We start from the raw sequence: 56,977 nt of genomic DNA on the forward strand, positions 1-56,977 counted from the left end.
GACACCCCCATCATCACCCTCGACGCCCGCCGCCGGGACAGCGCCAAGAGCGCCCTCATCACCCTCGTCGAACACGCCCTCCTCGCCCGACTCCGGTAGGCCGGTACACCGTGCCGGGGGGCTCCCGTCGGAGCCCCCCACGGTGCGTCAGTCCTCCGGCTGCAGGCCGGCCTTGACCAGGGTGTAGCTGTACGCGTCCTCAAGTGCCTTCCAGGAGGCCGCGATCACGTTGTCGGCGACCCCCACGGTGGACCAGGTGCCGGTCCCGTCGGCCGACTCCACCAGGACCCGGGTCCGCGACCCGGTGCCGTGCTGGCCCTCCAGGATGCGGACCTTGTAGTCCACCAGCTCCAGGTCCGCCAGCTGCGGGTAGATCCTCTCCAGCGCGGTGCGCAGCGCCCGGTCCAGCGCGTCCACCGGGCCGTTGCCCTCCCCGGTGGCGACCATCCGCTCGCCCTTGGCCCAGAGCTTGACAGTCGCCTCGTTGCCCGCCGAGCCGTCCGGCAGCTGCTCGCTGATGGTCCGCCAGGACTCCAGGGTGAAGAAGCGCTCCCGGCTGCCCCGCACCTCGTCGCGGAGCAGCAGCTCGAACGAGGCGTCGGCGGCCTCGTAGGTGTAGCCCAGGCTCTCCTGCTCCTTGACCCGGGCGACCACCCGGCCGACCAGGTCGCGGTCGGCGGACAGGTCGTAGCCCAGTTCCCTGCCCTTGAGCTCGACCGAGGCCCGCCCCGCCATGTCGGACACCAGCATCCGCATGGTGTTGCCGACCAGCTCGGGGTCGATGTGCTGGTAGAGGTCGGGGTCCACCTTGATGGCCGAGGCGTGCAGACCGGCCTTGTGGGCGAAGGCCGAGACCCCGACGTAGGGCTGGTGGGTGGAGGGGGCCAGGTTGACCACCTCGGCGATGGCGTGCGAGATCCGGGTCATCTCGACCAGGCTGCCGGGCGGCAGCACCCGCCGGTCGTACTTGATCTCCAGCGCGCCGACCACCGGGAAGAGGTTGGCGTTGCCGACCCGCTCGCCGTAGCCGTTGGCGGTGCACTGCACGTGGGTGGCCCCGGCGTCCACCGCGGCCAGCGTGTTGGCGACCGCGCACCCGGTGTCGTCCTGGGCGTGGATGCCGATCCGCGCGCCGGTGCTCCGGACCACGTCCGCGACGATCTCCCGGACGTCGGACGGCAGCATCCCGCCGTTGGTGTCGCACAGCACGACGACGTCGGCGCCGGCCTGGTGCGCGGTGCGGACCACGGCCAGCGCGTAGTCGCGGTTGGCCCGGTAGCCGTCGAAGAAGTGTTCGCAGTCGATGAAGACCCGGCGGCCCTGGGCCCGCAGGTGGGCGACGCTGTCCCGGACCATCTCCAGGTTCTCGTCCAGCGTGGTGCGCAGCGCCATCTCGACGTGCCGGTCGTGCGACTTGGCGACCAGGGTGATCACCGGCGCGCCGGACTCGACCAGGGCCCGCAGCTGGGGGTCCTGGGCGGCGCTGCCGCCGGCCCGCCGGGTGGCGCCGAAGGCGACCAACTGGGCGTGCCCGAGATCCAGCTCGGCGGCGGCACGGGCGAAGAACTCGGTGTCCCGGGGGTTGGCGCCGGGCCAGCCGCCCTCGATGAAGCCGACCCCGAACTCGTCCAGATGCCGGGCGATGGTCAGCTTGTCGGCCACCGTCAGGTTGATGCCCTCCCGCTGCGCGCCGTCGCGCAGGGTGGTGTCGAAGACATGGAAGCTGTCATCGGGGTGACGTGCACTGCCGTCGGTCATGGCCCTGGTTTCTCCGTTTCGGGGGCACTGCGAATGCCGGACATCCCGGTTCCACTGTTCCACCATCCCGCGCGCCACCCGGAATCCGGCGCCGCCGGGTGGGCGGGGCCGGAGGGCCGGGTCCGTCCCGGTCGGCACGGGTGGGCCGGACCGGGGTAAAACAAAAGACCTCTCGCGGGTGCGAGAGGTCTGCGCGCGGGTCGGCAGTCGCCCGGCGCCCGTGGAGGGCGCGGGGAACTCGCTCCGCGAAGGGGTGCTGCGAAGCGGTCACTGCGAACCGGCGCGCCTGCTGCCAATAATGAGCGCGAGCGAGGTCACGGTGGCAGTCTGGCACACCATCCGGAGTGCGGCCTCCGCGTCCCGGATCGCGAGACGGGCGGGTCGGCCGGCCCGCCCGTCTCGCACCGCCCACCCGGGCTCAGGCGATCGGGTGCAGCCAGCCGTGGGTGTCGGGCGTCTGACCGCCCTGCAGGGCCAGCAGCGACCTGCGCAGCTCCATGGTGACCGGGCCGGGCTCGCCGCTGCCGACGGTCCAGTCGGCGCGGGCGGACTTGACCGAGCCGACCGGGGTGATCACGGCGGCGGTGCCGCAGGCGAAGACCTCGGTGAGGGTCCCGTCGGCGCAGCCCTGCTTCCACTCGTCGGTGGAGATCTTCCGCTCCTCGGTGGCGTAGCCGAGGTCGGCGGCCAGGGTGAGCAGCGAGTCACGGGTGATCCCGGGCAGCAGCGCGCCGGAGAGCGCCGGGGTGACGATCCGGGCGTCCTTGCCCTCGCCGAAGACGAAGTACAGGTTCATCCCGCCCATCTCCTCGATCCACCGGTGCTCGGCGGCGTCGAGCCAGACCACCTGGTCGCAGCCCTGCTGGGCGGCCTGGGCCTGGGCGACCAGCGAGGCCGCGTAGTTGCCGGCGCACTTGGCGGCGCCGGTGCCGCCGGGCGCGGCCCGGACGTACTCCTCGGAGAGCCAGACCGAGACCGGCTTCACGCCACCGGGGAAGTAGGCGCCGGCCGGCGAGGCGATGACCACGAACAGGTACTCGTTGGCCGGCCGGACACCCAGGCCCACCTCGGTGGCGAACATGAACGGGCGCAGGTAGAGGCTCTGCTCGGGCGCGCTCGGCACCCACTCGCGGTCCTGCTGGACCAGCAGCTCCACGGCCCGGACGAAGGTCTCGGTGGGCAGCTCGGGCATCGCCAGCCGGCGGGCCGAGGCCTGGAACCGGGCGGCGTTCGCCTCCGGGCGGAAGGTCGCGATCGAACCGTCCGCCTGGCGGTAGGCCTTGAGTCCCTCGAAGATCGACTGCGCGTAGTGCAGCGTCATGTTCGCCGGGTCCATCTCCAGCGGCGCGTAGGGCGTCAGCTGGGCGTCGTGCCAGCCACGACCCTCGGTCCAGCGGATGGTGACCATGTGGTCGGTGAAGATCCGGCCGAAGCCGGGGCTGGCCAGCCGGGCCTCGCGCTCCGCCGCGGGCAGCGGGTGCGCGCAGGGCTTGAGCTCGAACGTGATGGGCGCCTGGGTGGGCGTGGTCATAGTTCAGTCCTTCACCGTGGGGTTGGTCTGGGCCGCGACCGGTGTCCGCCACGGGTACGAGAACGCACGACGGCACGGCCCACTGTTGATGGTCGCATCTCAGGGGCCGTGCCGAACAGCTGTGGGATTAGCGCATCGGATTACCGCATCGGACTACCGCGCGTGCTCAGCCGGCCCGTCAGCCGGCTACTCGGGCCGCGAGCGCGTCGCCGACCTGCGAGGTGCTGCGGGTGCCGGTGCGCTCGGCCAGGTCGGCGGCGACCGCCGCCTCCACCTTGGCCGCCTCGGCCGTGAAGCCCAGGTGCTCCAGGAGCATGGCGACCGACAGCACGGTGGCGGTCGGGTCGGCCTTGCCCTGGCCGGCGATGTCCGGCGCCGAGCCGTGCACCGGCTCGAACATCGACGGGAAGTCACCGGTCGGGTTGATGTTGCCGCTCGCCGCCAGGCCGATGCCGCCGGTGACGGCGGCTGCCAGGTCGGTCAGGATGTCGCCGAACAGGTTGTCGGTGACGATCACGTCGAACCGCTCGGGCTGCGTGACGAAGAAGATCGTCGCCGCGTCCACGTGCAGGTAGTCGGTGCTGACCTCGGGGAACTCCTGGCCGACCTGCTGGAAGATCCGGCTCCACAGGTGGCCGGCGTGCACCAGCACGTTGTTCTTGTGGACCAGGGTGAGCTTCTTGCGCGGACGGGCGGCGGCCCGGCGGTAGGCGTCGCGGACCACCCGCTCGATCCCGTAGGCGGTGTTGAGGCTGACCTCGGTGGCCACCTCGTGCTCGGTGCCGGTGCGCAGCGAACCGCCGTTGCCCACGTACGGGCCCTCGGTGCCCTCGCGGACCACCACGAAGTCGATCTCGGGCGAGCCCGCCAGCGGCGACCGCACCCCGGGGAACAGCTTGCCCGGGCGCAGGTTGATGTGGTGGTCGAAGGCGAACCGCAGCTTGAGCAGCAGCCCCCGCTCCAGCACCCCGGACGGCACCGAAGGATCGCCGATCGCGCCGAGCAGGATGGCGTCCTTGGTCTTCAGCTCCGCCAGCACGCCGTCCGGCAGCGTCTCGCCGGTCCGGTGGTAGCGGCGGGCGCCGAGGTCGTACTCGGTGGCCTCCACCTTCACGTCGGCCGGGAGCACCGCGGTGAGCACCTTGAGCCCCTCGGCCACGACCTCCTGGCCGATGCCGTCACCGGGAATCACTGCGAGACGAAGGTTGCGTGCCATGCGCCAGACCCTACTCCGCGTCCCAGCCCCTGACACCCATCGTCCACCATACGGACGCTGAGGGTGGGTCAGCGGAAGGTGAGGTCGATCTCCAACGGGAAGGGGTGGTCGAGCTTGAGCACGTCGTGGTGGATGGCCGGGACGCCGTACGCCCTGGTGGCCGGGTCGAGCTCGTAGCAGTAGACCACCGCACGGCCCTCGTCGTTCTCCACCCGCCAGAAGTACCGGATGCCCGCGGCGGCGTACTTGCGGGGCTTGGCGTCCCGGTCGCGCTCGACGGAGTCGGGGGAGACCACCTCGACGGCGAGCAGGACGTCCTCGGGCAGGAAGGCGGTCTGCTCGAGGCCGGTACGCGCCTCGGCCCGCACCACCACCAGGTCGGGCTCCGGGCGGTTGCGCGGCCCCAGCACGACGGTCATCTCCTGCCACGCCTCCCAACCGGGCGGTACCGCCGATGCCAGACCATTCCTCAGAAGGTTCATGGCCCAGCTGTGGAAGATCGTCTGCGGGCTCACGAAGACCAGGCTCCCGTCGATCAGCTCCGTGTGCGGAGGCAGGTTCGGGAGCCGGTCGAGATCCTCGGCCGTCCAGCCTCCGATCGGAGGCGTCGGCCATTCGGGGTGCGGTGCGACGCTCATGGTTACTCCCATACCGGGATTCTCGCGGCCGACTTCAGGCTACCCGCGGGCTTCCCCGTCCGATCACCCGAACGAGCAGGCACGGCGGCGCACCGCGGGGGCGCGCCGGACGGGCGCGCGCCGGGGTCACTGCACGGTCAGCAGTTGGGCACGGCGGCCGTCCGGGTTGAGGTGGTGGACCAGCAACAGGCGGGCCGGGGCGGGGTTGGTGCGGCGGACGATCAGGGTGGTGCCGGGGCGTTCGGGAGCGACGATCGCGGCCGGCCCGGCGAGGCCGGCGCGGAGCTCGACCGCGGGGTGCCGGACGTCGATCTCCAGGCTGGGCCGGGAGCCGGCGAAGCCGATCGAGGAGAGCGCGTCCGCGGGGTCGGGCGAGCCGCCGGGGTGGCCGGTCCAGACGGCGTAGCGGATCCGGCTGGCGTCCGACCGCAGCCGGGGCAGCGCGGAGAGCCGGACCGGCAGCACCACGGTGTCGCTGTCCAGCAGGTCGGTGTCGGTCTCGCCCCAGCGCGCGTCGAGCGGCTGGACGTCGAGCTGACGGCCGGTCCGGGCGTCCACCGTGCGGGCCACCAGCACGTCGCTGCCGGGCAGCCGGTCGGCCATCACCACCGCGTCGGCCACCCCGTCCCCGTCGGTGTCCAGCGAGACCCGGACGGCCGTGAGGCCCACCGGTGCGGCGGCCGGCGCCCAGCTCACGGCGGCCAGGTAGAGGGTGCCGGGGTCCAGCGGCCCGCCGCCCGCCCCGGCGGCGGCCTCGCCGACCGCCGGCAGGTCGGAGGCCGCGCCGACCGCCCGCAGGTCGGCCGACCGTTCACCGGGCCGCTCCGCGCAGTGCTGGCCGGACTGCCCGGCCGCCGGGCAGTCCGGCCAGCGCGCCCCCTCGCCGCCCAGCTCGAAGCCGCTGATCAGCCCGGTCGGTCCGCCGGCCGCGGTGGCCGCGCCCCGGCCGGTCACGGTGAGCGGGGTGTCCACCGGGCCGCTCCCGGGCCCGCCGGACCGCGGTGGCACCGCGCCGGCGGTGGCCGTCAGCTCGGAGGCGGCGCGCGGCGCGGCCAGCAGCGGGACCCGCAGTTCCGACCCGGCCGGGCCGACCGGGCTGAGCACCACCCGCCCGGAGAGCTCCCCGCGGTAGGCCCGGGCCCGGCCGCCCTGGGTGAGCGTGAGGGTCGGGTCGGGCACCCGGTCGAGCGGCCCGGGTACCGCCAGCGTGACGGTCAGCCGGGCGCTCCCACCGGCCGGCACGGTCAGCCGGCCGGGCGACAGCTCGATCCGCGCACCCGGCAGCTCGGTCGCCGCCCGGTAGCCGCTGGTGTACTCGACCGGCGCGGCCGAGAGGTTGTGCACCTCGACCTCCCGGCTGAGCCGGAGCGGCCCGGTGACCGGCAGCGGCCCGAAGGAGACGCCGACCGCCCCGGCCCGCTCCCCCACCGCGTAGGCGACGGCCGGGGTGGTCACCGCGCGGTCCGCCCGGACCCGCCCGGCGCCGGCCCGCTCGGGCCCGTGGACCGGCCCGGAGTGGTCCGGGCCCGCCCAGGTGTCCCCGGCGGTGTTCATCAGCGCGGCCTTGATCTGCTCCACCGTCCAGTCGGGGTGGGCGGCCCGGACCAGCGCGGCGATCCCGCTGACGTGCGGGGCCGCCATGGACGTCCCGTCGTCCCGGGTGCCCTGGCCGCCGCTGCCGGCCAGCGCCGACCAGATGGTCTCCCCGGGTGCGGCCAGGTCGGGCTTGACCAGCCCGGGCACCCCGATCCCGCGCGAGCTGAAGTCGGTCAGGGTGTCCACCCGCCCGGGCTGGTCCTGGGCGACCGCGCCGTGCGGAGGGCTGCCGGCGCCGGCCAGCCCGACCCGCACCTCCCCGGTCGCGGCGGCCTGCCGCAGCCGTTCGCCGTCGGCCGGGGCGAGGATCGCCTCGGGGATCCGGTCGTCGCCGGAGATCTCGCCGAGCTGGTCGCCGTCGGCGAGCAGCAGCGCGCCCAGCGCGCCCGCGTCCGCGGCGTGGTCGGCGCGGGCGGCGGAGCCGCAGGCCCGCTCGGCGTCCCGGGTCTGCCAGGCGAGCAGCGCGATCCGGCCGCGCAGCCGGGCGGCGTCGGCCCGGGAGAACGGCGCGCAGCCGTCCTCCTGGTCGGCCGGCGCGGCCAGCGGGCCGGCCACCTCCCGGCCGCTCCAGTCCCGGTAGTCGGCGCTCCGGTGGACCGGCACCAGCCCGGCCAGCGCGGGCGGGGAGAGCACCCGCACGCCGTCCGCGTCCCCGTGGCCGTCGACCGAGGCGGCCACCGCGACCACCCGGGCGGCGACCCCGGGGCTGCCCCCGACCCCGTAGACGTCGCCGTCGTTGCCGGCCGAGGCGACCACCACCGTGCCGGCTTCGGCGAGCCTGTCGGCGGCGAGCGCGTCGGCGTCGTCGGGGTCGCCGAAGCGGCTGCCGAGCGAGAGGTTGACCACGTCGAGGCGGTCGGCGAGGTCGCCGTTCTGGCCGGGGTCGGCGGCCAGGTCGAGGGCGTGCGCCAGTTGCTCGGTGGAGCCCTGGCAGCCGAACACCTTGATCGCGTAGAGCTTGGCGCCGGGCGCGGCACCGGGGCCGACCCGGAAGCCGGCCGGGTCCAGGCCGGGGCGGTAGGGGCCGTGGTACGTCCGCCCGTCCGCGCTGACGCCGTAGCCCGCGGCGGTGCCGGCGACGTGCGTGCCGTGGCCGTTCCGGGCGCAGTCCAGCGGGTTGGGGCCGGGGTGCGGTACGGGCTGGAAGGCCGCCGCGCCCGGGTCCGGGTCGTAGTCGTCGCCGACCAGGTCCTGCCCGCCGACCACCTTGGCGTTCGGGAAGAGCGCGGGCGGGGCGGGCCGGCCGGGGTCGACCGAGTGGTAGGCCGCCTCGGTGCCCGGACCGCCGAAGTCGGCGTGGGTGTAGTCGATGCCGCTGTCGATGATCCCGATGGTCACGCCCTCGCCGGTGCCGCCGGGCAGGCCGGCCCAGACCGCGGGCGCGCCGGTGAGCGGCACGGAGTGGGCGTTGGCGCGCTGCTTGGGCGCGATCGGGTGCACGGCCCGGACGCCGGGGCGGGCGCGCAACGCGGCCAGCCGGTCGACGGGCGCGTTCACGGCGAGGCCGGTGACCAGGGTCCGGGTCCGGTAGAGCACCCGGACGTCCGGGCCGAGCCCGCGCTCCAGCCGGTCCAGCGCCGCGTCCGCCCGGCCGTGCTGGTCGCGGCCCGCGGTGGCGGCGGCCCGCCGCACGGCCGGTGCCGAGCGCAGCTCCCGCCGGGCCCGCTCGGCGGCCCGCCGCCAGACCGGGGCGACGGGTTCGGTGTCCAGTTCGAGCAGCACGGTCTGCCGGGCGGCCGGCCGCGGCACGGTCTGCGCCACCAGCCGCCCGGCCGCCACCGACCCCGCCGGCGGGGGCCCGGGCGGTGGCAGTGCGACGAGTGCGGCGGGTCCGGCCAGCAGCGCCAGGGTGAGCCCGATCCGCGGGGCCCGGGGGCGGGACGGTCGGTTGCGCACAGCGGCCTCCCCCGGAGGGGCGGCCTGATCCGCACACGAGCGCCGCGCGGCCTCGCGTCGCCCGCGCCCTGCGGACGTCGATCACCCTTCCGGAGGCCTCAAATTACGATCATCGCGCCGGTGCCGGCCACCGTCGTCACCCGCCCGGCCGACCGCGTCACCCCATGGAGTGACGTCGAGTCAGGCCGAACGGGTGACGACTGAGCTGACGTCAGCAGTGGCCGGTCTCACCGCCGTTGTCCCGACGGTCGAGTGAGCGCTGCAGCGCCGCCGCGGCGGCCGTCGGGTGCGGCTCGGTCCGGTGGCGCCGGCGGCGCGCCGGCGCGGCGGGGCGCCCGGTCTCGGGGGCGTGGCGGGTGAGCAGGGCAGCGGTGGAGGGCATACCGGACTCCTTCGGTTCACGGGGGAGCGAGTGAGAGGAGGGGGTACGCCAGGCGGGGGTCACCCGCCACGATGCGTACGGCACGCACGGGCCGGGTACTCCGGGCGACTGGTGGGGCCGGGAGGGCGGCTGACCGTGCGGCTCTTTCACGGTACGCCCGCGCCCCGCGAGCTGTCTGCACGAGTAGTTGGATTTCCTACTATCTGAGACGGTGGGTCACCCGGAACGAGCGGAGCCCGCCCCCGACAGGGGGCGGGCTCCGCTGCGCCGTGCGGGAGGACCGTCAGCCGAGGTCCACCGAGCGGGCGAACTTGGCGCCGATCTCGCTGGCGATCTCGGCCAGCACCTCCTGCGGGATCTCGCTGTCCACGGTGAGCGAGGCGAGCGCGTCCTGGGAGGCCCCGACCCGGGCGACCTGCATGCCGGCGATGTTGATGCCCGCGTCGCCGAGAATCCGGCCGAGGGTGCCGACCACGCCGGGCCGGTCCTCGTACTTGAAGAAGGCCATGTGGTCGGTGAGCGCGACGTCCACGTCGAAGGTGTCCACGCCGACGATCTTCTGCTGCTGCTTCGGGCCGGCGAGGGTGCCGGAGATGGCCACCTCGGTGCCGTCGGCCAGGGTGCCGCGCACCGTGATCACGTTGCGGTGCTCGGGGCTCTCGCTGCTGGTAGTCAGCCGGACCTCGACGCCGCGCTCCTGGGCGAACAGCGGGGCGTTGACGTAGGACACGGTCTCCGCCACCACGTCCTCGAACACGCCCTTCAGTGCCGAGAGTTCGAGCACCTTGACGTCGTACTGGGTGATCTCGCCGCGGACCTCGACGTCGAGCCGGACGGCCACCTCGCCGGCCAGCGCGGTGAAGATCCGGCCCAGCTTCTCGGCCAGCGGCAGACCCGGCCGGACGTCCTCGGCGATCACGCCGCCCTGGACGTTGACCGCGTCCGGCACCAGCTCACCGGCCAGCGCGAGGCGGACCGACCTGGCGACCGCGATGCCGGCCTTCTCCTGCGCCTCGTCGGTGGAGGCGCCCAGGTGCGGGGTGGCCACCACGTTGTCGAAGGTGAAGAGCGGCGAGTCGGTGCACGGTTCCTTGGCGTAGACGTCGAGCCCGGCGCCGGCCACCCGACCCTCGCGCAGCGCGGCGGCCAGCGCGGCCTCGTCCACGATGCCGCCGCGGGCCGCGTTGACGATCCGCACGGTCGGCTTGACCTTGTGCAGCGCGTCGTCGCCGATCAGGCCGATGGTCTCCGGGGTCTTCGGCAGGTGCACGGTGATGAAGTCGGAGCACTCCAGCAGCTCGTCCAGCGTGACCAGCTTGACGCCCATCTGGGCCGCCCGGGCGGCCTGGATGTAGGGGTCGTAGGCGACGATCTTCATCCCGAAGGCCGACATCCGCTGGGCGACCAGCACGCCGATCCGGCCGAGGCCGACCACGCCGAGGGTCTTCTCGGCGAGTTCGACACCGGTGTACTTGTTGCGCTTCCACTCCCCGGCCTTGAGCGCGGAGTTGGCCGGCGCGATGTTGCGCGCCACCGAGATCAGCAGCCCGCAGGCGAGCTCGGCGGCGGTGACGATGTTGGAGGTCGGCGCGTTGACGACCATCACGCCGGCCTTGGTGGCGGCGGCGACGTCGACGTTGTCCAGGCCGACACCGGCCCGGGCCACCACCTTGAGCCGTTTGGCGGCGGCCAGCGCCTCCGCGTCGACCTTGGTGGCGGAACGGATCAGGATGGCGTCCACGTCCGCGATGGCGGTCAGGAGCTCGTTGCGGTCCGCTCCGTCGCAGTGCCGGATCTCGAAGTCCGGCCCCAGGGCGTCAACGGTGGCGGGCGACAGCTCTTCGGCGATCAGCACGACGGCGCTTCGGGAGGTCACAGTGCTCACGACAGTTTGTCCTTACTGTCCGGATACTCCCCCACCGCTCGGCACGTGGGTGGCATGGCCGGCACGGAACTCCGGCTGGCGCTGGGGGTGTTGGTGGCATGCCGCGTAGGTAGACGCACGACGCTGTGGGCCTTGACGCGCACTCGGAAGTCTATCGACGGACGGGGTGATTTCCTGTGCCCGTGCGGCGAAATCACCCGCACGGGATCCGCCGGGGTGTACACCCGCGGCGGGCACGCCGCCGGGGGCAGGTCCCGTTCCGGACCTGCCCCCGGTCGACCGCACGGCCGGATCAGGCGTCCTTGACCCAGCTCATCAGCTTGCGCAGCTCCTTGCCGGTGGTCTCCAGCAGGTGCTCGGAGTCGGCGGTCTTGTACTCGTTGTACTTCGGCAGACCGGCCTTGTACTCGGCGATCCAGGTCTTGGCGAAGGTGCCGTCCTGGATCTCCGCCAGGACCTTCTTCATCTCGGCCTTGGTGGCGTCGGTGATGATCCGCGGGCCGGTGACGTAGTCACCCCACTCGGCGGTCTCGGAGACCGACCAGCGCATCTTCTCCAGGCCGCCCTCGTACATCAGGTCGACGATCAGCTTCAGCTCGTGCAGGCACTCGAAGTAGGCGATCTCCGGCTGGTAGCCGGCCTCGACCAGGGTCTCGAACCCGGCCTTGACCAGGGCGGCGGTGCCGCCGCACAGCACGGCCTGCTCACCGAAGAGGTCGGTCTCGGTCTCCTCGGTGAAGGTGGTCTTGATGACGCCGGCCTTGGTGCCGCCGATGCCCTTGGCGTACGACAGCGCCAGCGCGAACGCCTTGCCGCTGGCGTCCTGCTCGACGGCCACGATGCACGGGACGCCGCGACCCTCCTCGTACTGGCGGCGGACCAGGTGGCCCGGGCCCTTCGGGGCGACCATGCAGACGTCCACGTCCGCCGGGGGCTTGATGAAGCCGTAGCGGATGTTCAGGCCGTGGCCGAAGAAGAGCGCGTCGCCCGCCTTCAGGTGCGGCTTGATGTCCGCCTCGTAGACGTCGGCCTGGATCGGGTCCGGCACCAGGATCATGATCACGTCGGCCTCGGCGGCGGCCTCGGCCGGGGTGACCACCCGCAGGCCGGCCTCCTCGGCGGCGGCCCGGGACTTCGACTCCGGCTTCAGGCCGACCCGGACGTCCACCCCGGAGTCGCGCAGCGACAGCGCGTGGGCGTGGCCCTGGCTGCCGTAGCCGATCACCGCGACCTTGCGGCCCTGGATGATGGACAGGTCGGCGTCGTCTTCGTAGAACAGCTCGGCCACGGTGGAACTTCTCCTTGCGTGATGTCGCGTAGGTGCTCAGGCCACCGTACGCGCGAGGGGTGGGGGGTTGGTGAGATCCGCTCAGGTGGTGAGACGCGATCAGGCGCTGCGGTCGAGCGCGCGCAGCGAGCGGTCGGTGATCGACCGGGCACCGCGCCCGATCGCCACCAGGCCCGACTGCACGAGCTCCTTGACGCCGTACGGCTCCAGCATCCGGAGCATCGCCTCGAGCTTGTCCGAGCTGCCGGTGGCCTCGACGGTGACGGCGTCCGGCGACACGTCCACGGTCTTGGCGCGGAAGAGCTGCACGATCTCGACGATCTGGGACCGGGTCTCGTTGTCGGCCCGGACCTTGACCAGGACCAGTTCCCGCTGGATCGCAGCGGACTGGTCGAGCTCGACGATCTTTATCACATTGACCAGCTTGTTGAGCTGCTTGGTGACCTGCTCCAACGGCAGGTCCTCGACGTTGACCACGATGGTCATCCGGGAGACGTCCGGGTGCTCGGTCGGGCCGACGGCGAGGGAGTCGATGTTGAAGCCCCGACGGGAGAACAGCGCGGCGATGCGGGCGAGCACGCCGGGCTTGTTCTCGACCAGGACGGAGAGCGTGTGCTTGGACATGTGGTTTCTCTCTATCGGGACGGTCGGGGCGCTCAGTCGGTGTCGTCGCCGAAGTCGGGACGGACGTCGCGGGCGAAGAGGATCTCGTCGTTGCTGGTGCCGGCCGCGACCATCGGCCAGACCATGGCGTCCTGGTGGACGATGAAGTCGATCACCACCGGGCGGTCGTTGATCTCCATCGCCTGCTTGATCACCGCGTCCAGGTCCTCCGGCCGCTCGCAGCGCAGGCCGACGCAGCCCATCGCCTCGGCGAGCAGGACGAAGTCGGGGATCCGGGTGCCCTGCGGCGGCGGTGCGACTCCGTCGTGCTCGGGGCCGGCGTGCAGCACGGTGTGCGAGTAACGCTGGTTGTAGAAGAGGGTCTGCCACTGCCGGACCATCCCCAACGAGCCGTTGTTGATCACGGCGACCTTGATCGGGATGTTGTTCAGCGCGCAGGTGACCAGCTCCTGGTTGGTCATCTGGAAGCAGCCGTCACCGTCGATCGCCCAGACCACGGCGTCCGGCCGGCCCGCCTTGGCTCCCATCGCGGCCGGCACGGCGTAGCCCATGGTGCCCGCGCCGCCCGAGTTGAGCCAGCTGGCCGGCTTCTCGTAGCTGATGAACTGCGAGGCCCACATCTGGTGCTGGCCCACGCCGGCGGCGTAGATCGCCTCCGGGCCGACCAACTGGCCGATCCGCTCGATGACCTGCTGCGGCGACAACTCGCCGGCCGGGGCCGGCTCGTAACCCAGCGGGTAGGTCTTCTTCCAGGCGTTGAGCTTCACCCACCAGTCCGCGTAGTCGCCCTTGCGGCCGGCCTCGTGCTCGGCCTGGACCGCGACGATCAGGTCGGCCAGCACCTCGCGCGCGTCGCCCACGATCGGCACGTCGGCCGGGCGGTTCTTGCCGATCTCGGCCGGGTCGATGTCCGCGTGGACCACCTTGGCGTACGGCGCGAAGCTGTCCAGCTTGCCGGTGACCCGGTCGTCGAACCGGGCCCCGAGGGTGAACAGCAGGTCCGCCTTCTGCAGCGCGGTGACCGCGGGGACGCTGCCGTGCATGCCGGGCATCCCCAGGTGCTGCGGGTGGCTGTCCGGGAAGGCGCCCAGTGCCATCAGCGTGGTGACCACCGGCGCGCCGGTCAGCTCGGCCAGGATCCGCAGCTCGGCGGTGGCACCCGCCTTGAGCACCCCGCCACCCACGTACAGCACCGGACGCTTCGAGGCGACCAGCAGCTTGGCCGCCTCCCGGATCTGCTTGGCGTGCGGCTTGGTCACCGGCCGGTAGCCGGGCAGCGAGGTCTCCACCGGCCAGCGGAAGGTGGTGGTGGCCTGCAGCGCGTCCTTGGCGATGTCCACCAGGACCGGACCGGGACGGCCGGTGGCGGCGATGTGGAAGGCCTCGGCGATCACCCGGGGGATCTCGGCCGGGTCGGTGACCAGGAAGTTGTGCTTGGTGATCGGCATCGTGATGCCGCAGATGTCCGCCTCCTGGAAGGCGTCGGTGCCGATCGCCTTGGAGGCGACCTGGCCGGTGATCGCCACCATCGGCACCGAGTCCATGTAGGCGTCGGCGATCGGGGTCACCAGGTTGGTGGCACCCGGCCCCGAGGTGGCCATGCAGACCCCGACCCGTCCGGTGGCCTGCGCGTAGCCGGTGGCGGCGTGGCCGGCCCCCTGCTCGTGCCGGACCAGGATGTGCCGGACCTTCACCGAGTCCATCAGCGGGTCGTAGGCGGGCAGGATCGCGCCGCCCGGGATCCCGAAGATGGTGTCCGCACCCACGGCCTCGAGAGAGCGGATGAGCGACTGCGCTCCGGTCATCGTCTCGACCACAGCGTGGGCGCCTTGGGACGGGGCGGCCGGGGTGTCCCCGCGGCGGGGGGATGCCGTGTGCTCAGTCATCTGCCTGTCTCTTCTCGGATTGTGCCGGCCCGGGCCCGAGGGTGCTGCCGGGTGGGCCGGTCGCCGGATGCCTGTCCGTTTCTTCCCATTTTCGGTCGATTCGGATGGGCGGTACAGCGGTGGTCCAGCGGAATGAGTGCAACAAAAAACCCCTCGTGCCCAGGGCATGCGAGGGGTGGCGCGTCGGTCTGCAACGAGTCGGGCGTGACAGCCCGCTCAGCCGACGCGCCCGCCAAGTACGAGAATTCGGGTGCGCATGGCACCGACCTTCCTCCTGCGCGACGGCCAGTGTCAAGCGGGCGGGATCACCGTCTCGCCATGCGGACCCGTGCTGGAACCGCCTCCCGGGCCCGCCACCGGCCGCCGTTCCGGCAGGTCCAGCGGCCCGTGGTGGTGCGCCAGCCGGCCCGGGCCGGATTGCGGACGACCACCCGAACGGGCGTCGGCGGCGGCCAGGTAGGCCCGCCGGGCGGACATCGCGCCGACCGGCCGGGGCAGCGGGTAGAGCCGGCGGGCCAGCGCCCGACGCAGCCGGTACTCGTCCAGTGGCTGCGCGAAGGCCAGGCCCTGCCCGTGCCGGCAGCCCAGCTCCTGGAGCACCGTCACCTGGCGCGGCTGGTCCACCCCTTCCGCACCGGTGACCAGCCCGAGGTCCCGGCCGAGCCGCAGCGCGTGGCCGGCCAGCGCCCGGCTGCGCGGCGAGTCGGCCACCTCCTGGACCAGCGAGCGGTCCAGCTTGAGCGCGTCGAACGGCAGCCGGGCCAGCGCGCCCAGCGAGCCGCCGCCGGCCCCGAAGCCGGCCACCGCGGTGCCCACGCCGAGCCGGCGCAGCGCGGCCAGCCGCCGGCCCAGCTCGTCCGCCATGCTGTCCGGGCCGGTCCGGGCCAGCTCGATCACCAGCTGGCCGGGCGGCAGGCCGGTGTCCCGCAGTGAGCCGGCGATCGTCTCGTACACCCCCGGCGAGCAGAGCCGCTCGGCGGTCAGCCGGATCCAGACCGGCACGGCGGTGGACCGGAACCGGCCGCCGTCCCGGCGCACCGCGGCCTCCGCGACCGCCTGCTGGAGCAGCCAGCGGGAGAACCGGGCGGCGGCGTCACCGTGGTCGGCGCTGCCCAGGAACTCGGCGGGGGTGAGCAGCAGGCCCTGCGCCGAGCGCCAGCGGGCCAGCGCCTCGACCCCGGTGACCGCGCCGCTGCGCAGGTCCACCACGGGCTGGTGGAGCAGCGCGAAGCTGCCCTCCCGGACGGCCAGCCGCAACCGGTCCTCCAGCTCCCGGCGGCGCTGCACGTCGGCCCGCATCGCCGGGCTGTAGAGCACCACCTGGCCCTTGCCCTGGGACTTGGCCTGGTACATCGCGAGGTCCGCGTTGCGCATCAGCTCGTCGGCCAGCTGGCCGGGCTCGACCGGCACCCGGCGGCCCAGCGGGTCCGGTTCGGCGGGCCCGAAGGCGATCCCGATGCTGGCGGCCACCCCGAGTTCGGAGCCGCCGATCCAGTAGGGCTCGGAGAGCGCCCGGCGCAGCCGCTCGGCCAGCTCCTGCACCTGCGAGCGGCCGGGCGGGCCACAGACCAGCACGGCGAACTCGTCGCCGCCGAAGCGGGCCACCGTGTCGCCGGAACGGACCGCGCCCTGCAACCGGCGGGCCGCCTGCACCAGCAGCTCGTCGCCGGCCTGGTGGCCGGCGCTGTCGTTGACCGCCTTGAAGCCGTCCAGGTCGAGGAAGAGCACCGCGAGCGAGCCGACCGCCTCGTAGCTGTGCTCGCGCGGGCCGTCGCCGCCGCGGTTGCCCAGCGCGGTCCGCAGCCGCTCGGCGAAGAGCGCCCGGTTGGGCAGGTCGGTGAGCGGGTCGTGGAACGCGTTGTGCTGCAACTGGGCCTGCAGCCGGACCCGTTCGGTGACGTCCCGGCTGTTCAGGATCAGCCCGTCGCGGTACCGGTTGACGGTGGACTCCACGTGCACCCACTCGCCACCGCCGGCCCGGATCCGGCACTCCACCCGGGCGCTGGGCTCGCTGCGGGCCGGTGCGTGGGTCAACTGCCGTGCCAGGCGCCGGCTTCGGGCCAGGAACCGGCGCACCTCGCCGACCACCCGGTCGGCGTCCTCCGGGTGCACCAGGTCCAGCAGCCGGCCGCCCACCAGCTCCTCCGGGTCGCGGCTGTAGACCCCGAGCGCGGCCGGACTGACGTACGAGAGCACGCCGTTGGCGCCCGTGATCATGATGACGTCGCTGGAGCCCTGCACCAACGAGCGGAAGTGCGCCTCCTTCTGGGCCAGTTCCTGGGCCAGCGAGAGGTTGTCCAGCAGCATGATGCCCTGACGGACGATCAGTGCGAGGCCGACGGTACAGGCGACCACGATCACCACCCGGTCCATCGGGTGACCTCCGAGGGCGTTGTAGAGGATGCCCGCGGTGCAGACCGAGGCGGCGGCGTACGGGGTGAGCGCGCTGAAGGTCGAGGCGACCCGGCGACGCGGCGCCCCACCGGCCGAGGGGTGTTCGCGACTGGGCTGGCGCCGCCGCCACTGCGCCGACCAGGGCGCGAACGCGAGCAGCAGGCTGCCGGCGAACCAGCCGGCGTCCAGGAAGCCGCCGGAGTGGTAGCCCTTGCGCAGCGCGGGCGAGGTGAACAGCGCGTCGCAGATCACGGTGACCGCCAGGCCCAGCATCGCGGTGTGCACCGCGGCCCGGTTGCCCTCCCGGCTGCGGAACCGCAGCCCGACCACCAGCGAGACCATCAGGATGTCCAGCACCGGGTAGGCGAGTTTGAAGGCCAGCCGGAGCGGGTCACCACCGGTCTCGCCGTGCGCGGTCCGGCCCAGTGCCAGGCTCCAGCTCAGTGTGAAGAGCGAGCCCGCCACCAGCCAGGCGTCCAGCAGCAGGCAGAACCAGCCGGCCGCGCCGCGCGGCCGCTGGGCCAGCACCAGCAGGCCGGTGACGGCCAGCGGGGCGAACAGCAGGAAGGCGAAGGCGGCCGGGGAGTCGGCCGGTTGCTGGGCCCGGCCGAGCACCACCTCGTACCAGCCCCAGGTGCCGTCGCCGAACGCCACCACCAGCGAGGAGAGGCCGAACAGCAGCCAGGCCGGCCGGGCCGGGCCGGGCACCGTGCAGCCGTGCGCCAGGCAGGAGAGCGCGGCCGCGAGCGCCGCGCCGGCCAGCCCGAAGTCCCCCATGAACGCCGCGAGTCCGGGCGATCCCCAGCCCACCGCGGCGCCCAGCGCGTAGACCAGGCAGCCCAGGACGAGCAACAGACCGGGCAGGCGGTTACCGGCCGGCGCTCCACCCCGCCCCGGCGGACCCGGCCGGGGCGGCCGCCCCACCGGAGCGGAGCCGGGGCGCGGGGAGAGGCGGACGGCGGACGGACACGCAACGGTGGACGGCACGGCTTCGGCGGGGTTCACCCGGCACCTCCCCCTCCAGCCCGAGGCTTGGCCACAGCGGGACCCCGCACCCGTGTTCCCAGCCGGGACACTGCACCACTTCGGTCACTCAACGACACGCACACTCAACTTAGAGTAATGGTCCGAGAGTAGGGATATGCACCCGCTTCCACCAGATCGGCCCGGTTGGCCGTAGCGCACATGACGAAGCATGCGCGCCGGGGCGTGTGCGTCGATGCGCCGGGCCACGCGCCGCCCGCGGGCCTTGGCGGCATGCCGAACGGCTCGTGGCCGCCCCGACGCGGGGGCGGCCACGAGCCGTTGGAGGGCCGTGACTACTGGCCGAGGCGCTCCAGGATCAGGTCCTTCACCCGGGCCGCGTCGGCCTGGCCACGGGTGGCCTTCATGACCGCGCCGACCAGCGCGCCGACCGCGGCGATCTTGCCGTCGCGGATCTTGTCGGCCACCGCGGCGTTCTCCGCGATCGCCTGGTCGACGGCGGCACCGAGCGCGGAGTCGTCCGAGACGACGGCCAGGCCGCGGGCGGCCACCACCTCGTCCGGCTCGCCCTCGCCGGCCAGCACGCCCTCGATCACCTGGCGGGCCAGCTTGTCGTTGAGCTTGCCCTCGGCGACCAGCGCGCAGACCCGGGCCACCTGGACCGGGGTGATCGGCTGCTCGGAAAGCTCGGTGCCGGTCTCGTTGGCGCGCCGGGCCAGCTCGCCCAGCCACCACTTGCGGGCCTGGTCGGCCGGGGCACCGGCGGCGATGGTCTCCAGGATCGGCTCGACCGCGCCGGCGTTGAGCACCGACTGCATCTCCTTGTCGGAGAGTCCCCACTCGGCCTGCAGCCGGGCCCGGCGGACCCGGGGCAGCTCGGGCAGCGCGGCCCGCAGCTCCTCGACCCACTCCCGGGCCGGGGCGATCGGGACCAGGTCGGGCTCCGGGAAGTACCGGTAGTCCTCGGCGTTGTCCTTGATCCGGCCGGAGGTGGTGGTGCCGTCGTCCTCGTGGAAGTGCCGGGTCTCCTGGATGATCGTGCCGCCGTCGGTCAGCACCGTGGCGTGCCGCTGGATCTCGAACCGGGCGGCCCGCTCGACCGAGCGCAGCGAGTTGACGTTCTTGGTCTCCGAGCGGGTGCCGAAGGTCTCGGTGCCGTTCGGGCGCAGCGAGAGGTTGACGTCGCAGCGCATCTGGCCCTTGTCCATCCGGGCCTCGGAGACGCCCAGCGCCTTGATCAGCTCGCGCAGTTCGGCGACGTACGCCTTGGCGACCTCGGGGGCCCGCTCGCCGGCGCCCTGGATCGGCTTGGTGACGATCTCGATCAGCGGGATGCCGGCCCGGTTGTAGTCCAGCAGCGAGTGCGAGGCGCCGTGGATCCGGCCGGTCGCACCGCCGACGTGGGTAGACTTGCCGGTGTCCTCCTCCATGTGGGCGCGCTCGATCTCGACCCGGAAGACCTCGCCGTCCTCCAACTGCACGTCGAGGTAGCCGTTGAAGGCGATCGGCTCGTCGTACTGCGAGGTCTGGAAGTTCTTCGGCATGTCCGGGTAGAAGTAGTTCTTCCGCGCGAAGCGGCACCACTCGGCGATCTCGCAGTTCAGCGCCAGGCCGATCTTGACCGCCGACTCCACGCCGACCGAGTTGACCACCGGCAGCGAGCCGGGCAGGCCCAGGCAGGTCGGGCAGACCTGGCTGTTCGGCTCGGCCCCCAGCTCGGTCGAACAGCCGCAGAACATCTTCGTCTTGGTGCCCAGCTCGACGTGGACCTCCAGGCCCATCACCGGGTCGTACGACGCGAGGGCGTCCTCGAACGAGACCAGGTTCATGACGCTCACAGCGTCCCTTCGTAGCTCAGAGAAGTTCGGGGGGTGGGTCCGGCCGCGCCGCCGGGGCTACGGCCGGACCCGACGGGCGGTCAGCCCGCCAGCACGTCGTCGCTGCCGAGCTGCTTGAGCTCGCGCAGCAGCAGCGCGGTGCTGGTGACCAGGGCCAGCGCGCCGATCACGGCATTGGCCAGGAGCAGCTTGTCCTGCTCGCTGCGCGCCTTGCGGACGTCCTTGGCGATGCCCAGGGCGCCGAAGGCGCTGGTACCGATGGACAGCCAGAGACCGGGCTTCGTGTGCTTGAAGCCCTTGGCCTTCTCGATCTTGCTCACAGTGCCGGTGCCTCCTCCAGCAGGGGGTGCCCCCACTTGTCGTTGAGTGCGGCCTCGACGGCGCCGCCCACGCGGTACAGGCGGTCGTCCGCCATCGCGGGTGCGATGATCTGCAGGCCGACCGGGAGATTGTCCTCCGGGGCCAGACCGCAGGGCAGCGACATGGCCGCGTTGCCCGCGAGGTTCGAGGGGATCGTGCAGAGGTCCGCCAGGTACATCGCCATCGGGTCGTCGGCGCGCTCGCCGATCGGGAAGGCGGTGGTCGGAGTGGTCGGCGAGATCAGCACGTCGCAGGTCGCGAAGGCCTCGTCGAAGGCGCGCGAGATCAGTGTCCGGACCTTCTGCGCCGAGCCGTAGTACGCGTCGTAGTAGCCCGAGGACAGCGCGTAGGTGCCCAGGATGATCCGGCGCTTGACCTCGGGGCCGAAGCCGGCCTCCCGGGTCAGCGCGGTGACGTCCTCGGCCGAGCGGCTGCCGTCGTCGCCGACCCGCAGGCCGTAGCGCATCGCGTCGAAGCGGGCCAGGTTGGAGGAGGCCTCGCTGGGCGCGATCAGGTAGTAGGCCGGCAGCGCCAGGGTGAACGACGGGCAGGAGACCTCGACGACCTCGGCGCCCAGCTCGCGCAGCAGCTCCACGCTCTCGTCGAAGCGCTGCATCACACCGGCCTGGTAGCCCTCGCCGGCGAACTCCTTCACCACGCCGATCCGCATGCCGCGCACGTCACGCAGCTTGGCGGCCTCGACCAGGGCCGGGACCGGCGCGTCGATCGAGGTGGAGTCCAGCGGGTCGTGGCCGGCGATCGCCTCGTGCAGCAGCGCGGCGTCCAGCACCGTGCGGGCGCACGGGCCGCCCTGGTCCAGCGAGGAGGAGAAGGCGACCAGGCCGTAGCGGGAGACCGAGCCGTAGGTGGGCTTGACGCCGACCGTGCCGGTGACCGCGCCGGGCTGGCGGATCGAGCCGCCGGTGTCGGTGCCGATCGCCAGCGGGGCCTCGAACGCGGCCAGCGCGGCCGCCGAGCCGCCGCCGGAGCCGCCGGGGATCCGGCTGAGGTCCCACGGGTTGCCGGTCGGGCCGAAGGCGCTGTTCTCGGTGGAGGACCCCATGGCGAACTCGTCCATGTTGGTCTTGCCGAGGATCACCACGCCCGCGTCCTTCAGGCGGGTCGTCAGGGTGGCGTCGTACGGCGGGAGCCAGCCCTCGAGGATCTTGGAGCCGCAGGTGGTCGGCACGCCCTTGGTGGTGAAGACGTCCTTCAGCGCGAGCGGGACGCCGGCCAGCGGGCCGAGCTCCTCGCCCCGGGAGCGCTTCTCGTCCACCGCGCGGGCGGCGGCCAGCGCGCCCTCGGTGTCCACGTGCAGGAAGGCGTTGACCTTCTTGTCGACGGCCTCGATCCGGTCCAGGTGGGCCTGGGCCACCTCGACGGCGCTGACCTGGCCGGTGGAGATCGCGGCGGCGGTCTCGGCGGCCGTGTACTTGATCAGGTCGGTCATGGTGGTTCAGTCCTCCCCGAGGATCTGCGGGACCCGGAAGCGCTGCTCCTCGGCGGCCGGGGCGCCGGCCAGCGCCTGGTCCGGGGTGAGCGACGGCCGCACCTCGTCCGCGCGCATGACGTTGGTCAGCGGCAGCGGGTGGGAGGTCGGCGGGACGTCCTGTCCGGCGACCTCGGAAACGCGGGCGACCGCGCCGATGATCACGTCCAGCTGCTCGGCGAAGTGGTCCAGCTCCTCCGCCTGCAACTCCAGACGCGACAGCCGGGCGAGGTGGGCGACCTCCTCGCGCGTGATGCCAGGCATGCAGCGATCCTCAAGGTGAGTTCTGGTGAGGCCGGGCACCTACGGGTGGCCGGCCCGGGACGGGGACCGGCGGCTGGGTCGCGCGCTGGTCTCCGTCCTCTCGGTCTGTGCAGACCATCCTAGGGGGCGCGGCCCGGCGGCCCGGAACCGTGATCGCCACCGTGGCCTCCGCCGGCGGGGCTACTGGGGGGTGGTCGGGGCCTGCAGCCCGGTCTCGGTGGGCTGTGCGAGCGGCGGCACCAGCGGCTGGCCGGCCTGGCTCGGGATGGTCGGCCGGGGCACCCCGGGGTACGGCAGCCGGGGCTCGGGCAGGGACAGTTCGGCCTGCCCGGTCCAGCGCTCCAGCGTGGTCAGCCGCTCGGCGCAGGGCGGCCCGGTGCGGTGCACCCGGAGCCAGGCGGTGGCCTGGTCGGCGGGGAGCGCGGCGGAGACCAGCCAGCCCTGCACGGCGTCCACCCCGAGCCCGTGCAGCCGCTCCCAGGTCTCGTCGTCCTCCACCCCCTCGGCGACCACCGTCAGTCCGAGCGAGTGCGCCAGCTCGACCGAGCAGCGGACCACCGCGGCGTCGTGGTCGTCGGCGACCATCCGGGAGACGAACGAGCGGTCGATCTTCAGCTCGCCGACCGGCAGGCTGCGCAGCCGCACCAGCGAGGAGTGGCCGGTGCCGAAGTCGTCCAGCGACATCCCGACGCCGTGCCGGCGCAGCTCGGCCAGGGTGTCGGCGGCCCGCCGCGAGTCGTCCAGCAGCAGCCGCTCGGTGATCTCCAGCTGGAGCGCGTGGGCGGGCACCTGGTGCCGGGCGAGGTGACCGGCCACCCGCTGGGCGAAGCCGGGGTTGAGCACGTCCCGCGGCGAGACGTTCACCGCCACCTGGACCTGCAGGCCCTGCCCGCGCCAGGCGGCGAGCTGGCCGATCGCCGCCTCCAGCACGTAGTCGGTGAGCCGGGGCATCAGCCCGCTGGACTCGGCCAGCCCGACGAACTCGTCCGGGCTGACCCGGCCGCGCCCGGGCCGCTCCCAGCGCAGCAGCGCCTCCAGGCCGACCACCCGGCCGTCGAAGGCCACCTTGGGCTGGTAGTGCAGCTGCACCTCGCCGGTCTCCAGCCCCCGGCGCAGGTCGCCGAGGAGGCCGATCCGGTACGGGGTGTCGGCGTCCTGCGAGGCGTCGTACTGCTCGACCCCGGTCCGCCCGCGCTGGGCGTGACCCATCGCGACGTCGGCCCGGCGCAGCAACGATTCTGCGTCCCCCGCGTGATGCGGGTAGACGCAGACGCCGGCGCTGGCCTCCAGCACCAGCAGCAGGCCGTCCAGCCGGATCGGCGCGGCGAGTTCGGCGATCAGCGCCTTGGCGAGCCGTTCCAGGGTGTCTCCGCAGCCCACCCCGGGCAGCAGCACGGCGAACTCGTCGCCGCCCATCCTCGCCACCACCGCACGGCGGCCGTGTTCGACGGCCGGCGGCAGCTCGGCGAGCAGTTCCTCGGCCTCCCGGCGGCGGTCGGCCGGGCCGGACGGGCGGCCGGGCGGCGCGCCGCCCGCGGGGTCGGACCGGCCGCCGCGCAGCACCCGGTGCAGCCGCCGGCCGATGTGCACCAGCAGCCGGTCGCCGGCCGCGTGGCCGAGCGTGTCGTTGAGCGAACGGAACCGGTCGAGGTCGAGCAGGATCAGCCCGACGCTGTACTGTTCCTCGCTCTGGTGGTCGGCGATCGCCTCCTGCGCGGCGAGCAGCAGGGCGTGCCGATTGGGCAGGCCGGTCAGCGGATCGGTGAGCTGGTCCCTGGCCCGGTCCCGGGCGATCCGCCAGGCCGCCACCAGGACGGCCAGCGGAACCGCGAAGAGCGGCAGCAGTTCGGGCTCGTGCCGGCTGACCAGGACGGCCAGCGGGATGAGCGGGGCTGCTCCGGCCAGCAGCACACCGAGCAGCAGGACCGCGCCCGCCACCCCCTGCGGCGGGCGCGTCGGCGCACCGCCGGTCGTACGATCCATACGCCCTGTCCTCCGTCAGGCCCGCCCCGCCAGGCCGCGTCGCGGCTCGGACCGACCGCGAACAGCACGGTCGGCCCCAGCACACCTGATGGTGTGCCAGTCGGTCTCAGCCGGGAAGCGCCCCTGTCGGCGCCGGACGAACCCGGTGCCCCCCACTCCTGCTGACACGCTGTTGCGCTCCAGGGTAAGTCCGCCCCCCGGGCGGGGGCGGACTTTCGGTCATCCAGGAGCGGGCCAGCTCGGGACCGGCGCCGTACGGGGAGAAGATGCCCGGTTTGCGGGCCCGACACCCGGCTGACGGGACATCAGGAGGTCACAAGACGGACACGTCAGCCCTGGTCAGCCGCTGCGGGGGTTACCTCGGCCGGGCTCTCGGCGGCCGACTCGGGCTCGGGCAGCCCGAGGTGGGCCCGAGCCGCCGCCGGGCCCCGCTCCAGCAGCACGGCGAAGCCCGCGTCGTCCAGTACCGGCAGGCCCAGTTGGACGGCCTTGTCGTACTTGGAGCCCGGATTGTCGCCGGCCACAACGAAGTTGGTCTTCTTCGACACCGACCCGGTCACCTTCGCCCCACGCGAGACCAGCGCCTCCTTGGCACCGTCCCGGGTGTGGCCGGCCAGCGTCCCGGTGACCACCACGGTGAGCCCCTCCAACGGGCGCTCCCCCTCGTCCGCGGCCGCCTCCTCGGTGAACCGCACCCCCGCCTCCCGCCATTTCCGCAGGATCTCGCGGTGCCACTCCTCCTGGTGCCACTCCTGGATCGAGCGGGCGATGGTCGGGCCGACCCCCTCGGCGGCCGCCAGCTCCTCCTCGCTCGCGGCGAAGATCCGGTCCAGGTCGCGGAACTCGCGGGCCAGCGCCTGGGCCGCGACCGGACCGACGTGACGGATCGACAGGCCGTTGAGGTAGCGCCAGAGCGGGCGGTCCCTGGCCGCCGCCAGGTTGTCCAGCAGCACGGTGGTGTTCTTCTTCGGCTCGCCCCTGAGGTTGGCGAAGAAGGTGACCTCCTTCTGCTCACCGGTGGTGTCGTCCAGCTTCGGCAGGCCGGTCTTCGGGTCGCGCACCAACACCTTGATCGGCAGCAGCTGCTCGACGGTCAGGCCGAAGATGTCGCCCTCGTCCTTCACCGGCGGGTCGGCGGGCTCCAGCGGCTGGGTGAGCGCGGTCGCCGCGACGTAGCCCAGGCCCTCGATGTCCAGCGACTCCCGGCCGCCCAGGTAGGCGATCCGCTCGCGGACCTGGGCCGGGCAGAACTGGGCGTTGGGGCAGCGCAGGTCGATGTCGCCCTCGGACATCGGGCGCAGCTCGGCGCCGCACTCGTGGCAGTGGCTCGGCATCACGAACTCCTGCTCGGTGCCGTCCCGCAGGTCCTCCACCGGGCCGAGGATCTCCGGGATCACGTCACCGGCCTTGCGCAGCACCACGGTGTCGCCGAGCAGCACGCCCTTGGCCTTCACCACCTGCTGGTTGTGCAGCGTCGCGTACTGCACCATCGAGCCGGCCACCTTGACCGGCTCGGCCAGCACGGCGAACGGGGTGGCCCGGCCGGTCCGCCCGATGCCGACCTGGATCCGGGCCAGCTTGGCGGTGACCTCCTCCGGCGGGTACTTCCAGGCGATCGCCCAGCGCGGCGACTTGGAGGTGGCGCCGAGCCGGCCCTGGAGCGGGATCTCGTCCACCTTGACCACCACGCCGTCGATCTCGTGCTCGACCGAGTGGCGCTGCTCGCCGTACTGCTTGATGAAGGCCCGCACCTCGTCGAGGGTGCCGACCACCTCGTTGTGCCGGGCGGTGGGCAGACCCCAGTCGCGCAGCAGCTGGTAGGCGTGCGACTGGCAGTCGATGTCGAAGCCCTCGCGGGCACCGATGCCGTGCACCACCATGTGCAGCGGGCGGGAGGCGGTGACCAGCGGGTCCTTCTGGCGCAGCGAACCGGCGGCCGCGTTACGGGGGTTGGCGAAGAGCTTGAGCAGCGCCTGGGGGCGCTTGCCCTCCCCGGCGCGCCGCTCGTTCTCCGCCCTGCGGCGCTCGTTCTCCGCCGCCAGCGAGGCGTTGAGCTCCTCGAACGCCTCGGTCGGCAGGTAGACCTCGCCGCGGATCTCCACCAGCGCGGGGATGTCGTCGCCCTTGAGCTGGTGCGGGATCTCCTTGATGGTGCGGATGTTGGTGGTGATGTCCTCGCCGACCCGGCCGGTGCCGCGGGTGGCGGCCAGCACCAGCCGGCCGTGCTCGTAGGTGAGGTTGACCGCCAGGCCGTCCACCTTGAGCTCGCAGAGGTAGTGGTACTCCAGGCCGTCCAGCTCGCGGGCGACGCGCTCGGCCCAGGCGGCCAGCTCCTCGTCGTCCATCGCGTTGTCCAGGCTGAGCAGCCGCTCCCGGTGCTCGACCTTGGCGAAGCCCTCGGCCGCCGCGCCGCCGACCTTCTGGGTGGGCGAGTCGGGGGTGACCAGCACCGGGTGCTCGGTCTCGATCGCCTCCAACTCGCGCATCAGCCGGTCGAACTCGGCGTCGCTGATGATCGGCGCGTCCTGCTCGTAGTACCGGATGCGATGGTCCTCGATCTCGGCCGCCAGCTCGGCGTGCCGCCTGCGCACCTCCGCCGGGACCTCTTCCCAGCCCTCGACCGCCGCCACCCGACTCCTCCTCCGTGCCTACTCCGGGTTGTCCACCAGACTCTGCGCACCCCTCACGCTGAGTGACAGCGCCTGCCGGGCGTAGGCCGGGCTCGCGCCCGCCAGCCCGCAGGTCGGCGTCACCAGCACGCGACGGCCGAGCAGCTCCGGATCGAGCCCGAGCCTGCGCCACAACGTCCTGACACCGGTGACATTACCGGCCGGGTCGGACAATGCCCGGTCCGTGGAGGGCACCACACCGGCCAGGATCACGGCCCCCGCCTCGATCGCCTCGCCCAGGTCGTCGTCCTCACGCTCCGTCAACAGTCCGAAGTCCAGCGCCACGCCGGCCACACCGGCCCGACGCAGCAAGGGAATTGGCACCTGCGGCGCGCAGCAGTGCACGATGACCGGGGCGTCCACGGCGCGGACCAGCTCGCGCAGGGTCTCCTCGGCGACCTGCCGGTCCACCGCGCGCAGCCGCTGGAACCCGCTGGCCGTCCGCACCGAGCCGGCCAGCACCGCGGGCAGCGAGGGCTCGTCCAGCTGGAGCACGACCCGCGCGCCGGGCACCCGCTTGCGGACCTCCGCCAGGTGCCGGCGCAGGCCCTCGGCGAGCGAGCCGGCGATGTCCCGGCAGGCGCCCGGGTCGGCCAGCGCCTTCTCGCCGTGCTTCAGCTCGACCCCCGCGGCCAGCGTCCACGGGCCGACCGCCTGCACCTTGAGCGCGCCCTGGTAGCCCTGGGTGAACTCCTCCAGGGCGTCCAGGTCCTCGCCCAGCCAGGAGTGCGCGCGCCTGGTGTCCCGACCGGGCCGGTCGGCGAACCGCCAGCCGCTCGGCTCGACCTGCGCGAACAGCTCCACCAGCAGCCCGGCACTCCGTCCGAGCATGTCCGCCCCCGGCCCGCGGGCCGGCAGCTCCGGTAGGAACGGCAGCTGTTCGAGCGCCCCGACCGAGGTCCTCGCGGCCTCCCGCGCGTCGGTGCCGGGCATCGAGCCGACGCCGGTGGCGGCGCCGAGCAGGTCGGGGAAGGGGTGTTCGCTGGTCACACGGTCGAGGCTACCGCCCCGGGCGGACCGTGATCTCGGTGATCTCGGCGTCCCGCGGCAGGTCGATGGCGGTCAGGATGGCGGTGGCCACCGACTCCGGGGCGATCCAGCGCTCCGGGTCGTACGCGACGCCCTCCTGTTGGTGCACCTTGCGCTGCATCGGGGTCGCGGTGCGGCCCGGGTAGACCGAGGTGACCCGGACCCCGGCGGCGTGCTCCTCGGCGCGCAGCGCGTCGGCCAGCGCCCGCACCCCGAACTTGCTGGCCGCGTAGGACCCCCACTCGGCGTGCGCGGTCAGCCCGGCACCGGAGTTGACGAAGACCACGTGCCCGCGGGCCAGCCGCAGCTGGGGCAGCAGCAGCCGGGTCAGCTCGGCCGGGGCGACCACGTTGACGGCCAGCGTCTCCTGCCAGACCTTGACCGGCGTCTCGCCGACCGGGCCCAGCTCGACCACGCCCGCCACGTGCACCAGCGAGTCCAGCTCGACCGGCAGGCTCTGGTGGCCGAACGCCCAGGAGAGCTTGCCGGGGTCGGCCAGGTCGCCGACCAGGGTGTGCGCGGCCGGGAACCGCTCGCGCAGCTCGGCGGCCCGCTTGGCGCTGCGGGCCAGCAGCCAGAGCTCGTCGCCGCGCTCGGCGAGGCGCTCGGCGACGATCGCGCCGATGCCGGAGCCGGCGCCGGTGATCAGGTGGGTGGCCATGGTTGCCCTCTCGGTGAAGTCAGGAACCGGTCTTGGCGAGGTGCTCGAACACCTCGGCCGGAGTGGTGGCGAAGTGGACCAACTCGCCCAGCGGACGCGGCAGGAAGCCCTCGGTCTCCATCCGCTCCAGCTGGGCGCGCAGCCCGTCGTAGAAGCCCTCGGTGTCCAGCAGGACGACCGGCTTGTCGTGCAGGCCGTGCTTCTTCAGCTCCAGCACCTCGGTCACCTCGTCGAGCGTCCCGAGGCCGCCGACCAGCACCACGATCGCGTCCGCCCGCATCAGCAACTGCGCCTTGCGCTCGGCGATGTCACGCGTCATCACCAGCTCGTCGGCCCCCTGGTACCCCTTGTGCGCCAGCAACTCGACCAGCACCCCGACCAACCGCCCGCCGGCCGCCCTCACCCCGTCGGCCAGCACCCCCATCAGCCCGGCGTTGGACCCGCCCCACACCAGCGTGTGCCCGGCCTCCCCGAGCAACCGGGCGAACTCGGCCGCGGGGGCGGTGTAACGGTCGTCGAGGGAGTACGCGGAGCAGAAGACACAGATGTTCATAGTGGGAACAGGTCTACCACGCGCGGAGCGGGGCGACCCCGCCGGCCTCGGCTCAGGCCCTCGGCACCAGTACGCCTGGGACCAAGCCGCAGCGGCCGGCCTCATCGCGACCTGTCCCATCACCGAGCTCGAGTTCTTCCACAGCGCACGCACGGCCGCCGACCGCGCCCGGGGGATCGAGGACGTGCGGCCGCTGTTCAGCTGGGTGCCGGTCGACGACCGCGCCTACGACCGCGCCTGGCAGGTCCAGGACGTGCTGACCAAGCGGGGCCTGCACCGCAGCGCCGGTGCCGTGGACCTCGTCGTCGCGGCGACGGCGGAGCTGCAGGGCCTGGCCCTGCTGCACCGGGACCATGACTTCGAGTGCGTCGCGGGCGTCACCGGGCAGGCGCTGCAGTGGTACGGGCCCGAGGCCGGAAAGTGACCGGAGCCCCTCAGACCTCCGCCGCCAGCGCCCGGCGTTCGGTCGTCGCGATGGTGGCGGAGCCGACCACGCGGGTGCCGTCGTAGAGGACGACGGCCTGGCCGGGGGCGATGCCACGGGCGGGGGTGGCGAGCCGGACGCGGAGGCCGTCGGGGGTGGGCTCGGCGGTGACCGGGACCTCCTCGCCGTGCGCGCGCAGCTGGGCGGTGTAGGCACCGGCGGCGGGCGGTTCGGCGCCGCACCAGCGCGGGCGGATGGCGGTGAGGCCGATCACGTCGAGGCCCTCGGCCGGGCCGACCGTGACGGTGTTGTTCACCGGCGAGATGTCCAGCACGTAGCGCGGCTTGCCGTCGGCGGCCGGGCGGCCGATCCGCAGCCCCTTGCGCTGGCCGATGGTGAAGCCGTACGCGCCGTCGTGCTCGCCGATCTTGGTGCCCTCGGTGTCCACGATGTCACCGGTCGCGGTGCCCAGGTGGCGGGCCAGGAAGCCCTGGGTGTCGCCGTCCGCGATGAAGCAGATGTCGTGGCTGTCCGGCTTCTTGGCGACCGCCAGGCCCCGGCGCTCGGCCTCGGCCCGGATCTCCTCCTTGGTGGTGTCACCGAGGGGGAAGAGCGAGTGCGCCAGCTGGGCCGCGTCCAGCACGCCCAGCACGTACGACTGGTCCTTGGCACCGTCCACCGCGCGGTGCAGCTCGCGGCCGCCGTCGGGCAGTTCGACGATCCGCGCGTAGTGGCCGGTGCAGACCGCGTCGAAGCCCAGCGCGAGCGCCTTGTCCAGCAGCGCGGCGAACTTGATCTTCTCGTTGCAGCGCAGGCAGGGGTTGGGGGTCCGGCCGGCGGCGTACTCGGCGACGAAGTCCTCGATCACGTCCTCGCGGAACCGCTCGGCGAGGTCCCAGACGTAGAACGGGATGCCGATCACGTCGGCGGCCCGGCGGGCGTCCCGGGAGTCCTCCAGGGTGCAGCAGCCGCGGGCGCCGGTGCGGAAGGACTGCGGGTTGGCCGCCAGCGCCAGGTGCACGCCGGTCACCTCGTGGCCCGCCTCGGCGGCCCGGGCCGCGGCGACGGCGGAGTCGACGCCGCCGGACATCGCGGCCAGCACGCGCAGGCGGCGGCCGGTGGACGGGCCGGTCGGGGCACCGGGGAACGCACCAGGGAATTCGGTCATAGTGCGTCCAAGGGTACGGGCCGACGGATGATTCCCGGGAACGGGAGTCTCAGCGCTGGCCGGCGTTCCGGGCCCGCGCCACCACCGGCCCGATCGCCTCGGCCAGCGCGTCCACGTCCGCCTTGGTCGAGGTGTGCCCCAGCGAGAAGCGCAGCGAGGAGCGGGCCAGCCGCGGCTCGGCGCCGATCGCCAGCAGCACGTGGCTGGGCTGCGGGACCCCCGCCGAGCAGGCCGAGCCGGTCGAGCACTCGATCCCGGCCGCGTCCAGCAGCATCAGCAGCGCGTCGCCCTCACAGCCGGGGAACGAGAAGTGCGCGTTGTTGGGCAGCCGGCCGGCGGCGGACGGGTCGCCGTTGAGCACCGCGTCCGGGACGGCGGCACGGACCCGGGCGATCAGGTCGTCGCGCAGCGGTTCGAGGGCCGCCGCGTGCTCGGCCCGCCGGGCCACCGCGAGTTCGGCGGCGACCGCGAAGCCGGCCGCGGCCGGCACGTCCAACGTCCCGGAGCGCACGTCGCGCTCCTGGCCGCCGCCGTGCAGCAGCGGCACCGGCGCGGCCGTCCGGGCCAGCAGCAGCGCGCCGACCCCGTACGGGCCACCGATCTTGTGCCCGGTGACGGTCAGCGCGTCCAGCCCCGACTCGGCGAAGGAGACCGGCACCTGACCCAGCGCCTGCACCGCGTCGGCGTGCATCGGGATCCCGAACTCGCGGGCCACGGCCGAGAGTTCGATGATCGGCTGAATGGTGCCCAGCTCGTTGTTGGCCCACATCACGGTGATCAGCGCGACCGAGCCGGGGTCGGACTCGACGGCCGCGCGCAACGCCTCGGGGTGCACCCGGCCGTAGCCGTCCACCGGGAGGTACTCGACCCGGGCGCCCTCGTGCTCGGCCAGCCAGTGCACCGCGTCCAGCACCGCGTGGTGCTCGACCGGGCTGCACAGCACCCGGGTACGGGCCGGATCGGCGTCCCGCCGGGCCCAGTACAGGCCCTTGACGGCGAGGTTGTCCGACTCGGTACCTCCGCCGGTGAAGACGATCTCGCTCGGCCGGGCGCCCAGCGCCTGTGCGAGCGACTCGCGGGACTCCTCGACCACCCGGCGGGCCCGCCGGCCGGCCGCGTGCAGGGAGGAGGCGTTGCCGGTGACACCCAGGTGCGCCGTCATCGCGGCGATCGCCTCGGGGAGCATCGGGGTGGTGGCCGCATGGTCGAAGTAAGGCATGGCTGGACAAGTGTAGGCGGACGCGGCGCCACGCGGGGCAGCGGTCACGACCGGGACCGCTGCCGCGGTGCCGATTTGCCCGTTGCACGGGATGCAACGCACGGTTAGCCTCCTGCCCCATGGAGGGGGCGGAAGGGTAGGGGGCATGTCGCAGACCGTCGACCGGGCACTGACCATCCTCGCCTCGCTGGGCGACGGTCCCGCCTCGTTGGAGCAGGCCGCCGGCACCATCGGGGTGCACAAGTCCACCGCGCTGCGGCTGCTGCGCACCCTGGAGGAGCACGGCTTCGTGCGGCGCCAACCGGACCACCGCTACCGGCTCGGCGGCCGGCTGCTCTCCCTCGCCCAGCAGGCGCTGGACGGGATAGACGTGCGCCAGGTCGCCGCGCCCTACCTGGCCGCGCTCAACGAGCGGTACGGGCACACCGTGCACCTGGCGGTGCTGGAGGGCGACCAGGTGCTCTGCCTGGACGAGGTGGAGAGCCGTCACCCGGCCGGCGCCGGCCCCCGGCCCGGCCCGTCCTCCGGGATCGGCCGGCACGCGCCGGCCGTCGCCACCGCCACCGGCCGGGTGCTGCTGGCCGACCTGGCGGAGGATCAGCTGACGGCCGCGCTGGCCGACCAGGCGCTGCCGGCCGCGCGCACCGAGGCCCTGCGCGCCGAACTGGCCGCGGTCCGCCGCCAGGGCTGGGCGATCCGGCAGACCGAGTACGCCGAGCACCCGGAGTCGGTGAACTGTCTGGCCGCCCCGATCCAGGGCAACGCCGGCCGGACCATCGCGGCCTGCGCGATCTCCGCGCCGGTCGCGGTGGCGCCGGTCGGCGAGCTGAGCCGGCTGCTGCCCGAGCTGCTCTGCACGGTGGAGGCGATCTCGCTGGCGTACGGCGGCTCGCCTACTCCTCGCTGGTGCGAGAACCGTTGCGGTGCCAGGCACGCGGTGCGCGCCAGCCATACCTGAGCGCCAGCATCCGCAGCACGAAGGCGGCCATCGCGGCCGCGCTCGCGGTGAACGTGGTGAGGTGGTGGGCGGCGATCAGCAGCGCCACCAGGGTCGCCCCGCAGAGCGCCGGGACGGCGTAGATCTCCCGGTCCCAGCGCAGCAGCGAGGGCGTCTCGTGCGCCAGCACGTCGCGGATCACGCCGCCGCCGGCCGCGGTGAGCATGCCCAGCGCGACCGAGGCGACCGAGCCCAGGCCGTAGTCGTGCGCCTTGGTCGTGCCGGTGACGCAGAACAGCCCGAGCCCGAGCGCGTCCAGGGTCTGCACCGCGCGGTTGATCCGCTCGACCTCCGGGTGCAGGAAGAACACCACCAGCCCGGCCACCAGCGGGGTGACGAAGTACCCCGTGTTGGTGAAGGCGGCCGGCGGCACCGCACCGATCAGCAGGTCACGCAGCACCCCGCCGCCCAGCGCGGTGGCGAAGGCGAGCACGCAGATCCCGAAGATGTCCATGTTCTTGCGGACGGCGAGCAGGCCCCCGGACAGGGCGAAGACGAAGATGCCCGTCAGGTCGAGGGTCTCCTGCACATCGGGCGCGAAAATCTGCGAGGTCACCGGCTAAGTGTCCATGCTCGGCCCATTGTCGACCGAATTCGACCGAAACGGTACGGTGAGCCGCCCTGCCGGACGGCCCGGGACACCTAGACCGGGGCTAGACCGCCGCGACCTCCTCGGCCGGGACGGCCGGGAGCTCCGGGAAGTGGCAGGCCGTCCGGTGGCCCGGGCGGAGCTCGGCCAGCGGGGGCTCGGTGGTGGCGCAGACGTCCTGGGCCTTCCAGCAGCGGGTGCGGAACCGGCAGCCGCTCGGCGGGTTGATCGGCGAGGGGACGTCGCCGGTGAGCAGGATCCGCTCCCGGCGCTCCTTGCGGCGCGGGTCCGGGACCGGCACGGCGGACATCAGCGCCACCGTGTAGGGGTGGGCCGGGCTCGCGTAGAGCGCGTCCCGGTCGGCGATCTCGACGATCTTGCCGAGGTACATCACCGCCACCCGGTCCGAGACGTGCCGCACCACCGACAGGTCGTGGGCGATGATCAGGTAGGTCAGCCCGAGCTCCCGCTGCAGGTCGTCGAGGAGGTTGACGACCTGCGCCTGGATCGAGACGTCCAGCGCGGAGACCGGCTCGTCGGCCACGATCATCTTCGGCCGCAGTGCCAGCGCCCGGGCGATGCCGATCCGCTGCCGCTGGCCGCCGGAGAACTCGTGCGGGTAGCGGTTGTAGTGCTCCGGGCTGAGCCCGCAGATCTCCAGCAGCTCCTGGACGGCCTTCTTCACCCCGCCCTCGGTCCGCACCTTCTGCAGCCGGAACGGCGCGCCGACGATGGTGCCGACGGTGTGCCGCGGGTTCAGCGAGGAGTACGGGTCCTGGAAGATCATCTGGATGTCGCGGCGCAGCGGTCGCATCGCGCCGACCCCCAGGTGGGTGATGTCGGTGCCCTCGAACTCGATGCTGCCGCCGGTGGGTTCGTCCAGTCGGGTGACCAGCCGGCCGGTGGTGGACTTGCCGCAGCCGGACTCCCCCACCACGCCCAGGGTCTCCCCGGGCATCACCTCGAAGGAGATCCCGTCCACCGCCCGCACCGCGCCGTGCTGCCGGCGCAGCAGACCCTTGGTGATCGGGAAGTGCCGTTCCAGGCCGCTCACCCGCAGCAGGGGTTCGCGGCGCCCGGCCGCCTCGGTGTCCACCGGGTCGGCGCTCCGCGTCTTCGTCATCTCGCCTTGCTCTCCTGATCCGTGGTTCACAGCCGGGGCGCGATCTCTTCGGTGAAGATCCGCTGTCGGTCGGCGGCGGGCAGGTGGCACGCGGCGTGGTGGCCGGGGCCGGTCTCGACCAGCAGTGGCAGTTCGCCGGCCGACCGGCCGCCGGTCAACTCGGCGTACGGGCAACGCGGGTGGAAGGCGCAGCCGCTGGGCACGTTGATCAGGCTGGGCGGCGTGCCGCGGACCGGCACCAACCGCTCGGTCAGCGCCCGGTCGAGCCGCGGCATCGACCCCAACAGGCCCCAGGTGTAGGGGTGTTCCGGCGAGTCGAAGAGGGTCGCGGCCGGTCCGCGCTCGACGCACCGTCCCGCGTACATCACCAGGATGTCGTCCGCCAACTCGGCCACCACGCCCAGGTCGTGGGTGATGATGATGACCGCCGAGCCGAACTCCTGCTGGAGGTCCCGGATCAGGTCCAGGATCTGGGCCTGCACCGTGACGTCCAGCGCGGTGGTCGGCTCGTCGGCGATCAGCAGTGAGGGGTCGTTGACCAGTGCCATCGCGATCATCGCGCGCTGGCGCATGCCGCCGGAGAACTGGTGCGGATAGTCGTCCACCCGGCGGTCCGGCTGCGGGATGCCGACCCGGTCGAGCATCTCCACCGCCCGGGTCCGCGCCTCCTTCTTGGACGCCTCCGGGTGGTGCACCCGGTAGGCCTCCACGATCTGGCTGCCGATCGTGTAGTACGGGTGCATCGCGGTGAGCGGGTCCTGGAAGATCATCGCCATGGTGCGGCCGCGCAACTGGCGCACCCGCTCGGGGTCGGCGGAGACCAGTTCCTCACCCTCCAGCCGGATCTCCCCGGAGATCCGGGCCCGCTTGCTGCGGTGCAGGCCCATGATGCCCAGCGAGGTGACGGACTTGCCGGAGCCGGACTCCCCCACGATGCCCAGGGTGCGGCCGCGGGCCAGATCGAAGCTGACCCCGTCGACCGACTTCACCAGGCCGTCGTCGGTGTCGAAGTGGATCTTCAGGTCCCGGACGGAGAGAAAGGCGGACTCGGCGGGCCGGTCCTGCTCGGCGGTGGTCACGAGAGCCTCACCCGGGGGTCGACGGCGGCGTACAGGAGGTCAACCAGGAGGTTGCAGAGCACGATGAAGAAGGCGGCGATCAGGGTGACGCCGAGGATCTTCGGCAGGTCGTTGTCGTTGATCGCGGAGACCGCGTAGAAGCCCACGCCCTGCAGGGAGAAGACCTGTTCGGTGATGAGCGCGCCCCCGAGCAGCAGCCCGAGGTCCATCCCGAAGATGGTCAGGATCGGGGTGAGCGCGGAGCGCAGACCGTGCCGGACCACCACGTCCCGCTCGCGCAGGCCCTTGGCCCGGGCGGTGCGGATGTAGTCCTCGTTCATCGTCTCCAGCATCCCGGCCCTGGTGAGCCGGGCGTAGAGCGCGGAGTACAGGAACGCCAGCGAGACCCACGGCAGCACCAGGTTCTTGGCCCACATCAGCGGGTTGCTGGTGAAGTTGACGTAGTGCAGGTTGCCGAAGATCGGCCACTGGTAGCTGAACAGGGTCAGCAACAGGGCGCCGGTGAAGAAGATCGGCAGCGAGACGCCGGCCAGCGCGACGCCCATCGACAGCCGGTCGAAGAACGAACGCGGCTTGAGCGCGGAGACCACGCCGGCCGCCACGCCGGAGAGCAGCCAGATCACCGAGGCGCCGAGGGCGAGCGAGAAGGTCACCGGGATCCGCGAGCGGATGTCCGGCCAGACCTCCACGTGGTTCTTGAACGAGTAGCCGAAGCACGGCACGTGGCAAGTGGCCGCGTCCGGGCCGTACTTGTACTTCGCCCCGGCCACCAGGCCCTTGAGGAAGCGGCCGTACTGGATGTACAGCGGCTGGTCGAAGCCCAGGTTCTTCTTGATCGCGGCGATCGCGGCCGGGCTGGGGTTCTTGCCGATGTACTGCGCGGCGAGCTGGTCGGTGGTCTCGCCCGCGATGCGTGGGAGCAGGAAGAAGATGACGAAGGTGACCGCACTGACGACCAGGAGCAGCACCAGGGCGGCGAACGTCCTGCGGATGATGTAGGCCAACACAGTTGTACGGCTCCGGTGCCCCGCCCCGGCCGGGGTGTCCGTGCTGGACACCCAGGGCCGGAGCGGACGCCGCTGCCTTCACCTGCCTTCAGGGGTGTGGAGTCAGGCTCTTACTTGGTGGTGCCGATGTTGAGGTAGTCGTACTCGCCGTCGAAGGCCGAGCTGGAGACCAGGTTGGTGGCACTGTCCGGGCGGTAGAGCAGGACCTTGGTGTCGAGCAGCGGCACGTAGGCCGCGTCCGCCATGGCCTGCTGGTCGATCGCCGCGTAGTCCTTGTCCCGGGCCGCCTCGGTGGTCTGCACCGCCGAGTCGTCGATCAGCTTGTTGATCGCCGGGTCGTTCAGCTGGGCGAGGTTGCTGTTGCCGGAGGACTTGATCGCCCGGCCGTCCACGATCTGCTGCAGGAAGCCGTAGCCGGTCGGCCAGTCGGCGGCCCACTGCATCATCATCATCCCGACGTTGTTGCTGTCGGTGAACTGCGGGACGCCCGCGTAGTCGGTGAAGTACTTGCCCTGCGGGTACTGCTGGATGTTCAGCTGGATGCCGACCTGCTTGAGCGCGGCCTGGATCGAGGTCGCGGCGGCCACCTCGGTGTCGCGTTCGGTGCGCGCGGTGATCGTGGTGCTGAAGCCGTTCGGGTGGCCGCAGGCCGCCAGCTCCTGCTTCGCCTTGGCGATGTCACCGTGGTCGCCGGAGGACGGGTAGAGGTTGAAGTCCTGGTGACCGGCGACGTCCGACGGCAGCAGGGTGTCGGCGATGCCGCCGCGGATCGGGCCGCCCTCGGCGGTCTGCACCGAGACCTTGTCGATCGCGTACTCGACGGCCTTGCGGCAGTCCACGTTGTCCAGCGGGGCGACCTTGGTGTTCAGCGCCAGGTAGGTGAGGCGGCCGCCGAAGGCGTTGTCGGTCTTCGCCTTGAGCGAGCTGTCCAGCAGGATCTTGGCCTGGGTCTGCGGGTCGACGCCGCCGCCCACCAGGTCCACCTGGGCGTTGCCGGCCATCAGGTCCTGGTCGATGGTCTGCTGCTCGATGTTCATCTTGAGGACGATCTTGTCCGCGAGCTGCTTGCGGATCGGGTCGGTCGACGGGTCCCAGTTGGGGTTCGGGACCAGCGTCGCCTCCTTGCCGTCCTGGTACGAGGAGAACATGTAACTCCCCGTGGACATCGGGTGGTTGACGTAGCTCGCCCCGGTGTCCTTGTCCTGCGGCACCGGCACCGTCTGCGGGGCGCTGACCAGGTAGTCGAAGTCGGCGAACGGGTGCTGGAGGTGGAAGACGATGGTGGTGTCGTCCGGCGTCTGGATCGAGTTGAGTCCGCCGTGCGGGTCCTTGTAGGGGCCCTGGTACGGCGTCGGGTTGTCGACCAGCAGCTCCTGGAAGTACGTCGGGCCGTTGGAGAGCACGTCCGGCGCGTAGTTGCTGCGCTCGATCGCGTACTTGACGTCCTTGGAGCTGACCGGGGTGCCGTCCTCGTACTTGAGGCCCGGGCGCAGGTGGTAGGTCCAGGTCAGGCCGTTGTCGCTGACCTGGCCGAGCCCGGAGGCCAGGTCCGGGACCAGCTTCTCGCCCTGCTTGCCGGGCCCGGGGGCGAAGGTGGTGAGCGGACGGCCGTACAGCCGGGCGAAGTTCCAGATGTAGGCGTAGTAGGTGTTGCCCGGGTCGAGCGAGTCCGGGGTGCCCTTCATCTCGTAGGTGACGGTGCCGCCCTTGTGGTCGGAGGCGTTCACCACCCCGGTGGTGGCGGCGTTCTGGCCGGCGACCGTGCCGGTCGCGCCACCGCCGTTGGACGAGCTGGAACAACCGCTCACCACCAGGACGGTGGTGGCGGCCACCGCGGCCAGGGCGAGGGTACGAGACCTGCGCATTGCTGGATCAACCCCTTGGGAGAGTGGCGGGAAGTGGCTTGCTCTTGAGGTGAGTTGAGAGTCAGTTGCCACGTGGGTCGAGGGCGTCACGCAGCCCGTCGCCCAGCAGGTTGAAGGCGAGCACCGTGACGAAGATCGCCAGACCGGGGACCAGCAGGTACTCGGGGTCCACCTGGTAGTACTTGATCGCGTCGTTGAGCATCCCGCCCCAGGAGGACTGCGGCGGCTGGATGCCCACGCCGAGGAAGCTCAGACCGGCCTCGAAGAGGATGTTGGTCGGGATCAGCAGGGTCGAGTAGACCAGGATCGGCCCGGTCAGGTTCGGCAGCAGTTCCTTGAAGAGGATGAACGGGCCGCGGGCGCCCAGGCTGCGGGCCGCGTCGACGAACTCCCGCTCGCGCAGCGAGAGCGTCTGCCCGCGCACGATCCGGCCCATGTAGGGCCAGTTGAAGAAGCCGATCACGAAGATCAGCACGCTGATGTGCAGCGGCAGGCCGTGCATCCCGAACGCGCCGCCCTGCAGCGAGGCGGAGATCGAGATCGCGAAGAGCAGCAGCGGGAACGCCAGGAAGACGTCCATCACCCGGCTGATCGCGGCGTCCACCCAGCCGCCGTAGTAGCCGGCCACCACGCCGAGCACGGTGCCGATGGTGTTGGAGAGGACGGTGGCGCCGAACGCCACCAGCAGCGACACCCAGGAGCCGTCGATCACCCGGGCCAGCAGGTCGCGCCCCTGCAACGGGTCGATGCCCAGCGGGTGACTGAGGCTGACGCCGCCGAACGAACCGCTCGGCAGACCGCCCAAGTCGGCGTCCAGCAGGTCCTGGTGGAGGTTGTCGGGGCTGAGCCCGAAGACCGACTCGATCGGCTTGGCCAGCACGGCGACCAGGACCAGCAGGATCACCACGACGCCGCCGGCCACCGCGACCCGGTCGCGCTTGAACCGGGTCCAGGCGATCCGGCCGAGCGAGCGGCCCTCGATCTGTCGGGGTGCGGCGGGCAGCTCAACCGGGCTGCCCGGTACGGGTTCTGTACTCTCGGTGGTGCTGGGCATGGGCAGTTCGGTCCCCTCGCCAACGGTGGTCGGACCATGGCGAACCCCGGCGCGCCCACTGCTGTCAGGCCCCGGTCAGAGCCTGCGAGGGTGCGCCGCCCGGGTTGCTCGGCTGGTGCGGTGCGCAGAACTCTTCACGCTGGCAACAGGCTTGCGCCAGACCTCCCGATCGAAGGATGCCCAACTGTGATCTACAGGCGTTCAAGATCGGTAAACCTGCACGACACCTTGAAACTCGCCGCCGACGCGCCAGATACCGGACGCCCGGGTCAACTGATCGGACACCAGGACGAGTTGATCATTCGTCAGAAAGCCTGCGGAGCAGGGTGGTTCAGCCGCGCGGACGCCCGGTCCAGGGCTGCTGCAGCCAACCGGGCGCCGGGGCCTGGACCGGGGCCTGCGCCGGCCCGGGATAGCCGTACGATCCCGGAGCGCCCGGGTACGGCGGCGCCGGATACGGCGCGGGGGTCGCCTCGCGGTGGTAGAACGGCCGCAGGTGCGCGCGCATCCACAGCGCCACCGGGTCGTACTCGTCGCTCATCGCGACGGTGGAGACCGCCAGTCCCTCCGGCGCCTGCGCGATGGCCCGCTGCATCAGCGCCCGGACCGCCTCCACCGCCGGCGGCGAGGTGTCATAGAGGTCCAGCCCGATCGCCAGGTACGGCTCGTCCACCGCCGGTTGCACCCAGGCCCGCCAGAGCGCCCTCACCGGCCGCACCGAGGGCACCTGCTGTTCGAGTACGGCGTAGAACCGCTCGGCCCGCACCTGCGGTTCGGTCAGCCGCAGCGGCCCGGCCGGCAGCCGGTGCAGCCCGGCCGCCACCCGGCGCAGGTCCGCCCAGGGCACCCCGACCCCGCCCCCCGGCGCGTGCGGGTTCAGCCAGAGCCCCCAGCGGGTGCGGTAGAGGGTGTCGGCGATCTCCCGCCCGGAGATCAGCTCGTGCGCCCGCGACCAGCCGCTGGCGGCCAGCTGTTCCGGCGAGGTGGCGGCGGGGGCGTAACCGTGCCCGCCGATGTCCATGTTCCCGTACTGCGCGTCCGGGCTGCCCGGCCGGCCCTGCCAGAGCAGCATCCACACCTGGCCCTCGGCCAGCGCCTGGAGCAGCCGCTCGTAGGCGTCGTAGCGCTCCGGGGCGACCTCGCGCAACGCACGCTCCAGCACGCCCGGGTCCGCGCCGGGGGCCGGGCCCCACGGCCCCGGTCCACCACCTGCCGCTCCCGTAGTCACGCCGAGCCCTCCGTCGTCGTACCGCCGCCGAGATATCGGCAGCACCCTACGGGGCCCACCCGAGCGCCGTCATGCCGACGTGCCCGCGACCCGCCCCGAGCCGCCGCCCACCGGGCGCTCAGAGCCGCGCGTAGAACGGCTCGACCCGGTGCAGCAACCAGTCCACCACCGGGTCCGCCGCCAGGTCCAGCAGCACGATGTGCAGCCCCCAGGGCAGCGGTGCGGCACCCAGCGCGCGACCCAGCGCGGCGTTGGCCTCGGCCGGGTCGGCCGGCGCGGCCGGGTCCAGCTGGACGCCCACGAACAGCACCGGCGGCTCGCCCTCCACCGAGGCCAGCGCCCGGCGGGCGGTCAACACCCCGGGCAGCCCGGACAGTTCGGCACAGGCGGCGGTGAGGAAGGCGACCGGCTCCTCGGCCGGCTCCAGCGCGCGGAGCGCGACCCGGGCGCCCGGCGGCACGTTCGGGCCCCCGTCGGCCGTCCAACGGTCCTGCCGCGGGCCGCGGCGCAGCTCCGCCACGCCCTCCGGCGGCACCGGGATCCCCACCGGCGCCTCGGGGTTGACCGCGATGCCCAGGCCCAGCGGCAGCCCGCGGGCGAACTCCCAGGCCGGGGCGACCGCGCAGGACAGCCCGGGGGCGTGCTGCAGGAACTGCTCCTCGGAGGAGAAGACCGGCACGTAGGGCGCGCCCGCCAGCTCGATGGTCGGCAGGTCCAGCGCCTGCCCCCGCGGGTCGGCACCGGCCGGCAGCGGGATCCAGACCTGACTGCGGGCCAGCACCTCGACCACCCGCGGGGTCGCGCCGGGATCGCCCAGCGCCGCGGTGAGCACCTGCTCCAGCTCGTTGGCCGGCCAGCCGCCGCCGGCCGGTGCCATGCCGGGCTCGGCCCAGCCCTGTCCCACCGCCGTGCCGTACCCCGGAGTCTCCATCCGCCCTGCTCCACCCGTCTCGCGCTCGCTCGGGCCCAAAGCCTATCGAGCGCCACCGTCCCGGGTGACCAGCCAAGGACGAACGAAGGCCCCCCTCCCGTCCGGCCCCCGGGCATGCCATGATGACCCCGTCCGCACCATGCGGGCCTCGCTGAAACTTCATACTGGCCGCTCGAACCCGCGCGGGAGAGCCCGGAGTGCCCCAGCGGCACAGCCGGCGCCGAAGGAGCAAGTCCTCCCCGGAATCTCTCAGGCACCCCTACCGCACGGGCGAGGCAGATCTGGAAAGTGGACACGGCCGTGCCGTGCGCCCACCCACGGTGCAAGCCACGCCATCCTGGTCCCCGGACAGGCTGCGTGGTGAAGCTCTCAGGTTTGACGACAGATGGGGAGATCGCGCCCCCGCATGTCCGCGCGCCGGCCCCAGGCCGTGCGCTGTCCCTGAGTGCCCACCGCACAAGGAGCCCAGTAGCCGTGTCGTCCCCTCGCAAGACCGCGCTCGACGCCCTGCACCGCGCCCTCGGCGCCACCATGACCGACTTCGCCGGCTGGGACATGCCGCTGCGCTACGGCAGCGAGCGCGAGGAGCACCTCGCCGTCCGCACCAGGGCCGGCCTGTTCGACCTCTCCCACATGGGCGAGATCACCGTCAGCGGCCCGCAGGCCGGCGAGCTGCTGGACCACGCGCTGGTCGGCTTCATCTCCGCGCTCGGCGTGCTGCGCGCCCGCTACACCATGATCTGCCGCGAGGACGGCGGCATCCTGGACGACCTGATCGTCTACCGCACCGCCGAGGACGAGTACCTGGTCGTCGCCAACGCCTCCAACGCCCAGGTGGTGCTGGACGCGCTGACCGAGCGCGCGGCCGGCTTCGACGCCGTGGTGCGCGACGACCGGGACGCCTACGCGCTGCTCGCCGTGCAGGGCCCGGAGGCGAACGGCATCCTGGCCTCGCTCACCGACGCCGACCTGCCCGGCCTGAAGTACTACGCCCTGCTGCCCACCACGGTGGCCTGCCGGCAGGTCTGGCTCGCCCGCACCGGCTACACCGGTGAGGACGGCTTCGAGGTCTTCTGCGCCCCCGCCGACGCCGAACACCTCTGGCAGGCGCTGACCGAGGCCGGCCAGGACGCGGGGCTGGTCCCGTGCGGCCTCTCCTGCCGCGACACGCTGCGCCTGGAGGCGGGCATGCCGCTCTACGGGCACGAGCTGGACACCTCGCTGACCCCGTTCGACGCGGGCCTGGGCCGGGTGGTGCGCTTCGACAAGACCACCAACGGCGGCGAGTTCGTCGGCCGCGAGGCGCTGGAGGCGGCCGCCGCCCAGGCCGAGGCCAAGGCGCCGCGCAAGCTGGTCGGCCTGGTCTCCGAGGGCAAGCGCGTCCCGCGCGCCGAGTACGCCGTGGTCACCACCGACGGCACCCCGATCGGGCGGATCACCTCCGGCGCGCCGTCGCCGACCCTCGGCAAGCCGATCGCGATCGCCTACCTGGACGCCGCGCACGCCGAGCCCGGCACGTCCGTCGCGGTGGACGTCCGCGGCCGGCAGGAGCCGGTCGAGGTGGTCGCGCTGCCGTTCTACAAGCGCGCCCGCTGAGCCCACCCGCTGCCTGCCCGGCCCAGCCCCGATCCCCGCGCGGTCCGCTCGGTGGACCGTTGCGACCTGCCCGCTTCCGATCCTGGAGAATGAACCCCATGAGCAACCCGCAGCACCTGCAGTACAGCAAGGACCACGAGTGGCTGACGGCCGCCTCCGAGGACGGCGTGTCCACGGTGGGCATCACCCAGCACGCCGCCGACGCGCTCGGTGACATCGTCTACGTCCAGCTGCCCGAGGTCGGCGACACCGTCACCGCGGGTGAGCCCTGCGGCGAGCTGGAGTCCACCAAGTCGGTCAGCGACCTGGTCGCCCCGGCCACCGGCGAGGTCACCGAGACCAACCAGGACGTCGTGGACGACCCGGCCCTGGTCAACTCGGCCGCCTTCGAGGGTGGCTGGCTGTTCCGGGTCAAGGTCACCGAGGCCCCCGCCGACCTGCTGAGCGCCGACGAGTACAGCGAGTTCACCCAGGCCTGATCGCCTTCCCGGGGCGGTCGCAGCGCGGCGGCCGCCCCACCGGTCAGTGCCCCACCAGCCCACCCGTCGCCCGCCGCCCGTCGCCCGCCGCCACCCTCCGACGACGAGCCCGCGTGCGACTGCCCTTGATGGGAAGACGCCACCATGACGGTTCTCAACCAGTCCCTGCACGCACTCGACCCCGAGATCGCCGCCGCGGTCGACGCCGAGCTGCACCGCCAGCAGTCCACCCTGGAAATGATCGCCTCCGAGAACTTCGCCCCGGTGGCGGTCATGGAGGCCCAGGGCTCGGTGCTGACCAACAAGTACGCCGAGGGCTACCCCGGCCGCCGCTACTACGGCGGCTGCGAGCACGTCGACGTGGTCGAGCAGATCGCCATCGACCGGATCAAGGAGCTGTTCGGCGCCGAGGCCGCCAACGTCCAGCCGCACTCCGGTGCGCAGGCCAACGCCGCCGCGATGTTCGCGCTGATCCAGCCGGGCGACACCATCCTGGGCCTGAACCTGGCCCACGGCGGTCACCTGACCCACGGCATGAAGATCAACTTCTCCGGCAAGCTCTACAACGTGGTCGCCTACCACGTCGACGAGAAGACCAACCTGGTCGACATGGACGAGGTCGCCCGCCTCGCCAAGGAGCACCAGCCCAAGCTGATCATCGCCGGCTGGTCCGCCTACCCGCGCCAGCTGGACTTCGCCGCCTTCCGCGCGATCGCGGACGAGGTCGGCGCCTACCTGATGGTCGACATGGCCCACTTCGCCGGCCTGGTCGCGGCGGGCCTGCACCCGTCCCCGGTGCCGTACGCCGACGTGGTCACCACCACCACCCACAAGACCCTGGGCGGCCCGCGCGGCGGCGTGATCCTCTCCAAGGCCGAGCTGGCCAAGAAGATCAACTCCGCGGTCTTCCCGGGCCAGCAGGGCGGCCCGCTGGAGCACGTGATCGCCGCCAAGGCCGTGGCCTTCAAGGTCGCCGCCTCGCCGGAGTTCAAGGAGCGCCAGGAGCGCACCCTGGAGGGCGCCAAGCTGCTGGCCGCCCGCCTGCTCCAGGACGACACCACCGCGGCCGGCATCTCGGTGCTGTCCGGCGGCACCGACGTCCACCTGGTCCTGGTCGACCTGCGCAACAGCGAGCTGGACGGCCAGCAGGCCGAGGACCGGCTGCACGAGGTCGGCATCACGGTCAACCGCAACGCCGTCCCGAACGACCCGCGCCCGCCGATGGTCACCTCCGGTCTGCGGATCGGCACCCCGGCGCTGGCCACCCGCGGCTTCCAGGCCGAGGACTTCCGCGAGGTCGCCGACGTGATCGCCGAAGCGCTCAAGCCGGGCTTCGACGAGGCCAAGGCCGCCGCGCTGAAGGCCCGGGTGACCGCCCTGGCCGCGAAGTACCCGCTCTACCCGGAGCTGTAGTCCGGGGGGCTGTAACCGGCGTCACCACCGCTGACCAGGCCCTTACGTCGGGGCACCGCGCACACTGGACTGTGAGCCGGTGCCCCGACCCATGCACCCGCCCACCTCGTAACTCCCGTCCACGAGACTCCACGAGCAGACAAGGACGTCACTTCCGTGGCCATCAGCGTCTTCGACCTCTTCTCCATCGGCATCGGCCCCTCCAGCTCGCACACCGTGGGCCCGATGCGCGCCGCCCGGATGTTCGCCCGCCGGCTGCGCTCCGAGGACCTGCTGGACCGGGTGACCACCGTGCAGGCCGAGCTGTTCGGCTCGCTGGGCGCCACCGGCCACGGGCACGGCACCCCGAAGGCCGTGCTGCTCGGGCTGGAGGGCAACTCGCCGCGCACCGTGGACGTCGCCAAGGCCGACCTCGACGTCGAGCGGATCAGGGAGGCCAAGCGGCTCAACCTGCTCGGCACCCACCCGATCGACTTCGATCCCGACCTCCAGCTGGTGCTGCACCGCCGCCGCTCGCTGCCCTACCACGCCAACGGCATGACCCTGGCGGCCCGCGACGCGGCCGGCGAGCTGGTCCTGGAGAAGACCTACTACTCGGTCGGCGGCGGCTTCGTGGTGGACGAGGACGCCATCGGCGCCGACCGGGTGGTCCCGGACGACACCCAGCTGCGCTACCCGTTCCGCACCGGCGAGGAGCTGCTGCGGCTCACCCGGGAGACCGGGCTGTCGATCTCCGGCCTGATGCTGGAGAACGAGAAGGCCTGGCGCACCGAGGAGGAGATCCGGGCCGGGCTGCTGGAGATCTGGGGCGTGATGAAGGAGTGCGTCAGCGCCGGGATGACCCGCGAGGGCATCCTGCCGGGCGGCCTCAAGGTTCGCCGCCGGGCCGCCGCCGGCGCCCGCGCGCTGCGCGCCGAGGGCATCGGCCCGGCCAACGCGATGGAGTGGGTGACCCTCTACGCGATGGCCGTCAACGAGGAGAACGCCTCCGGCCAGCGCGTCGTCACCGCCCCCACCAACGGCGCGGCCGGCATCATCCCGGCCGTCCTGCACTACTTCCAGAACTTCATCCCGGGCGCCGACGAGGACGGCATCGTCCGCTTCCTGCTGGCGGCCGGCGCGATCGGCATGCTCTTCAAGGAGAACGCCTCGATCTCCGGCGCCGAGGTCGGCTGCCAGGGCGAGGTCGGCTCGGCCTGCTCGATGGCGGCCGGCGGCTTGGCCGAGGTCCTCGGCGGCACCCCCGAGCAGGTCGAGAACGCCGCCGAGATCGGCATCGAGCACAACCTCGGCCTCACCTGCGACCCGGTCGGCGGCCTGGTCCAGATCCCCTGCATCGAGCGCAACGGCATGGCCTCGGTCAAGGCCGTCACCGCCGCCCGGATGGCCCTGCGCGGCGACGGCCGGCACCACGTCTCGCTGGACAAGGCGATCAAGACGATGAAGGAGACCGGCGCCGACATGAAGGTCAAGTACAAGGAGACCTCGCGCGGCGGCCTCGCGGTCAACGTCATCGAGTGCTGAGAAACCGGCTCTGACCTGGGGGAACGTGATTCCCCTACTTTCCCCCAGGTTCCCCACACTTCCCCGTTTCGATCCTCCCCATCGGCTCCCCAGGGCCGCCAGACTCCCCCAGCGCTCCCCAGGCTTCCCCAAAAAGAACTGCCCGGTACCCGCCTGCCGATCCTGAGGCTCTTCTGGGAGTAGTGCTGTTGGCCGTGCCGACTGCGCAGCGCTCGCCCACAGCCGGTGGGTGAGGCAGTCGGCACGGCCGCTCCGCCGGGGCGGAGCAGGCTGCCCGGGATGAAGGGGGGCGTACGGCCCGGACAGCTCGATCAGGGGGTTACCGCGGCCGCCGGCGCGGGGGTGACGCTCGTATGGCGGCCTGCGGTCGGGGCGGCGGGTCAGCGGCGCGCCCCAGGACGGTGCGGCCGAGCTGGTGCGTGACCGCCTGGATCCAGGCCCGCGGCGTCACAGGCTCACCGCCTCGGCGCGGCGCGCCATCGCCGCCGCCAGCGACGCGAGGACGAGCCGGCGCAGGACGAGCCGTGTAAGGGTGCTCAGAGCCAGGAGTTCCCGCCTCGCCTCCGGGCCGCCGTCGCCGCGTATCACCGCGTCCATCGCGGCTCGCATGGCGGCCAGGTCCTGGAGCAACTCGGCGGGGTCGTACGGCCGTTCCAAGCTCCAGCCGTACGCCGGCGGCTGGCTCACCCTGCCTCCTGGAGCTGGGCTGGCAGCGTGTATCGGGAGCTGCCCGCGGTCCACTCGGTCAGCGCTCGGCGGAACCGGTCGATGGTGAGAGCGAATCGGCTGGTGTTCAGCACCGGTTCGCCGATCGCCGGCGGCTGCGGCTCGTCGTCGAAGTCGCGCCGCACCGAGGTGTAGAGCCACCAGAAGCGGTACTCCTCCGCCTGGAGCAGCTCCTTCACTCGCGTCCGGGCCTCAGCCACGGTCATTTCCTGGGTGCTGACCAAGGCGTATACGGCGGTGAAGGTGTCCTGGTCGTCCTGGGCCGCCGCGAGATCGTTCGTCAGGCATCCGCACGCCGAGAACGCGGCGAGCAAGGACTGGACCAGGGGGTCACGCCAGTCTGGCGTGATGCACTGCTCTGCCAGCTCGGTCCACATGGCGGCCAGCAGCATTCCGCCGTCGGCCGGCCGGACCGCCAGGTACTCACGAAGGGTCGGGGTTCGGCCGGGCTGTACGTAGACCGTCAGCTTCTCGGCCGCCGCGTGGATCCAAGAGGCCAGCTGCTCCCGGTACCGGCTCCGCCAGAAGTCCGGCATCGCTCGCTGGGTTTGCTGGACCAGGTCCGCCAGTGCCTGGACGATCGGGTGGTCGGCCGGGCCCGGGTGGTTGGCCCCGGCCACGGTGTTCAGGAGCGTCAGGACGAGCTGCTCGATGGCGGCCGGCGTCGCGTCGCTCAGCTCCTGGTCGAACACGTCGTCGGCTACCCAGGTCCAGATGGCCCACTTCGTTGCCAGATGCAGGGGACCACCGGCCGCGGTCGGCCACGCTCGGAGGCACAGGTTCACGTATCCGTGCGCCAGGTAGGTGTCAGAGTCCGGATGCAGCCGGTGCTGCCTCAGGAAGGCCTTGGCGGCTTTGTGCAGGTTCGCGTGCCGTACGTCGGTGTTCGTCATCAGGAGGCCTCCCCAGCGTGCTCCGGGCACGCCGCCACTGCCCAGGTGAGGCCGGCCACCGTCCGGTGGCCGGCCGAGACGAGCGGCGGCGCGGAGGACGAGCAGACGACGCACGCGCGCTCGTGGAGCTGGTCGTAGGTCAGGGATGTGTCCGCGTGAGGCAGCCCGGCGGCGGGCTGCGGCGGAGCCGCGAGATCTGCCATGCCGACGACGGTAGAGAGGGGACCAGGAGGCGCACTACAAGTGTGCGCAAACTTGCGGAGCGTCACCCAAGAGAGGTAATCGCTGTCGTGATCAAGGCCCGCGCTGCGGCCCCGTAGACCGCGAGTTCCTCCAACTCGGCGAAGGCCCGAACGTACTCGGCGATCTCCCCAGGACGCGTGACTGTGAGGTGAGCAGAGACCAGCTCCACGTTGACCTGGGCATCGTCGTAGACGGTAAAGGACTCGACTGGCCATCCCCCGCCGCGGACCGTGCCGAGAGGGATGATGCCGAGGCTAACGGAGGGAGTGGACGCCATCGCAATCAGTTGGCCGAGCTGGGCCGCCATCACGTCTGCGTCACCGATCACGCTGCGCAGCACCCACTCTTCGACGAGAACGGCGAAGCGATGATGCCCTGTGTGCAGCACTTTTTGACGATCCATACGGACTGCGACGGCCTCTTCAACGTCGTCATGGACGCCGCGCAACGCCACGATCGTCTCAAGGACCGCCCTCGTGTAGGCCGCCGTCTGAAGGATGCCGGGAACGACGCAGGACTGGTACATGCGGAACCGTCGGGTGCGCTCGAAGAGCGGCCGTACGGCCTCCTGGGCACGCTTCAACCCGGGGCGTTCAATGCGGCGCCAGTCGACATACGCGCCATCGATGCCTCGGGCCGTCGCGATCAAGTCCGCAGCCTGATCAGGAACGCCGCAGTGCAGCGTCCACGCCCGGAGATCGGCGTCCGACGGCATCGCGTGACCGTGCTCCAGCCTGGAGCACTTCGACTCGTGCCAGCCAGCCAGGCGTGCGAGGGCCCGCGCGCTGAGCGATGCGTCCTTGCGGATTTCGCGCAGCCGCAGGCCCAGCGCGTGGCGCGCCTCCTGAACGCTGGAAGATGGCGAACTCGAGGACATCATGCTGCCGGTCAGGCCGGCTGGTACTCCTCGTGGGGAATGGAACGGTCCCAGGTCACCTCGAAGGCTGTGGCACACAGCTTGATGACCTCGGGATCGGTCACCAACTCGTGGTCGATGAAGTTGCCTTCCCCGTCGAAGTGGTTGAGCAGCAGGACCTGGCCGTCGAAGAGCCAGAAGTCATTACCCGGAAGGGCCACGCTCGTTGCTTGCCGGCGCGGCAGCCAGCGCACGAGTTCGCCCGAGGCCACGTTGCCTGGCGTCAGGTCATACTCGAAGCGGACGTAATCGCTGATGGGCTCGGAGACGATTCGGGCTCGGCGTACGGTGACACCGCGCGACGTGGTTGCAGCGATCAGAGCCAACCAGGGACGCTCGGCCTCGCTCGGGCTCTTGTCGATCCTGCCTTCCAGCCACGCGATGAACCTCGGGTCGTCCCGCATGTAGCCGTCGCGCATTTCCAGGTGCACGGCCGACTGCTTGCAGGCTGCCATGAGGACCTCAATCGAGGGGGCCTCGGGCACTGCTCACCTCCGGGAAGAACTGGATCATCCGCTTCGGGTACTCGATCACGGTTTCGTGGGCGGGCAGGTCGAGCTGGGCCAGCCGTTCCGGGTCTGTGACCTTCCAGCCCTGGATAATGTAGTTGTCGGTTTCGTCGTCGTAGTACAGGGTCGGCGACTTCCCGTCGGGGCTGTTCGGGTCCTGGCCAAGCTTGTGCAGTGCCATCATGACCTCCGACTCAGAGCTTGACGATCTCTGTATTCAGGCTTGCACGCTGAGCAACCATAGCGCCAGAAGTTTGCGGAAACTTGCTCGGCTACCTGACCACTTGAACGGCCGAGGTCTGGCCCCGGGAACGCTGAAGGCGCCCCGCCGCCGGCGCGTGGCCGGTAGCGGGGCGCGGTCTACTTCGTTGGGCTGGGGGTGACTTGGCGTTCGACGCGGTCCAGGGCGTCGCGGAGGCTGGCGCCGCTGTTGGGGTGGAGTTCGTGTTGGACGGCGGCCAGGCGCTGCTCGATACCGCAGAGCCGGGCCGTGACTCCGTCGTGGCCGGGTACTCCGTCGTGGCCGGGTACGCCGGGGCGGGCGGGGACGCCGTGCCAGTCGTCGGCGAAGTCCTCCAAGCGGCGCAGGACGTGGCGCGTGCCGCAAGGGCGGCCGGACCGGGGGCGGATTTCGTCGTTTGCCCTGCCGCAAATCGGCCTGATATCACTTCTGCTGACGGGCCGTGAGCCGTTCGGCGGACCCCGGCGCGCTTTTGCGAATATCCGGCGAGGATTTCGTGCGAGCCGTGTCGGACGGCCCGTGCGCCGGTCCCGTTCGGGGAGACCGGCGAGGTTTCGGTGAAGCACGGGGGAGATGACGTGTCGACGTGGAACATTGACACGCGGCGGCGGGCCGCGCCGTGATCGATCCGGACGACATTCCGCAGTTCGTCGGTGATCTGGACCAGTTGGAGCAGGACGCCGCCTCGCTGAAGACGGACGCCGGGAACATCCGCACCACCGGTTCCGGGATCCACACCACCTTCCAGGGCCTGTCGGCCTTCTACCACGCCCCCGAGGCGGAGCAGTTGTTCGCGACCACCAAACCGGTGGCGACCCAGGCGGACGACTTCGCGGGGGACGTGGAGAAGGTCGCCGCCGCGCTGTCCACGTACGCGCACGACGTGCGGCCGATCGCCGCGACCCTCAGGTCGCTGCACGACCAGGCGACCACCTTCGTCAACAGCGTGAAGAACGACCACGACTGGAAGTACGACGGCGACAAGGTCAACCGGAACAACGACCTGATGAAGCAGGTCGACGCCGCCGTCGCGGAGTTCTGGGCGGCCGAACGGACCTGCGCCAACGCCATCGACGCCCTCTTCGGCGGCACCCGGTACATCGGCAACGACGGCTCCGACAAGGCCGACATGTACGGCTACACCAGCCAGCAGCTGGACGGCGCCAAGGTCCCGTGGGGCAGCACCGAGGAACAGTCCCACCACATCTGGGACGTCGGCTACTGGGTGAAGAGCTTCGTCTGGGACGGCCTCATCGTCGACGGCGTCTGGGGCACCATCAAGGGCCTGGGCACCCTGGTCGGCTTCGGCGGCCTGAAGAACTTCGAACAGGCCTGGAAGGGCATCGGCGAACTCGCCCTCGGCCTGGCCATCACGAACGTCGACCCGGCCTTCCTGGCCACCCCCGACTCCACGCTCCCCGGCTGGCTGCGCGACGCCAAGAACGCGCCCATCGCCTTCGCCAAGAGCATGGTCGCCTGGGACGAATGGAAACAGAACCCGGGCACGGCGGCGGGTGCGGTCACCTTCAACGTGCTCACCTGCCTCGTCGCACCGCTCAAGGTCGGCAAACTCGGCGAGATCGGCGAGGCCGGCGAAGCCGCCGGCAAAGCCGGCATGGCCGGGAAAACCCTCAACGTCCTCGGCGGAATCGGCGAGACCATCGACCCGATGACCTACGTCGGCAAAATGCTCTCCCCCGCCCTCGGCAAACTCCCCAGCATCTCCCAACTCACCGCCGCCCTCGACCACCTCACCGGCACCGACGTCAAAGGCCTCGACGACCTCACCAACCCGCACGGCACCGAACTACCCGACGGCTCGCTCAAACTGCCCGACGGCTCGGTCCTCCACCCCAACGGCGAACTCCACCTACCCGACGGCCAGACCAAGCTGCTCACCCCCCAGGAACTCGCCTCCGTCCACACGGGCGACCACCTGCCGACGGGCGCCGGACACGCCGGCGGGCACCCCGGTGACGCCGTCCCCACGGGTCACCACGGCGCCCCGACCACCGGCCACGACCCGGTCACGGGCGGCCACGACCACCCGGGGGCCAGCCCCACGGGCCACCCGGGCGACCCGGCGCACCCGGGCGACCCCGCCCCCGCCGGCCACCCCGGTGGCCCGACCGGCGACCACGGCCCCGCCCCGCTGGGCCGCCACCAGCTGGTCTCCCCCGCCGAGTTCAAGGAGCTCTCGGCCGCCGACCAGGCCAAGGTCGCCGAGGCCGAGATCGCCCACGGCACGGTGGGGTTCGCCAGTGACGCCGATGCCGCGCGCTACGGCTCGGACCACTGGAACGGCTACGCGGAGAACCTCCCGAAGCCCGAGCGGCAGGCGGTCTTCGACTACACGATGGAGCCCCCGCACACCGGCCCCACCTACCAGGAGATCAACGGCTTCCTGCGCGGCGACGCCGCCCTGGGGACCCCGGAGGTGCTCCACGACATCGCCGAGATCGACAAGGTGATGCACGGCAACCCCGTGCCGGACGACGTCGTCGTGGTCCGCGGCACCGACCTGGGGCACATCGGGATGAGCCCGCCCAGCATGGTGGGACACACCTTCCCGGAGCATTCCTACGTCTCCACCTCGCTCGGCAGCAGCCCGGTCGGCGCGTTCTCCGGCAAGGAGGCCGTCATGCACTGGCGGGTCCCCAAGGGCACTCCCGCGCTGTACGTGGAAAAACTCTCCGCTTTCGGCGGCGGCGAGCGCGAACTCCTGCTCGGCCGCGGAATGCGCTACCGGGTCGACCGCGTTTTCCGGCTGAACGGCAAGTGGCAGATCTACGGCGAGATCCTGCCGAACTGAGAAGGGCGAAAAGAATGGCACCGGAGAGCTGGAACAACCCGCGGCTTTCGGAGGACCTCGAACTGGTCCCGGAGAGCGGTGGGCCCCGCGACTACGCGGCCCGGACGGACGGACCCGTCACCTACCTGGTGGTGGCCAATGCCGAGGGCGTCCTGGGCTACCTCTGGGCGAACGACGCCGACGACGCCGCCGGCTTCGTCCCCCGCGAGGCCGGCGGCGACGACGCCTACAACGCCTGGGGTGCCTGGGACGACGAGCTGCGCCGGCGGAAGGAGCGGGACCTGCCGCCCTCCCGGGCGCTGGCCGAGCTGGCGGAGATCCCCGGCGGCGTCCGCTGGGGGCGGGTCGTCCCGGGCGCACCGACGCAGGCCCCGAGCCTCCCGGCACTGCGCGAGCTCGCCGCCCACGCCTGACGCGGACCGTCCCGCCCTCGACCGAGCCCGGCCCGCCCGGGTTCGGCCCGGCGGCCGGTCGGGCCTCAGGACCGTTCGCGGATCTTGAGCTCGAACCAGACGCCCTTGCCGCGGGGGAGCAGGTCGGCGCCCCAGCGGTCGGCCAGGGTGTCCACCAGGAGGAGTCCGTGGCCGCAGACCGCGCCCGAGGAGCCGGGGGCCGCGACGATCAGGCAGGGCAGCGCGCGGGAGGAGTCGCGCACCTCGACCCGCAGCCAGCCCGGGCGGCGGGAGAGCTTGAGGCCGATGGTCCGGCCGCCGGTGTGCCGAACGGCGTTGGCGACCAGCTCGGCGGTGAGTAACTCGCCCACCTCCAGCAGCGGGTGCAGCCCCCACTCCTGGAGCACCGAGAGCACCAAACGGCGCGCGACCGGCGCGGAGGAGCGCCGGGACGGTAGCCGGGCCTCCTCCTGCGCCGCGGGGTCGATCAGCCGGGGCCGCACCTCCCGCTCCAGCTCCCGCGTGGAGAGCCGTTCCAGGGCCGCCAGCGCGGACCGCCCGGCGCCCCCTGAGGGAACGTCAGCAGCCGTGCCGGGGCCGAGATGTGATGACCGATCCGCTTCGCCCCATCCCGCCATGCGACCCATCATCGCGCTTGGCGAGCGGCCATGTACGGACAATGACCAAACGATCACTATTCAATTGGCATATGACAGCAGCGCGTGGCCTCCCCCTACCAGGCGCTCCAGGGCATGTTCCAACCGCTCAGACCGTTGTCCGGGGCCACCTGGCCGCCCTTGGAGTTGATGACCTTCACGACATCTCCCACCAAGGCGTTGTTGTAGAACTTGCCCGCCGGGGAGCCGTCACTGCCGTTGCCCGCGGTGTCCTCCAGGCCGACGCAGCCGTGGCTGACGTTCTGCGAGCCGAAGGTGGAGTGCGCGGACCAGTTGTTGCCGTGCACGTAGGTGCCCGAGTCGGTCAGCCGCAGGGCGTGCGGCACCATCAGGTCGTACTCGCCCGCCTTGAGGCCCGGCACGGTGGCGGAGCTCATCCGGGTGGTGCCCTCCTTGGCCTCGATCACCATGGTGCCGTTGTAGGTGGGGTGCGCGGCCGAGCCGGAGCTGATCGGGATGGTCTGGGTCGGCTGCCCGTCCCGCACCACCGTCATGGTGTGTCCGGCATCGTCAACCGTGCTGACGGAAGAGCGCCCGATAGTGAAGGACTCGTCCCGGTCCGAACCCCCGTAGACGCCCGGGGAGACTTCGACGCTCTTCAGCCGGAAGTGGATGGCCACCTTGGTGCCGGGCTTCCAGAACTCCTGCGGCCGCAGGTCGAGCCGCTGGCTGCCCATCCAGTGGCCCTTGACCTGGGTGCCGTCCGAGGTCTCGAAGGTGATCGCCTTCTCGACCGCCTCCTTGTTCTGCACCGCCTGGCCGAAGTTGACCGAGACGATCATGCCGACGCCGTAGGTCGAGCCGGTGACCACGTTGTCCTGACTGCGCGAGGTCCTGGCCGGGGTCAGCGTGTTGAAGGTGCTGGTCGCCGTGGCGGCGATCCCCTTGGCGTCGGTGGCCTGGGCGTTCACCTGGTACTGCGAGTCCACCGCGAGGCCGGCGGACGGGGTCCAGCTCTGGCCGTCGGCGGCGAGGGTACCGGCCACCGGGGCACCGCTCCTGTCGGTCACCGAGACCTGGGTCAGCTTGCCGCTGGCGACCGAGACCTTGAGCGGGGCGTCCGGCGCGACGTCCTGGGAACCGTTCTTGGGCTCGATGTCGACCACCGCCGCCGACGTCTTCGCCGCCGCCGCGTCGCCGCCGGCCTGCCCGCTCCTCGCCGTGCCACCGCCACCGTTGCACGCGGTGGTCAGCAGCAGCGTGCCGCCCAGTGCCAGCACCGCTCCGATGCGTATCGAGCGCATGTGTCCTTCTCCCCAGCTCGGTTCCGACTTCTTACACGCACGAACCGGCCGAACAGTTCCCACCGGAACGACACAACAACGACACCGGACACACCTCCGAACCGGACCGGAACGGCAATCGGCCCGACACCGCGCGTCGCGGTATCGGGCCGATTGTCACAGCCGCCCCTCAGGTCACCAATTGGACCAGGGAATGTTCCAGCCACTCAGGCCGTTGCCCGGATCCACCTGCGGACCCGTGGAGTTCTTGACGATCACCACATCGCCCACCATCGATTCGGCGTACATCTTTCCGGCCGACGAACTGGGGCTGCCCCCCTCGACGTCCTGCAGACCGATGCAGCCGTGGCTGACGTTCTCGTGGCCGTAGGCGCCGGCCGCCCAGTAGTTGCCGTGCACGTAGGTGCCGGAGTCGGTCAGCCGCATCGAGTGCGGGACCATCTCGTCGTACGAGGCGCCGCCCAGGCCGGGGACCGTGGAGGACTTCATCTCCACCGTCCCCTCCATCCGCTCGATCACCATGGTGCCGTTGTAGGTGGCCCAGTTGGCGGGGTCGGAGGCACCGGTGGTGACCGGGATCACCTGGGTCTGCGAACCGTTGGTGACCACCGTCATGGTGTGTGCCGCCGCGTCGACGGTGCTGACCTGCGAGCGCCCGATGGTGAAGGTCTCGTCGCGGTCCGAGCCGCCGTAGACGCCCGGGGAGATCTCCACGCTCTTCAGCCGGATGTGCACGGTGACCTGGGTCCCCGGCGTCCAGAAGTTCTGCGGCCGCAGCTCGTACCAGTTGTCCTCGTTGAACCAGTGGCCCTTGACCTGGCTGCCGTCCGAGGCGGTGACGGTGATCGCCTGGGCGACGGCGTCCTTGTTGGTGACCCGCTGGCCGAACTCCAGCTGGATGATCATGCCGACCCCGTAGGTGGAGCCGGTGGTGATGTTGTCCTCGCTGTGCGCGGTCTTGGTCGGGGTCAGCGTGGTGAAGCTGCTGGTGGTGGTGGAGGTGACCCCCTTGGCGTCCACCGCCTGCGCGCTCACCTGGTAGGTGTCGCTGACCGAGAGGTTGCCGGCCGGGGTCCAGCTGGAACCGTCCGGCGAGAGGGTGCCGTTCACCGTCGAGCCGTCACTGCCCTTGACCGTCACCCCGGTGAGCTTGCCGCTCGCCACGCTGACCTTCAGCGCCCCGCTCGGCGCCACGTCCTGCGTGCCGTTCTTCGGCTCGATGTCGACCACCGCGGCGGAGGTCTTCGCCGCCGCCTGAGCCGCCGTACCGCCCCCACTGCCCCCGGCCGAGCTGCCGCCGCTGTGGCCGCCCCCGCCGCTGCACGCCGCGAGCAACAGCGCGCCGCTGAGCGCCCCCACCGCGCGTATCCACTTCGTCGCCATTCGACGTCCCCTTCAGTTCGGTCCCGCGGTCATATACGCCGTGGACCGGAGATCAGTTGCACCATCAACCGAAACCACCCGGTCCACCCCGGGACCGGACCCCGTTGCCCCGCGCGTGCGAAAGGATAACGGGGCCGAATGAGTGAATCTTGGGAGGGAGCCGCGTGCCCACTCGGTGAACGACCCGCCCCCCTGCGCCCGAGGGACCGAGGTCCATCCACATGGGCATGCCAGTCGCCTTCCGCCCGACAATCTGATTCCGCGTGGGACACGAGGGAACGATTCCACTCAGCGGACACCGGCAGTTCGGCGAGCGGAGGG

General features: G+C 72.1%; 48 protein-coding genes, 1 pseudogene and 1 riboswitch. Of the genes and pseudogenes, 9 read left to right on the forward strand and 40 right to left on the reverse strand.

Annotated elements, in window-relative coordinates:
• Positions 1 to 99 (forward strand): annotated as a pseudogene (locus ACIGXM_RS06225) (ATP-binding protein); the annotation flags it as partial.
• A 48-nt stretch (positions 100 to 147) separates the two neighbouring features.
• Here ACIGXM_RS06225 and cimA read toward each other — a convergent pair.
• The 20 genes from cimA to ACIGXM_RS06325 all read right to left on the reverse strand — a co-directional run bounded on the left by cimA (position 148) and on the right by ACIGXM_RS06325 (position 28,924).
• A complete protein-coding gene (gene cimA, locus ACIGXM_RS06230) occupies positions 148 to 1,758 on the reverse strand; it encodes a citramalate synthase (RefSeq protein ID WP_396557416.1) in 1,611 nt (536 codons plus the stop codon).
• Positions 1,759 to 2,176: 418 nt separating this feature from the next.
• A complete protein-coding gene (locus tag ACIGXM_RS06235; protein ID WP_396557418.1) occupies positions 2,177 to 3,289 on the reverse strand; it encodes a branched-chain amino acid aminotransferase in 1,113 nt (370 codons plus the stop codon).
• A gap of 178 nt (positions 3,290 to 3,467) precedes the next feature.
• Positions 3,468 to 4,505, reverse strand: coding sequence for a 3-isopropylmalate dehydrogenase (locus ACIGXM_RS06240; RefSeq protein WP_396557420.1), 1,038 nt, complete (start codon positions 4,503 to 4,505; stop codon positions 3,468 to 3,470).
• Between the two features lie 68 nt (positions 4,506 to 4,573).
• Positions 4,574 to 5,143, reverse strand: coding sequence for a Uma2 family endonuclease (locus tag ACIGXM_RS06245; protein WP_396557422.1), 570 nt, complete (start codon positions 5,141 to 5,143; stop codon positions 4,574 to 4,576).
• 126 nt (positions 5,144 to 5,269) lie between these two features.
• Entirely contained in the window at positions 5,270 to 8,635 is a 3,366-nt protein-coding gene (locus ACIGXM_RS06250) for a S8 family serine peptidase (protein WP_396557423.1), read from the reverse strand.
• A 211-nt stretch (positions 8,636 to 8,846) separates the two neighbouring features.
• Positions 8,847 to 9,017, reverse strand: coding sequence for a hypothetical protein (locus tag ACIGXM_RS06255; RefSeq protein WP_396558395.1), 171 nt, complete (start codon positions 9,015 to 9,017; stop codon positions 8,847 to 8,849).
• Positions 9,018 to 9,300: 283 nt separating this feature from the next.
• Positions 9,301 to 10,893 carry a phosphoglycerate dehydrogenase gene (gene serA / locus ACIGXM_RS06260; RefSeq protein WP_396558321.1) on the reverse strand — a complete coding sequence of 531 codons (1,593 nt, stop codon included), beginning with the start codon at positions 10,891 to 10,893 and terminating at the stop codon, positions 9,301 to 9,303.
• Between the two features lie 301 nt (positions 10,894 to 11,194).
• A complete protein-coding gene (gene ilvC / locus ACIGXM_RS06265; protein WP_396557425.1) occupies positions 11,195 to 12,190 on the reverse strand; it encodes a ketol-acid reductoisomerase in 996 nt (331 codons plus the stop codon).
• 99 nt (positions 12,191 to 12,289) lie between these two features.
• Positions 12,290 to 12,814 carry an acetolactate synthase small subunit gene (gene ilvN, locus ACIGXM_RS06270; protein WP_396557427.1) on the reverse strand — a complete coding sequence of 175 codons (525 nt, stop codon included), beginning with the start codon at positions 12,812 to 12,814 and terminating at the stop codon, positions 12,290 to 12,292.
• 32 nt (positions 12,815 to 12,846) lie between these two features.
• Positions 12,847 to 14,700: an acetolactate synthase large subunit gene (locus tag ACIGXM_RS06275; RefSeq protein ID WP_396557429.1), complete on the reverse strand. Its 1,854-nt coding sequence runs from the start codon at positions 14,698 to 14,700 to the stop codon at positions 12,847 to 12,849.
• A 291-nt stretch (positions 14,701 to 14,991) separates the two neighbouring features.
• Positions 14,992 to 17,949, reverse strand: coding sequence for a putative bifunctional diguanylate cyclase/phosphodiesterase (locus tag ACIGXM_RS06280; RefSeq protein ID WP_396558323.1), 2,958 nt, complete (start codon positions 17,947 to 17,949; stop codon positions 14,992 to 14,994).
• Positions 17,950 to 18,413: 464 nt separating this feature from the next.
• Positions 18,414 to 19,916 carry an Asp-tRNA(Asn)/Glu-tRNA(Gln) amidotransferase subunit GatB gene (gene gatB, locus ACIGXM_RS06285; protein ID WP_396557431.1) on the reverse strand — a complete coding sequence of 501 codons (1,503 nt, stop codon included), beginning with the start codon at positions 19,914 to 19,916 and terminating at the stop codon, positions 18,414 to 18,416.
• An 80-nt stretch (positions 19,917 to 19,996) separates the two neighbouring features.
• Entirely contained in the window at positions 19,997 to 20,236 is a 240-nt protein-coding gene (locus tag ACIGXM_RS06290; protein WP_396557433.1) for a hypothetical protein, read from the reverse strand.
• Entirely contained in the window at positions 20,233 to 21,726 is a 1,494-nt protein-coding gene (gene gatA / locus ACIGXM_RS06295; RefSeq protein ID WP_396557435.1) for an Asp-tRNA(Asn)/Glu-tRNA(Gln) amidotransferase subunit GatA, read from the reverse strand. The genes ACIGXM_RS06290 and gatA overlap by 4 nt, the downstream gene beginning before the upstream one ends.
• 6 nt (positions 21,727 to 21,732) lie before the next feature.
• Positions 21,733 to 22,029, reverse strand: a complete 297-nt coding sequence (gene gatC, locus ACIGXM_RS06300) for an Asp-tRNA(Asn)/Glu-tRNA(Gln) amidotransferase subunit GatC (protein ID WP_030302932.1) — start codon at positions 22,027 to 22,029, stop codon at positions 21,733 to 21,735.
• Positions 22,030 to 22,209: 180 nt separating this feature from the next.
• Positions 22,210 to 24,012: a putative bifunctional diguanylate cyclase/phosphodiesterase gene (locus ACIGXM_RS06305; protein WP_396557436.1), complete on the reverse strand. Its 1,803-nt coding sequence runs from the start codon at positions 24,010 to 24,012 to the stop codon at positions 22,210 to 22,212.
• A gap of 329 nt (positions 24,013 to 24,341) precedes the next feature.
• The gene (gene ligA, locus ACIGXM_RS06310) at positions 24,342 to 26,642 is read right to left on the reverse strand and encodes an NAD-dependent DNA ligase LigA (protein WP_396557438.1); all 2,301 of its coding nucleotides are present in this window, start codon (positions 26,640 to 26,642) and stop codon (positions 24,342 to 24,344) included.
• Positions 26,643 to 26,660: 18 nt separating this feature from the next.
• Positions 26,661 to 27,671: a methionine synthase gene (locus ACIGXM_RS06315; protein WP_396557440.1), complete on the reverse strand. Its 1,011-nt coding sequence runs from the start codon at positions 27,669 to 27,671 to the stop codon at positions 26,661 to 26,663.
• Positions 27,672 to 27,681: 10 nt separating this feature from the next.
• Positions 27,682 to 28,371: an SDR family oxidoreductase gene (locus ACIGXM_RS06320; protein WP_396557442.1), complete on the reverse strand. Its 690-nt coding sequence runs from the start codon at positions 28,369 to 28,371 to the stop codon at positions 27,682 to 27,684.
• Positions 28,372 to 28,390: 19 nt separating this feature from the next.
• Positions 28,391 to 28,924, reverse strand: coding sequence for a TIGR00730 family Rossman fold protein (locus ACIGXM_RS06325; protein ID WP_396557444.1), 534 nt, complete (start codon positions 28,922 to 28,924; stop codon positions 28,391 to 28,393).
• Between ACIGXM_RS06325 and ACIGXM_RS06330 the strand changes: the two genes are divergently transcribed.
• A complete protein-coding gene (locus ACIGXM_RS06330) occupies positions 28,917 to 29,348 on the forward strand; it encodes a PIN domain nuclease (RefSeq protein ID WP_396557446.1) in 432 nt (143 codons plus the stop codon). The genes ACIGXM_RS06325 and ACIGXM_RS06330 overlap by 8 nt on opposite strands.
• A gap of 10 nt (positions 29,349 to 29,358) precedes the next feature.
• Here the strand turns inward: ACIGXM_RS06330 and mnmA are convergent, their stop codons facing one another.
• Together mnmA and ACIGXM_RS06340 are read right to left on the reverse strand one after the other, a co-directional pair.
• Positions 29,359 to 30,516, reverse strand: a complete 1,158-nt coding sequence (mnmA, locus tag ACIGXM_RS06335) for a tRNA 2-thiouridine(34) synthase MnmA (protein ID WP_396557447.1) — start codon at positions 30,514 to 30,516, stop codon at positions 29,359 to 29,361.
• Positions 30,517 to 30,565: 49 nt separating this feature from the next.
• Positions 30,566 to 31,735, reverse strand: coding sequence for a cysteine desulfurase family protein (locus ACIGXM_RS06340; RefSeq protein ID WP_396557449.1), 1,170 nt, complete (start codon positions 31,733 to 31,735; stop codon positions 30,566 to 30,568).
• A gap of 145 nt (positions 31,736 to 31,880) precedes the next feature.
• On the opposite strand from ACIGXM_RS06340, the gene ACIGXM_RS06345 reads away from it, so the two are divergent.
• Positions 31,881 to 32,693 (forward strand): IclR family transcriptional regulator, encoded by an 813-nt coding sequence (locus ACIGXM_RS06345; RefSeq protein WP_396557451.1) that lies wholly within the window; start codon positions 31,881 to 31,883, stop codon positions 32,691 to 32,693.
• Here ACIGXM_RS06345 and ACIGXM_RS06350 read toward each other — a convergent pair.
• The 8 genes from ACIGXM_RS06350 to ACIGXM_RS06385 all read right to left on the reverse strand — a co-directional run bounded on the left by ACIGXM_RS06350 (position 32,629) and on the right by ACIGXM_RS06385 (position 41,608).
• Positions 32,629 to 33,288, reverse strand: coding sequence for a trimeric intracellular cation channel family protein (locus ACIGXM_RS06350; protein WP_396557453.1), 660 nt, complete (start codon positions 33,286 to 33,288; stop codon positions 32,629 to 32,631). The two genes, ACIGXM_RS06345 and ACIGXM_RS06350, sit on opposite strands and share 65 nt — an antisense overlap.
• A gap of 97 nt (positions 33,289 to 33,385) precedes the next feature.
• Positions 33,386 to 34,444, reverse strand: a complete 1,059-nt coding sequence (locus ACIGXM_RS06355) for an ABC transporter ATP-binding protein (RefSeq protein ID WP_396557455.1) — start codon at positions 34,442 to 34,444, stop codon at positions 33,386 to 33,388.
• 26 nt (positions 34,445 to 34,470) lie between these two features.
• Positions 34,471 to 35,523, reverse strand: a complete 1,053-nt coding sequence (locus ACIGXM_RS06360) for an ABC transporter ATP-binding protein (RefSeq protein ID WP_396557457.1) — start codon at positions 35,521 to 35,523, stop codon at positions 34,471 to 34,473.
• Positions 35,520 to 36,530, reverse strand: a complete 1,011-nt coding sequence (locus ACIGXM_RS06365) for an ABC transporter permease (RefSeq protein ID WP_396557459.1) — start codon at positions 36,528 to 36,530, stop codon at positions 35,520 to 35,522. Before ACIGXM_RS06365 ends, ACIGXM_RS06360 begins: the two co-directional genes overlap by 4 nt.
• 110 nt (positions 36,531 to 36,640) lie before the next feature.
• The gene (locus tag ACIGXM_RS06370; RefSeq protein ID WP_396557461.1) at positions 36,641 to 38,395 is read right to left on the reverse strand and encodes an ABC transporter substrate-binding protein; all 1,755 of its coding nucleotides are present in this window, start codon (positions 38,393 to 38,395) and stop codon (positions 36,641 to 36,643) included.
• A 61-nt stretch (positions 38,396 to 38,456) separates the two neighbouring features.
• Entirely contained in the window at positions 38,457 to 39,449 is a 993-nt protein-coding gene (locus tag ACIGXM_RS06375; protein ID WP_396557463.1) for an ABC transporter permease, read from the reverse strand.
• A 331-nt stretch (positions 39,450 to 39,780) separates the two neighbouring features.
• Positions 39,781 to 40,677: an enhanced serine sensitivity protein SseB C-terminal domain-containing protein gene (locus ACIGXM_RS06380; protein ID WP_396557464.1), complete on the reverse strand. Its 897-nt coding sequence runs from the start codon at positions 40,675 to 40,677 to the stop codon at positions 39,781 to 39,783.
• A 118-nt stretch (positions 40,678 to 40,795) separates the two neighbouring features.
• The gene (locus ACIGXM_RS06385) at positions 40,796 to 41,608 is read right to left on the reverse strand and encodes an enhanced serine sensitivity protein SseB C-terminal domain-containing protein (protein ID WP_396557466.1); all 813 of its coding nucleotides are present in this window, start codon (positions 41,606 to 41,608) and stop codon (positions 40,796 to 40,798) included.
• Positions 41,609 to 41,781: 173 nt separating this feature from the next.
• A riboswitch (glycine riboswitch) is annotated at positions 41,782 to 41,883 on the forward strand.
• A 199-nt stretch (positions 41,884 to 42,082) separates the two neighbouring features.
• On the opposite strand from ACIGXM_RS06385, the gene gcvT reads away from it, so the two are divergent.
• The 4 genes from gcvT to ACIGXM_RS06405 all read left to right on the forward strand — a co-directional run bounded on the left by gcvT (position 42,083) and on the right by ACIGXM_RS06405 (position 46,620).
• A complete protein-coding gene (gene gcvT, locus ACIGXM_RS06390) occupies positions 42,083 to 43,204 on the forward strand; it encodes a glycine cleavage system aminomethyltransferase GcvT (protein ID WP_396557468.1) in 1,122 nt (373 codons plus the stop codon).
• A gap of 98 nt (positions 43,205 to 43,302) precedes the next feature.
• Positions 43,303 to 43,683: a glycine cleavage system protein GcvH gene (gene gcvH / locus ACIGXM_RS06395; RefSeq protein ID WP_396557470.1), complete on the forward strand. Its 381-nt coding sequence runs from the start codon at positions 43,303 to 43,305 to the stop codon at positions 43,681 to 43,683.
• Positions 43,684 to 43,827: 144 nt separating this feature from the next.
• Positions 43,828 to 45,096: a serine hydroxymethyltransferase gene (gene glyA, locus ACIGXM_RS06400; RefSeq protein WP_396557472.1), complete on the forward strand. Its 1,269-nt coding sequence runs from the start codon at positions 43,828 to 43,830 to the stop codon at positions 45,094 to 45,096.
• A 156-nt stretch (positions 45,097 to 45,252) separates the two neighbouring features.
• On the forward strand, positions 45,253 to 46,620 hold the full coding sequence (locus tag ACIGXM_RS06405; protein ID WP_396557473.1) for an L-serine ammonia-lyase: 1,368 nt from the start codon (positions 45,253 to 45,255) through the stop codon (positions 46,618 to 46,620).
• A 447-nt stretch (positions 46,621 to 47,067) separates the two neighbouring features.
• Here ACIGXM_RS06405 and ACIGXM_RS06410 read toward each other — a convergent pair whose 3' ends face one another.
• The 7 genes from ACIGXM_RS06410 to ACIGXM_RS06440 all read right to left on the reverse strand — a co-directional run bounded on the left by ACIGXM_RS06410 (position 47,068) and on the right by ACIGXM_RS06440 (position 50,486).
• The gene (locus ACIGXM_RS06410) at positions 47,068 to 47,307 is read right to left on the reverse strand and encodes a hypothetical protein (RefSeq protein ID WP_396557475.1); all 240 of its coding nucleotides are present in this window, start codon (positions 47,305 to 47,307) and stop codon (positions 47,068 to 47,070) included.
• Positions 47,304 to 48,239, reverse strand: coding sequence for a terpene synthase family protein (locus tag ACIGXM_RS06415; protein ID WP_396557477.1), 936 nt, complete (start codon positions 48,237 to 48,239; stop codon positions 47,304 to 47,306). Before ACIGXM_RS06415 ends, ACIGXM_RS06410 begins: the two co-directional genes overlap by 4 nt.
• Positions 48,239 to 48,442 carry a hypothetical protein gene (locus tag ACIGXM_RS06420; protein ID WP_396557479.1) on the reverse strand — a complete coding sequence of 68 codons (204 nt, stop codon included), beginning with the start codon at positions 48,440 to 48,442 and terminating at the stop codon, positions 48,239 to 48,241. The genes ACIGXM_RS06415 and ACIGXM_RS06420 overlap by 1 nt, the downstream gene beginning before the upstream one ends.
• Before the next feature lie 62 nt (positions 48,443 to 48,504).
• The gene (locus ACIGXM_RS06425; protein WP_396557481.1) at positions 48,505 to 49,362 is read right to left on the reverse strand and encodes a helix-turn-helix domain-containing protein; all 858 of its coding nucleotides are present in this window, start codon (positions 49,360 to 49,362) and stop codon (positions 48,505 to 48,507) included.
• A gap of 8 nt (positions 49,363 to 49,370) precedes the next feature.
• The gene (locus ACIGXM_RS06430) at positions 49,371 to 49,853 is read right to left on the reverse strand and encodes a DUF6879 family protein (RefSeq protein ID WP_396557483.1); all 483 of its coding nucleotides are present in this window, start codon (positions 49,851 to 49,853) and stop codon (positions 49,371 to 49,373) included.
• Between the two features lie 7 nt (positions 49,854 to 49,860).
• Positions 49,861 to 50,088: a hypothetical protein gene (locus ACIGXM_RS06435; RefSeq protein WP_396557485.1), complete on the reverse strand. Its 228-nt coding sequence runs from the start codon at positions 50,086 to 50,088 to the stop codon at positions 49,861 to 49,863.
• 179 nt (positions 50,089 to 50,267) lie between these two features.
• Positions 50,268 to 50,486, reverse strand: coding sequence for a hypothetical protein (locus ACIGXM_RS06440; RefSeq protein ID WP_396557487.1), 219 nt, complete (start codon positions 50,484 to 50,486; stop codon positions 50,268 to 50,270).
• 281 nt (positions 50,487 to 50,767) lie between these two features.
• Here ACIGXM_RS06440 and ACIGXM_RS06445 point away from each other — a divergent pair, with 281 nt between their 5' ends.
• Positions 50,768 to 52,960, forward strand: a complete 2,193-nt coding sequence (locus tag ACIGXM_RS06445) for an ADP-ribosyltransferase (protein WP_396557489.1) — start codon at positions 50,768 to 50,770, stop codon at positions 52,958 to 52,960.
• Between the two features lie 14 nt (positions 52,961 to 52,974).
• Positions 52,975 to 53,373 carry a hypothetical protein gene (locus ACIGXM_RS06450; RefSeq protein WP_396557491.1) on the forward strand — a complete coding sequence of 133 codons (399 nt, stop codon included), beginning with the start codon at positions 52,975 to 52,977 and terminating at the stop codon, positions 53,371 to 53,373.
• A gap of 65 nt (positions 53,374 to 53,438) precedes the next feature.
• Here the strand turns inward: ACIGXM_RS06450 and ACIGXM_RS06455 are convergent, their stop codons facing one another.
• The 3 genes from ACIGXM_RS06455 to ACIGXM_RS06465 form a co-directional block, all read right to left on the reverse strand.
• On the reverse strand, positions 53,439 to 53,990 hold the full coding sequence (locus ACIGXM_RS06455; RefSeq protein WP_396557493.1) for an ATP-binding protein: 552 nt from the start codon (positions 53,988 to 53,990) through the stop codon (positions 53,439 to 53,441).
• A 95-nt stretch (positions 53,991 to 54,085) separates the two neighbouring features.
• Entirely contained in the window at positions 54,086 to 55,273 is a 1,188-nt protein-coding gene (locus tag ACIGXM_RS06460; RefSeq protein ID WP_396557495.1) for an Ig-like domain-containing protein, read from the reverse strand.
• A 174-nt stretch (positions 55,274 to 55,447) separates the two neighbouring features.
• A complete protein-coding gene (locus ACIGXM_RS06465) occupies positions 55,448 to 56,656 on the reverse strand; it encodes an Ig-like domain-containing protein (RefSeq protein ID WP_396557497.1) in 1,209 nt (402 codons plus the stop codon).
• Between the last annotated feature and the right edge of the window lie 321 nt (positions 56,657 to 56,977).

It is taken from the genome of Kitasatospora sp. NPDC052896, from assembly GCF_044547075.1.
Classification (GTDB): domain Bacteria; phylum Actinomycetota; class Actinomycetes; order Streptomycetales; family Streptomycetaceae; genus Kitasatospora.

What these genes read in the sequence shown, in the direction of transcription:
- gatC (WP_030302932.1), bottom strand. Translation starts at nt 22,029, where the DNA reads ATGCCTGGCATCACGCGCGAGGAGGTCGCCCACCTCGCCCGGCTGTCG.
- ACIGXM_RS06245 (WP_396557422.1), bottom strand. Translation starts at nt 5,143, where the DNA reads ATGAGCGTCGCACCGCACCCCGAATGGCCGACGCCTCCGATCGGAGGC.
- ACIGXM_RS06345 (WP_396557451.1), top strand. Translation starts at nt 31,881, where the DNA reads ATGTCGCAGACCGTCGACCGGGCACTGACCATCCTCGCCTCGCTGGGC.
- ACIGXM_RS06305 (WP_396557436.1), bottom strand. Translation starts at nt 24,012, where the DNA reads ATGGATCGTACGACCGGCGGTGCGCCGACGCGCCCGCCGCAGGGGGTG.
- ACIGXM_RS06340 (WP_396557449.1), bottom strand. Translation starts at nt 31,735, where the DNA reads ATGCCTTACTTCGACCATGCGGCCACCACCCCGATGCTCCCCGAGGCG.
- ACIGXM_RS06330 (WP_396557446.1), top strand. Translation starts at nt 28,917, where the DNA reads ATGTTCATAGTGGGAACAGGTCTACCACGCGCGGAGCGGGGCGACCCC.
- ACIGXM_RS06275 (WP_396557429.1), bottom strand. Translation starts at nt 14,700, where the DNA reads ATGACTGAGCACACGGCATCCCCCCGCCGCGGGGACACCCCGGCCGCC.
- ACIGXM_RS06420 (WP_396557479.1), bottom strand. Translation starts at nt 48,442, where the DNA reads ATGGCAGATCTCGCGGCTCCGCCGCAGCCCGCCGCCGGGCTGCCTCAC.
- ACIGXM_RS06325 (WP_396557444.1), bottom strand. Translation starts at nt 28,924, where the DNA reads ATGAACATCTGTGTCTTCTGCTCCGCGTACTCCCTCGACGACCGTTAC.
- ACIGXM_RS06455 (WP_396557493.1), bottom strand. Translation starts at nt 53,990, where the DNA reads ATGGCGGGATGGGGCGAAGCGGATCGGTCATCACATCTCGGCCCCGGC.
- ACIGXM_RS06355 (WP_396557455.1), bottom strand. Translation starts at nt 34,444, where the DNA reads ATGACGAAGACGCGGAGCGCCGACCCGGTGGACACCGAGGCGGCCGGG.
- ACIGXM_RS06235 (WP_396557418.1), bottom strand. Translation starts at nt 3,289, where the DNA reads ATGACCACGCCCACCCAGGCGCCCATCACGTTCGAGCTCAAGCCCTGC.
- ACIGXM_RS06385 (WP_396557466.1), bottom strand. Translation starts at nt 41,608, where the DNA reads ATGGAGACTCCGGGGTACGGCACGGCGGTGGGACAGGGCTGGGCCGAG.
- ilvN (WP_396557427.1), bottom strand. Translation starts at nt 12,814, where the DNA reads ATGTCCAAGCACACGCTCTCCGTCCTGGTCGAGAACAAGCCCGGCGTG.
- gcvH (WP_396557470.1), top strand. Translation starts at nt 43,303, where the DNA reads ATGAGCAACCCGCAGCACCTGCAGTACAGCAAGGACCACGAGTGGCTG.
- ACIGXM_RS06465 (WP_396557497.1), bottom strand. Translation starts at nt 56,656, where the DNA reads ATGGCGACGAAGTGGATACGCGCGGTGGGGGCGCTCAGCGGCGCGCTG.
- ACIGXM_RS06240 (WP_396557420.1), bottom strand. Translation starts at nt 4,505, where the DNA reads ATGGCACGCAACCTTCGTCTCGCAGTGATTCCCGGTGACGGCATCGGC.
- gatA (WP_396557435.1), bottom strand. Translation starts at nt 21,726, where the DNA reads ATGACCGACCTGATCAAGTACACGGCCGCCGAGACCGCCGCCGCGATC.
- ACIGXM_RS06425 (WP_396557481.1), bottom strand. Translation starts at nt 49,362, where the DNA reads ATGATGTCCTCGAGTTCGCCATCTTCCAGCGTTCAGGAGGCGCGCCAC.
- ACIGXM_RS06435 (WP_396557485.1), bottom strand. Translation starts at nt 50,088, where the DNA reads ATGGCACTGCACAAGCTTGGCCAGGACCCGAACAGCCCCGACGGGAAG.
- cimA (WP_396557416.1), bottom strand. Translation starts at nt 1,758, where the DNA reads ATGACCGACGGCAGTGCACGTCACCCCGATGACAGCTTCCATGTCTTC.
- glyA (WP_396557472.1), top strand. Translation starts at nt 43,828, where the DNA reads ATGACGGTTCTCAACCAGTCCCTGCACGCACTCGACCCCGAGATCGCC.
- ACIGXM_RS06255 (WP_396558395.1), bottom strand. Translation starts at nt 9,017, where the DNA reads ATGCCCTCCACCGCTGCCCTGCTCACCCGCCACGCCCCCGAGACCGGG.
- ACIGXM_RS06450 (WP_396557491.1), top strand. Translation starts at nt 52,975, where the DNA reads ATGGCACCGGAGAGCTGGAACAACCCGCGGCTTTCGGAGGACCTCGAA.
- ACIGXM_RS06415 (WP_396557477.1), bottom strand. Translation starts at nt 48,239, where the DNA reads ATGACGAACACCGACGTACGGCACGCGAACCTGCACAAAGCCGCCAAG.
- ACIGXM_RS06430 (WP_396557483.1), bottom strand. Translation starts at nt 49,853, where the DNA reads ATGGCAGCCTGCAAGCAGTCGGCCGTGCACCTGGAAATGCGCGACGGC.
- ACIGXM_RS06375 (WP_396557463.1), bottom strand. Translation starts at nt 39,449, where the DNA reads ATGCCCAGCACCACCGAGAGTACAGAACCCGTACCGGGCAGCCCGGTT.
- ACIGXM_RS06320 (WP_396557442.1), bottom strand. Translation starts at nt 28,371, where the DNA reads ATGGCCACCCACCTGATCACCGGCGCCGGCTCCGGCATCGGCGCGATC.
- mnmA (WP_396557447.1), bottom strand. Translation starts at nt 30,516, where the DNA reads ATGACCGAATTCCCTGGTGCGTTCCCCGGTGCCCCGACCGGCCCGTCC.
- ACIGXM_RS06370 (WP_396557461.1), bottom strand. Translation starts at nt 38,395, where the DNA reads ATGCGCAGGTCTCGTACCCTCGCCCTGGCCGCGGTGGCCGCCACCACC.
- ACIGXM_RS06460 (WP_396557495.1), bottom strand. Translation starts at nt 55,273, where the DNA reads ATGCGCTCGATACGCATCGGAGCGGTGCTGGCACTGGGCGGCACGCTG.